51 protein-coding genes, 4 tRNA genes, 1 rRNA gene and 1 riboswitch (1 of these 57 running past the window's edge) are annotated in these 57,671 nt (G+C 39.4%); of the genes, 15 read left to right on the top strand and 41 right to left on the bottom strand.

The window, feature by feature from the left end:
* Both EP737_RS14345 and EP737_RS14340 read left to right on the top strand, forming a co-directional pair.
* A protein-coding gene (locus tag EP737_RS14345; protein WP_129728661.1) for an MFS transporter crosses the window boundary here: on the top strand, positions 1 to 1,246 show its 3' portion. 101 nt of this gene lie to the left of the window's left edge; only the last 1,246 of its 1,347 coding nucleotides appear in the window; its start codon lies beyond the left edge, outside the window; its stop codon occupies positions 1,244 to 1,246.
* 141 nt (positions 1,247 to 1,387) lie between these two features.
* The gene (locus EP737_RS14340; RefSeq protein ID WP_129728660.1) at positions 1,388 to 1,777 is read left to right on the top strand and encodes a VOC family protein; all 390 of its coding nucleotides are present in this window, start codon (positions 1,388 to 1,390) and stop codon (positions 1,775 to 1,777) included.
* Positions 1,778 to 2,001: 224 nt separating this feature from the next.
* Here EP737_RS14340 and EP737_RS14335 read toward each other — a convergent pair whose 3' ends face one another.
* From EP737_RS14335 to EP737_RS14300, 8 genes are all read right to left on the bottom strand, one after another.
* Positions 2,002 to 2,781 (bottom strand): GntR family transcriptional regulator, encoded by a 780-nt coding sequence (locus EP737_RS14335; protein WP_129728659.1) that lies wholly within the window; start codon positions 2,779 to 2,781, stop codon positions 2,002 to 2,004.
* 112 nt (positions 2,782 to 2,893) lie between these two features.
* Entirely contained in the window at positions 2,894 to 3,235 is a 342-nt protein-coding gene (locus tag EP737_RS14330) for a zinc ribbon domain-containing protein YjdM (RefSeq protein WP_129728658.1), read from the bottom strand.
* Positions 3,236 to 3,641: 406 nt separating this feature from the next.
* On the bottom strand, positions 3,642 to 4,349 hold the full coding sequence (gene tenA, locus EP737_RS14325) for a thiaminase II (RefSeq protein ID WP_129728657.1): 708 nt from the start codon (positions 4,347 to 4,349) through the stop codon (positions 3,642 to 3,644).
* Between the two features lie 399 nt (positions 4,350 to 4,748).
* Positions 4,749 to 4,854: riboswitch (TPP riboswitch) on the bottom strand.
* Between the two features lie 84 nt (positions 4,855 to 4,938).
* Positions 4,939 to 7,023, bottom strand: coding sequence for a sensor histidine kinase (locus EP737_RS14320; protein ID WP_129728656.1), 2,085 nt, complete (start codon positions 7,021 to 7,023; stop codon positions 4,939 to 4,941).
* Positions 6,998 to 7,684: a response regulator transcription factor gene (locus tag EP737_RS14315; protein ID WP_129728655.1), complete on the bottom strand. Its 687-nt coding sequence runs from the start codon at positions 7,682 to 7,684 to the stop codon at positions 6,998 to 7,000. Before EP737_RS14315 ends, EP737_RS14320 begins: the two co-directional genes overlap by 26 nt.
* A gap of 655 nt (positions 7,685 to 8,339) precedes the next feature.
* Positions 8,340 to 9,143 (bottom strand): hypothetical protein, encoded by an 804-nt coding sequence (locus EP737_RS26025; RefSeq protein ID WP_205650943.1) that lies wholly within the window; start codon positions 9,141 to 9,143, stop codon positions 8,340 to 8,342.
* Between the two features lie 754 nt (positions 9,144 to 9,897).
* The gene (locus EP737_RS14305; protein WP_129728654.1) at positions 9,898 to 10,713 is read right to left on the bottom strand and encodes an ABC transporter permease; all 816 of its coding nucleotides are present in this window, start codon (positions 10,711 to 10,713) and stop codon (positions 9,898 to 9,900) included.
* The gene (locus EP737_RS14300; protein WP_129728653.1) at positions 10,710 to 11,735 is read right to left on the bottom strand and encodes an ATP-binding cassette domain-containing protein; all 1,026 of its coding nucleotides are present in this window, start codon (positions 11,733 to 11,735) and stop codon (positions 10,710 to 10,712) included. The genes EP737_RS14305 and EP737_RS14300 overlap by 4 nt, the downstream gene beginning before the upstream one ends.
* Before the next feature lie 185 nt (positions 11,736 to 11,920).
* Between EP737_RS14300 and EP737_RS14295 the strand changes: the two genes are divergently transcribed.
* The 5 genes from EP737_RS14295 to EP737_RS14275 all read left to right on the top strand — a co-directional run bounded on the left by EP737_RS14295 (position 11,921) and on the right by EP737_RS14275 (position 17,876).
* A complete protein-coding gene (locus tag EP737_RS14295) occupies positions 11,921 to 12,601 on the top strand; it encodes a response regulator transcription factor (RefSeq protein WP_129728652.1) in 681 nt (226 codons plus the stop codon).
* Positions 12,602 to 12,846: 245 nt separating this feature from the next.
* The gene (locus EP737_RS14290) at positions 12,847 to 13,671 is read left to right on the top strand and encodes a sensor histidine kinase (protein WP_342772908.1); all 825 of its coding nucleotides are present in this window, start codon (positions 12,847 to 12,849) and stop codon (positions 13,669 to 13,671) included.
* Positions 13,672 to 14,094: 423 nt separating this feature from the next.
* A complete protein-coding gene (locus tag EP737_RS14285) occupies positions 14,095 to 15,771 on the top strand; it encodes a sensor histidine kinase (protein ID WP_129728650.1) in 1,677 nt (558 codons plus the stop codon).
* Positions 15,752 to 16,516 carry a LytR/AlgR family response regulator transcription factor gene (locus tag EP737_RS14280; protein ID WP_129728649.1) on the top strand — a complete coding sequence of 255 codons (765 nt, stop codon included), beginning with the start codon at positions 15,752 to 15,754 and terminating at the stop codon, positions 16,514 to 16,516. Before EP737_RS14285 ends, EP737_RS14280 begins: the two co-directional genes overlap by 20 nt.
* Positions 16,517 to 16,652: 136 nt before the next feature.
* The gene (locus EP737_RS14275) at positions 16,653 to 17,876 is read left to right on the top strand and encodes an L-lactate MFS transporter (protein ID WP_129728648.1); all 1,224 of its coding nucleotides are present in this window, start codon (positions 16,653 to 16,655) and stop codon (positions 17,874 to 17,876) included.
* 120 nt (positions 17,877 to 17,996) lie between these two features.
* On the opposite strand, the gene rlmH is transcribed toward EP737_RS14275, so the two are convergent.
* The 23 genes from rlmH to EP737_RS14160 form a co-directional block, all read right to left on the bottom strand.
* Positions 17,997 to 18,476, bottom strand: a complete 480-nt coding sequence (gene rlmH, locus EP737_RS14270; protein ID WP_129728647.1) for a 23S rRNA (pseudouridine(1915)-N(3))-methyltransferase RlmH — start codon at positions 18,474 to 18,476, stop codon at positions 17,997 to 17,999.
* Positions 18,477 to 18,550: 74 nt separating this feature from the next.
* The gene (locus EP737_RS14265) at positions 18,551 to 18,721 is read right to left on the bottom strand and encodes a CxxH/CxxC protein (RefSeq protein WP_129728646.1); all 171 of its coding nucleotides are present in this window, start codon (positions 18,719 to 18,721) and stop codon (positions 18,551 to 18,553) included.
* A 246-nt stretch (positions 18,722 to 18,967) separates the two neighbouring features.
* A complete protein-coding gene (locus EP737_RS14260; protein WP_129728645.1) occupies positions 18,968 to 20,194 on the bottom strand; it encodes a S1C family serine protease in 1,227 nt (408 codons plus the stop codon).
* A 64-nt stretch (positions 20,195 to 20,258) separates the two neighbouring features.
* Positions 20,259 to 21,053 (bottom strand): MBL fold metallo-hydrolase, encoded by a 795-nt coding sequence (locus EP737_RS14255; protein WP_129728644.1) that lies wholly within the window; start codon positions 21,051 to 21,053, stop codon positions 20,259 to 20,261.
* The gene (locus EP737_RS14250; RefSeq protein WP_129728643.1) at positions 21,050 to 21,865 is read right to left on the bottom strand and encodes a two-component system regulatory protein YycI; all 816 of its coding nucleotides are present in this window, start codon (positions 21,863 to 21,865) and stop codon (positions 21,050 to 21,052) included. Before EP737_RS14250 ends, EP737_RS14255 begins: the two co-directional genes overlap by 4 nt.
* Complete coding sequence (locus EP737_RS14245; protein WP_129728642.1) at positions 21,852 to 23,198, bottom strand: YycH family regulatory protein; 1,347 nt, start codon at positions 23,196 to 23,198, stop codon at positions 21,852 to 21,854. The genes EP737_RS14250 and EP737_RS14245 overlap by 14 nt, the downstream gene beginning before the upstream one ends.
* Positions 23,195 to 25,024, bottom strand: coding sequence for a cell wall metabolism sensor histidine kinase WalK (walK, locus tag EP737_RS14240; RefSeq protein ID WP_129728641.1), 1,830 nt, complete (start codon positions 25,022 to 25,024; stop codon positions 23,195 to 23,197). The genes EP737_RS14245 and walK overlap by 4 nt, the downstream gene beginning before the upstream one ends.
* A 3-nt stretch (positions 25,025 to 25,027) precedes the next feature.
* Complete coding sequence (yycF, locus tag EP737_RS14235) at positions 25,028 to 25,735, bottom strand: response regulator YycF (RefSeq protein WP_129728640.1); 708 nt, start codon at positions 25,733 to 25,735, stop codon at positions 25,028 to 25,030.
* A gap of 381 nt (positions 25,736 to 26,116) precedes the next feature.
* Positions 26,117 to 26,189: transfer RNA gene (locus EP737_RS14230), tRNA-Phe, on the bottom strand.
* Between the two features lie 39 nt (positions 26,190 to 26,228).
* Positions 26,229 to 26,304 (bottom strand) — tRNA-Asp (locus tag EP737_RS14225).
* A 20-nt stretch (positions 26,305 to 26,324) separates the two neighbouring features.
* A tRNA-Glu gene (locus EP737_RS14220) sits at positions 26,325 to 26,396 on the bottom strand.
* Between the two features lie 9 nt (positions 26,397 to 26,405).
* Positions 26,406 to 26,481 (bottom strand) — tRNA-Lys (locus EP737_RS14215).
* Between the two features lie 344 nt (positions 26,482 to 26,825).
* Complete coding sequence (locus EP737_RS14210) at positions 26,826 to 28,115, bottom strand: adenylosuccinate synthase (RefSeq protein ID WP_129728639.1); 1,290 nt, start codon at positions 28,113 to 28,115, stop codon at positions 26,826 to 26,828.
* A 301-nt stretch (positions 28,116 to 28,416) separates the two neighbouring features.
* Positions 28,417 to 29,778, bottom strand: a complete 1,362-nt coding sequence (dnaB, locus tag EP737_RS14205) for a replicative DNA helicase (protein ID WP_129728638.1) — start codon at positions 29,776 to 29,778, stop codon at positions 28,417 to 28,419.
* A 160-nt stretch (positions 29,779 to 29,938) separates the two neighbouring features.
* The gene (rplI, locus tag EP737_RS14200) at positions 29,939 to 30,385 is read right to left on the bottom strand and encodes a 50S ribosomal protein L9 (RefSeq protein WP_129728637.1); all 447 of its coding nucleotides are present in this window, start codon (positions 30,383 to 30,385) and stop codon (positions 29,939 to 29,941) included.
* Positions 30,382 to 32,355, bottom strand: a complete 1,974-nt coding sequence (locus EP737_RS14195) for a DHH family phosphoesterase (RefSeq protein ID WP_129728636.1) — start codon at positions 32,353 to 32,355, stop codon at positions 30,382 to 30,384. The genes rplI and EP737_RS14195 overlap by 4 nt, the downstream gene beginning before the upstream one ends.
* Positions 32,356 to 32,455: 100 nt before the next feature.
* Complete coding sequence (locus EP737_RS14190) at positions 32,456 to 33,415, bottom strand: YybS family protein (RefSeq protein ID WP_129728635.1); 960 nt, start codon at positions 33,413 to 33,415, stop codon at positions 32,456 to 32,458.
* A 117-nt stretch (positions 33,416 to 33,532) separates the two neighbouring features.
* Complete coding sequence (rpsR, locus tag EP737_RS14185) at positions 33,533 to 33,769, bottom strand: 30S ribosomal protein S18 (RefSeq protein WP_129728634.1); 237 nt, start codon at positions 33,767 to 33,769, stop codon at positions 33,533 to 33,535.
* Positions 33,770 to 33,814: 45 nt separating this feature from the next.
* On the bottom strand, positions 33,815 to 34,342 hold the full coding sequence (ssb, locus tag EP737_RS14180; protein ID WP_129728633.1) for a single-stranded DNA-binding protein: 528 nt from the start codon (positions 34,340 to 34,342) through the stop codon (positions 33,815 to 33,817).
* A 28-nt stretch (positions 34,343 to 34,370) separates the two neighbouring features.
* Positions 34,371 to 34,658 (bottom strand): 30S ribosomal protein S6, encoded by a 288-nt coding sequence (gene rpsF / locus EP737_RS14175; RefSeq protein ID WP_129728632.1) that lies wholly within the window; start codon positions 34,656 to 34,658, stop codon positions 34,371 to 34,373.
* Positions 34,659 to 35,007: 349 nt separating this feature from the next.
* Positions 35,008 to 36,108: a redox-regulated ATPase YchF gene (gene ychF, locus EP737_RS14170; RefSeq protein WP_129728713.1), complete on the bottom strand. Its 1,101-nt coding sequence runs from the start codon at positions 36,106 to 36,108 to the stop codon at positions 35,008 to 35,010.
* 88 nt (positions 36,109 to 36,196) lie between these two features.
* Positions 36,197 to 36,403 (bottom strand): DUF951 domain-containing protein, encoded by a 207-nt coding sequence (locus EP737_RS14165; protein WP_129728631.1) that lies wholly within the window; start codon positions 36,401 to 36,403, stop codon positions 36,197 to 36,199.
* A gap of 26 nt (positions 36,404 to 36,429) precedes the next feature.
* Positions 36,430 to 37,311, bottom strand: a complete 882-nt coding sequence (locus tag EP737_RS14160) for a mechanosensitive ion channel family protein (protein ID WP_129728630.1) — start codon at positions 37,309 to 37,311, stop codon at positions 36,430 to 36,432.
* A 172-nt stretch (positions 37,312 to 37,483) separates the two neighbouring features.
* On the opposite strand from EP737_RS14160, the gene yyaC reads away from it, so the two are divergent.
* The gene (yyaC, locus tag EP737_RS14155; protein ID WP_129728629.1) at positions 37,484 to 38,083 is read left to right on the top strand and encodes a spore protease YyaC; all 600 of its coding nucleotides are present in this window, start codon (positions 37,484 to 37,486) and stop codon (positions 38,081 to 38,083) included.
* Between the two features lie 7 nt (positions 38,084 to 38,090).
* Here the strand turns inward: yyaC and EP737_RS14150 are convergent, their stop codons facing one another.
* From EP737_RS14150 to rpmH, 10 genes are all read right to left on the bottom strand, one after another.
* Positions 38,091 to 38,945, bottom strand: a complete 855-nt coding sequence (locus EP737_RS14150; RefSeq protein ID WP_129728628.1) for a ParB/RepB/Spo0J family partition protein — start codon at positions 38,943 to 38,945, stop codon at positions 38,091 to 38,093.
* On the bottom strand, positions 38,938 to 39,699 hold the full coding sequence (locus tag EP737_RS14145) for a ParA family protein (protein ID WP_129728627.1): 762 nt from the start codon (positions 39,697 to 39,699) through the stop codon (positions 38,938 to 38,940). Before EP737_RS14145 ends, EP737_RS14150 begins: the two co-directional genes overlap by 8 nt.
* Positions 39,700 to 40,079: 380 nt before the next feature.
* Positions 40,080 to 40,931, bottom strand: coding sequence for a nucleoid occlusion protein (noc, locus tag EP737_RS14140; protein WP_129728626.1), 852 nt, complete (start codon positions 40,929 to 40,931; stop codon positions 40,080 to 40,082).
* Positions 40,932 to 41,039: 108 nt separating this feature from the next.
* Positions 41,040 to 41,759 carry a 16S rRNA (guanine(527)-N(7))-methyltransferase RsmG gene (rsmG, locus tag EP737_RS14135; RefSeq protein ID WP_129728625.1) on the bottom strand — a complete coding sequence of 240 codons (720 nt, stop codon included), beginning with the start codon at positions 41,757 to 41,759 and terminating at the stop codon, positions 41,040 to 41,042.
* 21 nt (positions 41,760 to 41,780) lie between these two features.
* Positions 41,781 to 43,670 carry a tRNA uridine-5-carboxymethylaminomethyl(34) synthesis enzyme MnmG gene (gene mnmG, locus EP737_RS14130; RefSeq protein WP_129728624.1) on the bottom strand — a complete coding sequence of 630 codons (1,890 nt, stop codon included), beginning with the start codon at positions 43,668 to 43,670 and terminating at the stop codon, positions 41,781 to 41,783.
* A 22-nt stretch (positions 43,671 to 43,692) separates the two neighbouring features.
* The gene (gene mnmE / locus EP737_RS14125) at positions 43,693 to 45,069 is read right to left on the bottom strand and encodes a tRNA uridine-5-carboxymethylaminomethyl(34) synthesis GTPase MnmE (RefSeq protein WP_129728623.1); all 1,377 of its coding nucleotides are present in this window, start codon (positions 45,067 to 45,069) and stop codon (positions 43,693 to 43,695) included.
* Between the two features lie 629 nt (positions 45,070 to 45,698).
* Complete coding sequence (gene jag / locus EP737_RS14120) at positions 45,699 to 46,331, bottom strand: RNA-binding cell elongation regulator Jag/EloR (protein WP_379947750.1); 633 nt, start codon at positions 46,329 to 46,331, stop codon at positions 45,699 to 45,701.
* Positions 46,332 to 46,384: 53 nt separating this feature from the next.
* Positions 46,385 to 47,149 (bottom strand): YidC family membrane integrase SpoIIIJ, encoded by a 765-nt coding sequence (gene spoIIIJ / locus EP737_RS14115; protein ID WP_129728621.1) that lies wholly within the window; start codon positions 47,147 to 47,149, stop codon positions 46,385 to 46,387.
* Positions 47,150 to 47,183: 34 nt separating this feature from the next.
* Positions 47,184 to 47,546: a ribonuclease P protein component gene (rnpA, locus tag EP737_RS14110; protein ID WP_129728620.1), complete on the bottom strand. Its 363-nt coding sequence runs from the start codon at positions 47,544 to 47,546 to the stop codon at positions 47,184 to 47,186.
* A gap of 75 nt (positions 47,547 to 47,621) precedes the next feature.
* Positions 47,622 to 47,756: a 50S ribosomal protein L34 gene (rpmH, locus tag EP737_RS14105; protein WP_129728619.1), complete on the bottom strand. Its 135-nt coding sequence runs from the start codon at positions 47,754 to 47,756 to the stop codon at positions 47,622 to 47,624.
* Between the two features lie 567 nt (positions 47,757 to 48,323).
* On the opposite strand from rpmH, the gene dnaA reads away from it, so the two are divergent.
* From dnaA to EP737_RS14070, 7 genes are all read left to right on the top strand, one after another.
* Positions 48,324 to 49,673 carry a chromosomal replication initiator protein DnaA gene (gene dnaA, locus EP737_RS14100; RefSeq protein ID WP_129728618.1) on the top strand — a complete coding sequence of 450 codons (1,350 nt, stop codon included), beginning with the start codon at positions 48,324 to 48,326 and terminating at the stop codon, positions 49,671 to 49,673.
* 178 nt (positions 49,674 to 49,851) lie between these two features.
* Entirely contained in the window at positions 49,852 to 50,997 is a 1,146-nt protein-coding gene (gene dnaN, locus EP737_RS14095) for a DNA polymerase III subunit beta (RefSeq protein WP_129728617.1), read from the top strand.
* Between the two features lie 399 nt (positions 50,998 to 51,396).
* Entirely contained in the window at positions 51,397 to 51,609 is a 213-nt protein-coding gene (gene yaaA / locus EP737_RS14090) for a S4 domain-containing protein YaaA (RefSeq protein ID WP_129728616.1), read from the top strand.
* Between the two features lie 15 nt (positions 51,610 to 51,624).
* Positions 51,625 to 52,737 (top strand): DNA replication/repair protein RecF, encoded by a 1,113-nt coding sequence (gene recF / locus EP737_RS14085; protein ID WP_129728615.1) that lies wholly within the window; start codon positions 51,625 to 51,627, stop codon positions 52,735 to 52,737.
* 50 nt (positions 52,738 to 52,787) lie between these two features.
* Entirely contained in the window at positions 52,788 to 54,710 is a 1,923-nt protein-coding gene (gene gyrB / locus EP737_RS14080; RefSeq protein ID WP_129728614.1) for a DNA topoisomerase (ATP-hydrolyzing) subunit B, read from the top strand.
* A gap of 76 nt (positions 54,711 to 54,786) precedes the next feature.
* The gene (gyrA, locus tag EP737_RS14075) at positions 54,787 to 57,243 is read left to right on the top strand and encodes a DNA gyrase subunit A (protein WP_129728613.1); all 2,457 of its coding nucleotides are present in this window, start codon (positions 54,787 to 54,789) and stop codon (positions 57,241 to 57,243) included.
* Between the two features lie 357 nt (positions 57,244 to 57,600).
* Positions 57,601 to 57,671 (top strand): 16S ribosomal RNA (locus EP737_RS14070); the annotation flags it as partial.

The raw sequence follows: 57,671 nt of genomic DNA, 5'->3' as shown, positions 1-57,671 counted from the left end.
TGACCGTTCAGCACTTAGTGTTGTTGCCCCTGTAATGACCAAAGACCTTCATTTGGATGCAGTGTCAATTGGAATCGCCTTTTCTGCATTCAACTGGGCCTATGCCTTTATGCAAATCCCAGGGGGATGGATGCTGGACCGATTTGGTGCGCGCATAGTTTATGGTATAGGCTTAATCATCTGGTCATTGTTTACATTCTTTCAAGGATGGGTTGACGGTTTAGTGATGTTATTCGTATTAAGATTCATTGTAGGGATCGCAGAAGCACCGTCGTTTCCGGGTAACAGTAGATTGACCGCTATGTGGTTTCCTCAGCATGAGCGTGGTAAGGCAGTATCCATCTATAATTCTGCTCAATATTTTGGAGTCGCACTGTTCACTCCGGTAATGGCTTGGCTTTTGCAGACTCATGGATGGCAGATGGTTTTCTATGTGGCAGGGGTTGCTGGAATTGTGGTGGGGCTCTTTTGGTTTAAGTTCGTTCAAGAACCAAACAAGCATCCGAGAGCGAACCAAGCTGAAATTGACTATATTAATGCAGGCGGCGGCTTGGCGAATACAGGGGATAAACCAATTAAAATCAGATGGGCTCATGCCAAACTGCTGTTGACCAACCGACAAATGATTGGAATCTATATTGCGCAATTTTGCCTGAATACGATGCTTTGGTTCTTCCTTACCTGGTTCCCTACGTACCTTGTACAAGAAAAACATATGTCCATGCTTAAGGTTGGCTTTATGGCGTCGCTCCCTTATGCCGGGGCCTTTATTGGAGGGCTTGTTGGCGGATACCTATCCGATTTTCTGTTAAAGCGTGGGAAATCCCTCACCACAGCACGTAAAACTCCGATTATCATCGGATTCTTGCTTTCAAGTATTATCGTCCTAGCCAATTATACATCATCAGCAGCACTCATTATGCTTATCATGTCAGTCGCCTTTTTCGCTAAAGGGATGGCTGGTGCAACTTGGACTCTAGTTGGCGATATGTCTCCAAAAGAAATCATTGGTTTGAGTGGTGGAATCTTTAATACGTCAGGTAACATAGCCGGTATCGTGGTTCCTATCATTGTTGGATATATTTTGAGTGCAACGCATTCCTTTAATGCAGCATTATTTTTTATTGGTGGAGTCCTGTTGGTCGGAGCATTATGTTACATCTTCGTTGTGAACAAAATAGAGCGGATCGAATTACCCCCCGAATTAAAAGAGGAAGAACAACCTCTATTAAAAGTGCAGGCATAATGAAAATTCCAGAGGATAAGAAAGGCTGGCCTATTGTATTGGTTAGTCTTTCTTTCATATTTTCCAGCAATAAGGGAAACTCAGTATTGGCGCGAAAACTCTTATGTAAATTTGTTATTTATGATGAAAGTAGGAAGCTAAATGATTAAAAAAATGGAACATACCGCTATCATTGTTGCCAATATGGATCATGCTATTCAATACTACTCAGACATGTTTGGATTTAAAGTTCGCCTTCGAGGATCCTCTAACACAAGAGAGATGGCATTTTTATATCTGGAGGATCAGCCTAGCATGGAAATTGAGTTCATTCGAGATATTGATCCTATAGGTGAGTATAACAAAAGGGGGATCGTTAACCACCTTGCTTTTGCAGTAGAGGATATTAATCAAGCCATTAGCTATTATGAAAAAAAGGGAATTAAATTTTTATCGAATCAACCAAACTCAACACTTGAAGGCGGTCTTATGATTTTATTTTATGGACCTAATGGTGAATTACTACAATTGATAGAACGAGCAAGAAATTAAATTTATTTAAATAGAATTTCTGATATTAAATAATATCCTGTTTTAAATCTTTTTGGCATTTATCTTGTCTTTGAGCTGGAGTGCTGGTCGGGGGACAGAGCTTACTTATTGTTCCTATCTGGTTAGTAATATTTTCAACAAAATAGCATAGCACAAAAAGGGCTGTAGAGATTTCTAAGAAATCTCTACAGCCCTTTTCTTTTATAAAACATGTATTATCTTACCTAAGAAAGAGATTCTCTATTATGGTCCACTTCTAGAGATCGGATAACCTCTAAAATTTCTTTGCGCGCTCTATAACGATGGGATTGTAACATGATACGTGCAGCTTCCGGTTCACCTGTTCGCATAACAGTAACAATGGCCTTGTGATCCATGATAGATTGTGTTGGTCTAGGTCGAAGCTTAATTGTATATAATCTGGCACGATATAGTTGATCAGATTGACTATCCATAATCCCTCTTAGTCGTGGGTTTTGGGCCAAGTCGACAATGAATTGATGAAATTGCTCATCAAGAGTAGTCCATGCCAGTAGATCTCCTAATTCTAGTGCTTTTTCTTGTTCCTCAATTAAACGATCGAGTTGATCTAATTCTTCAGAGGTGGCACGCTTGGTAGCTAGGCTGCCAGCAATACCATCAAGCGCTTCCACTACCTCATAAATTTGTTGGAGATCATCCGCAACAATGGGTGCCACAACAAACCCACGACGCGGTATAAGACGTACCCATCCCTCCATCTCTAAACGTACGAGGGCCTCACGAACAGGGGTTCTGCTCATACCCAAGATTTCAGCCATTTCCCTCTCCAATACTGTTTTTCCTGGGGGGAGCTGAAGTTGTCGTATGGCATGGCGTGTCGCTAGATAAGCACGTTGTGGCAAACGTGATTCCCCCATTTCATCTAAACTAGATAAAATTGAATGAATGTCTAGAGAAAGGGAGGATTGATCCGGTTCTTCCAAATTAACATGAGCTCTTGTAGATTCATCTGGCGTATTCATACTATAAACACACTTCCCAAAAATTTAATTTAATCATATTGTCCTGAGCAAAACAGTTCTTAAATTAATAAATACGAGAAACTTCTGCAGTTCTGCTGCACTATAATTATATCTATATCTTCTTCACGAATTCAGATTTTAATTTCATTGCGCCAAAACCATCAATTTTACAATCAATATCATGATCTCCATCAATCAAACGTATATTCTTTACTTTTGTACCTATTTTTACGACTAATGAAGTTCCTTTTACTTTCAGATCTTTGATTACTGTTACAGAATCACCATCATTTAAGATATTTCCATTCGCATCTTTGATGACTTTTGTATCCTCATTAGCTTCAGCCTCTAATTCTAAACTCCATTCATGAGCACATTCTGGGCAAACAAAAAGGCTTCCGTCTTCATAAGTATATTCTGAATTACATTTTGGGCAATTTGGTAAATTGGACATGTATTCAATGCTCCTATCTGTTATAGTTAATTTTATCCTGTAAGACATTGTTCAATCAAACTGTACACGATCCATTAAAATATATAAATAAACACACTAAAGCGGACAAACCACCTATCCTACCATCAATCTATATTAACACAAGCCCTCATTCTTTCCCTCTAAAATTTTTCAACAACATCAATCGGAAATATTTATAATCATGTACAAGGAAACTATAAGATGCTATAGGTCAAAATGATTTATTTGCAGTAAATGTAAAAAGAAGTAATATCCTTTACCCAGCTGAATAAAGACATTACTTCTTTTTGTTTTTCCTTAAATTAGAAAACACTCGCATTGGAACGGAGAAAATAATTCAAAGCATGGAAATCGATATGCACGTCGCAAGGGAAGCTGTCCTTTGTTATATGGATAAGCCCTCATTGAAACCACGTTGTTTCTCCTTTTCATTCACTGGCCAATCTTCCAATGTATAAGCCATCTCCCAAAATGAGTATTCATATTGACTGCTAATAATAAAATGTTGTTTCATTCGTTCTCTGTCCGATTCTGTCACAGTTTCAGCAATGGCATCTAGTCTGGCGATTTGTTCTTCTACTAAAGTACGGAACCAGTCAGAACCGTAAGCGGCAATCCATTCCTGATAAATAGGCTCTTCCGGCTTCGATTCCTTCAAATGCTCGCCGATTTCGTAATAAAGCCAATAGCACGGCAAGATTGCTGCGATAATATCCCCTAAGTGACCCTCATATGCGGCACGATACAAGTGAGATGTATACGCATAAGCAGTCGGTGCAGGAACAAAGGTATCTTTGTCTTTTTCCGTAATCCCTAACTTTTCAGAAAAATTCCGATGTAAAGAAAGCTCCGCCTGATATGTATTTTGTGCATGATGTGCCATGCGTCCCGTCGTTTGTAGATCAACTGCTTTCGCTGCCCCTAATGCCTGCACTTTAGCAAAATGGCTTAAATAATAGGAATCTTGCAGAACATAATAACGGAAGCACCTTAAATCTAAACTTCCTTCTCCTAACTTTGTCACAAACGGATGATGAAAACTCGCTTCCCAAATAGAATTTGCTTCTTTGCGCAACAACTGAGAAAATGACATGTTAATCCCTCCTAAGGTGTTAAATAGATGAAAATGCAACATAAAACCCTTTAAAGAAAACTCGCCGATTGGCGAGCCCTGCCTTTGGGCGAAGACAGAGGCGTAGTTGCACTTACACTGTATTCCTAAAATTTCCGACTACGCCGAATGACCTTCTAGCTGGAAATTTATACTTTCTTACAGTGTAAAGAAAACTCGCCGATTGGCGAGCCCTGTCCTTGGGCGAAGACAGAGGCATAGCCCTACTTATACTGTATTCCTAAAATTTCTGACTACGTCGACTTATCTTCCAGCTAGAAATTTATACTTTCTTACAGTGTAAAATAAAAAAACCACTTTTTTACATGCGTAAAGAAAGTGGTTTGGAATTCATTTTAATAACCAAAATGAAAATATAATGGTCCGTCACTCCCACTTTCCTACGCTGGTGTTACCCAGATCAGGTTCTAGGGTCTCAAAGGTCACTTTGATCTCAGCCCTTCAATAGGCTCCCCTAGTGGATAGAGATGCTTGCTATTTATTTTTCATTCTGACATTAACCATATCACAACATTAAAGACAGTCAAGCCTTTTTTAATATCAGTACCAATTACTCATTAAGATTTTTATACTTGGGTAAAGAAATCATGGCTTTAAATAAGTCTCCATCTATTTGTATAGAAAATTTTCCTCTTTGTATATCAATCAGGCTTTTCGCAATAGATAACCCTAATCCGCTGCCTTGACTTAGCCTCGATTCATCGCCTCTTTTAAAACGCTCCATTAATTCGTCTGCTGAGATATTCAGCTCATAGGCTGAAATATTTTTGAAGGTGAGAAGTACTTCATTCCCCAAATCTTCAATATCTATATAGACCCTTGATTGTTTTAGAGTATATTTAAATATATTAGATAACAGGTTTTCTATAGATCTCCACAATAATTTTCCATCGGCCATAATATATACCTTATCCTTAGGGTAATTTAGCTTAAAATCTAAATCTAAGGCTTCAATTTTGTCATTAACTTCCCCTAGCCCCTGAGTAATTAAAGATATGATATCGATCTGCTCAAGATGTATTGGTATATTCCCGCTGGAGGCCTTTGCTGCCTCAAATAAGTCATCTGTTAGGACTTTTAGCCTTTTAGATTTTTGATCCAGTACCTCAATATATTCTTCTACCTTTGAAGGATCCTTTTCCTTTTTTAATAAGTCAACATAGGTGATAATAGAGGTCAAAGGTGTTCTTATATCATGTGATACATTGGTAATCAGCTCCGTTTTCATCCGCTCGCTTTTTAGTTCGTTATTAACGGCCTTTTTCAAGCCATCAGTGATGCTATTTATATCCGCAGCAAGGCCTGCAAATTCACCTGTTCCATTAACATTTATACTATGATGAATATCTCCATCCTTTACTCTCTCTACACCTTCCTTGATCGTATTAAATGTCCTGATTTTTTTTAGGGCAAACCAAGCAGCTACGCCAAGGGTGACTGGAAACATAAAAAACGTTAAAGCGACTAATATAGGATATCCGATTACGAGTAATACCGTCTTCACGCCAACGCTTCCGCTATTATATACATCTCCAACAAATTTAAACAGCTTATAAAGCATACGATAAATTAATGTATGTTTTATAAATGTTTTATTCTTAAAATGCTTCACAAGTGATAGAACCAGCATGAGTCCAGCCGCAGCAATAGGAATGGTAATTGGAATAATCAGTTTATCAATCTGATCAAACACACCCTCTACTAATGCAATCCAAAGCGCTATAAGGCCTATGCACAGCACTACATTAACATCGTTATATAACCTATCAATTGCATTTAGGTATACCCCTTGATCCTTAAATGATTTTCTTCCTGCAATAAGTACTAAATACAGAAAAGATAAGATAAGCCCTATTAAAAACCCTGCTAATGTATAGAAGCTTGTTGTGACCTTTTCCTTATTTTCATTCCATTCTTTTATTTTGTGATTTATAAATTCTTCGGTAAAAGCAACATAAGCAACCTTGTTTTTCGGGTCCAATCCGTTGATGCTTTCTGTGATCCGATACAAATTTTTATTATCCTTAACCTCTTTTGGGAAAATCTCACTTTTGTATTCCTCAAATATCATATAAGCAGGATAGGTTTTTAACTGATCCTTTTCTATCTTTGGGCTATTTGCATACACATTTACTCCATCACTGATATAATACAATGGCTCTTTATATTCTTCTAAATTCTGCAATAAAGAATGATATTCTCTTAGATCATTCTTTATTAGCGTATCCCTCGCCTGGGATATCTTGTCTGCATATTCTTCCTTAAACTTTTCATAGTTTGCCCCTTCACCTAATTCAGGATTATAGCTTCTCGAATTGGACATATAATCTGAGTATAGATTTTCTTCCTCATTTCTTAATTCATCCTCACTAACAGTCCCGCCGCTTAAAATATGTTCCTCATTCTTATATTCCCCTATTAGTCTTGTGAGATCCCTGATGATATTTTCACTTTCCCGTACATATGCCCCACTCAGGAAGTAGTTGTCCTCAAAAACAATACCAAAATCACCACCGTTTAATACTTCTATCTCTACAAGTTTTTTAATGGCACCTGTAAAACATAGAACCACAAGAATAAAAACAACCACTTTCGTTATAATGAAGTGGCTATAACTTTTCGACTTTATATCCAACTCCCCACACCACCTTCAAATATTTTGGCTCCTTCGGATTTATTTCGATTTTTTCCCTAATTTTTCTTATATGAACTGCTACTGTATTCTCCGGGCTAAAGGATGTTTCATTCCATACCTTTTCATAGATCTCCTCTATAGAAAATACTTTTCCGGCGTTTGCAGTCAGAAGCTTTAAGATCTTATATTGCACTGGTGTGAGATGAACCTCGTCCCCATCAACGGTTATCGTTTTACTTTCATCATTTATGATGAGTCCCCCAGTTCTATATTCATGACTCTTGGCTTCAAGGCTTCCAAACATTGTATATCTTCTCAGCTGTGATTTAACCCTCGCAATGAGCTCTAAAGGATTAAATGGCTTAGTAATATAATCATCTGCTCCTAAATTTAATCCCAATATTTTATCCGTATCCTCAGATCTGGCAGAGAGCATGATTAAAGGGATTTTATAATCCCTTCTAATTTTCGTGGTCGCGCTTATTCCATCCATCTTAGGCATCATAATATCCATGATAATAAGATGTATTTCATTTTCTCCGATTACTTCTATGGCCTCTATCCCGTTAGAGGCTTTGAATATCGTATAGCCTTCATTTTCTAAGTAGATTCCTATGGCATCTACAATTGCCTTGTCATCATCACAAACCAATATGTTCATGAAGGTTCACCCCTATATATGAATCTAAACATAATGTATCACCTCTTTAGTATTCATTCTAAGGGTATGATATCAAACAAATCTTAGCAAATCCTTTATGTAAATCTTAAGATTTTCTTAGTATTTTAAAGAAAACTCGCCGATTGGCGAGCCCTGTTCTTGGGCGAAGACAGAGGCGTAGTTGCACTTATACTGTATTCCTAAAATTTCCGACTACATCGAATTCACTTCTACCTGAAAATTTATACTTTTTTAAGGTGTGAGGAAAGAAAGTTTCACGTGAAACTTTCTTTAGATGGGGCTTTTGTATTTTTTAGCAAGTGCCAAAGACTAAAAAGCTTAAGCAGTTATAAAAATGCTTGAGGCCTTTTAGCCACTAATTTATTTTATATCCTTCTTTTATTCCTTTTCTTTTGTTAGGTCATACGGAATTATATTTAGAGGATAGAGAATAATCCTGTTTCACATATTGAAAGGGAATATAAAATGGTTTGTAAGTAGGAGGGTAGAATGTAGAGTAATTATTCATTATGTTTGTATCACAGTCATGTAGTATTTGATTGCTTGTACAAACCTTAGGTCAAGGCACTTGCAGTTATACGGTGTTGCAAGCTATACTCTGTGTGGATTCATGGTGATAGAATGTGAAGAATCACTAGCGTTTATTGTTATTGGTATTATAGTAATAGCTGTCCCACTCGTACACACTTTGTTTGTAGGTTAAAGAGCTATACCACATTTCATCGTTAACCTCAAACATAGCAGGTTCCTCGTCACGTCCAACTACAGCTTCTCTTATTTCGGTTGATTCTTTATTGCTACTGCTACTGTTTTGGCTACTATCTTCACTACTGTTTTGGCTGCTGTTTTGGCTACTATCTTCACTGTCGGTTTGGCTGCTGTTTTTATTATTGCTATCACTTTGGTCATTTTGAGAATTGTCTTGATCTTGTTGGTTATTACTCGATTTACGATGGTCACAGCACATATTTTGAATGTGGAATATAGAGACATATAACACTTCATCGTTAACCTCAAGTATAATATGGTTTGTATCACGTCCAACCACAATTCCCTTTACCTTGCTTGGTCCTTTGTTGAATTGAACTTTCCGCCCTTTTAAGCGGTCAATAACATCAACGAAACGTCTGCCTGGTACAATAACTGGACATTTTGAATTTTTGTTGTTGCCGTTATTTTTATTCTTGTCATCTCCTTCATTTTCATTTCCTTCTAAGTCATCAACTTCCCGGATAAATGTATAGCCTTTAATATGATGCAATGGATAATAGTATATTTGTTCATCACATTGCAATACACAATAGTCCAATCCTACCCTAAGAAGTGTTCCTTTTCCTCTCTCTGGTCCTCCAAAGTTACATTGCACTGTCGAACCGATCAGAGACTTTAGATTTTTTTTGTATCCGTTTATATCATTGTAAGTTCGTTGATAAAACAAGATAGATTCCCCCTTAAGAAAATATTTTATTCTGTTACTGCTAATATAGGATATTCAATATCCTAGGGCAGCATATAAGGTACTTGACCATTTTAAAAAAAATGTGCGCACAAAAACACTCTTGCAAGTATTACAAGAGTGCAAAATTATTAATTACTTAATTTTATAAGTATATCTTCACGATTGGGCATCCGTAATTCAATATAACTAAAAAGAAAGGTAAGCAACTTTCAAATTAATCAATCTCTAATGTAAAGTCTTATTCGTATATCCTATAATAAAGAAAACTTGCCGACTGGCGAGCCCTACCCTTGGATGAAGACAAAGGCGTAGTTGCTCTTATACTGTATTCCCAAAATTTCTCACTATGTCGAATTGTCTTTTAGCTAGAAATTTATACTCTTTTAAAGTGTGAGGGAAAATGTTTCACGTGAAACTTTCCTTAGCTGGGACCTCTGTATTTTTTTAGCGAGTGCCAAAAACTAAAAAGCTTAAGCAGTTATAAAGATGCTTGAGTCCCCTTAACCACAAATTTTTTTCTATTCTCCTCCCATTTGACAGGGGGAATCCTTTTTATAGGCAATGGGCCATTTTAATGTCGGATCAATTAAGATAACAATTTTAATTTAGGCAATAGATAGTTATACAAAATTTCCGAGTATGTCGAATTCACTTCTATCCAGAAATTTATACCTTCTTCCTAAAACGTAAATAGAAATCCTTATTAAGAGCCCTATTAATCTATCGCTAATTATTACGTTCGACGCATATAAGCACGGACAGTAATTGGTGCAAAAATCGCCACTATGCCTGCAGCACCGATAAGGGAGATCGCACAATCCCATCCAGCATTTCCATTGTTGACAAGGTCACGAACGGCAGTAATTAGATGTGAGAGCGGGTTCAATTTTACGAACCATTGGAGCCAGTTGGGCATCGTATCAACTGGAACGAAAGCATTGGAAAGGAACGTGAGTGGGAACAGCGCAAGCATCGATATCCCTTGTACGCTAGAAGCCGTTCGTGCAATTACACCGAAAAAAGCAAAGATCCAGCTAATTGCCCAGGAACATACAATGACCAGCCCTCCTGCAATGATAACATTCCCCAGCCCTCCATCTGGCTGATAACCCATGATATACCCCATGGTAAAGGTAAGCACGGTAGCTATGGTGTACCGGATAGTGTCCGCCAAAAGAGCGCCCGCCAAAGGAGCAATTCGTGCAATAGGAAGTGATTTAAACCGGTCGAATACTCCCTTATCCATATCCTCACGCAGTTGGACTCCCGTGACAATGGAAGTCGTTATTACAGTCTGAACAAGGATGCCGGGAATGATGACCGGTAAATAGCTCTTTACGTTCCCTGAGATGGCCCCACCAAAGATATAGGTAAACATTAGGGTGAAGATAATTGGCTGGAGCGTGACGTCGAACAGTTGCTCAGGTGTGCGCCGTATCCTCAGTAAACCTCGATAGGCCATTGTAAATGAATTCCGTACCGTCTGACCAAAGCCCGTGTTGTTTTTCAGTTGGCGATTGGCAAATGACGGATATGATGTATTTTTCATCTTCTTACCTCCTCTACTACGTCCCATTGTTCAGGCACACTAGTTGTGTCCTCCTTCGCACTATGGCCTGTAATGGTCAAAAAGACCTCATCAAGTGTCGGTTTCTGTATACTCAACTCTGCCAGGTGGATTCCAGCCTCACGAAAAGCAATAAACAGATCCGTGACTCGGTCCGCATCTGCCATCGGTGCAATAATCTTCCCACCTTCTGACGACACGTTTGACTTGGCCTGAAGCACCTTTTCAACGATGTGACGAGCCGCCTCAATATCCAGTGGATTTTGGATTCTCAGGTGCAAAGATGAGCTGCCAACAGATGACTTCAGTTCATCTACAGTGCCCTCTGCAACAACGATGCCTCGATCGATCACTGCAATCCTGTCAGCCAGTTCATCTGCTTCTTGTAAGTACTGTGTTGTTAACAGGACGGTTGATCCTGTCTTTACCAATCGGCGAATGGTGTCCCACATTTGATTACGTGTGCGGGGATCAAGCCCTGTAGTCGGTTCGTCTAAAAAGATGAGTGGTGGCTGTGCTATGAGACTGGCTGCCAAATCCAGACGGCGTCGCATACCACCGGAAAAATTCTTCAACGGACGGTGAGCTGCTTCTGTTAGCCCAAATTCCTCCAACAGCTCCGCTGCCTTCCGCTTGGACTCTGCCCTCCCTAGCCCTAGCAAGCGGGAGAAAATGATTAAATTCTCGGTAGCGCTTAGTGACTCATCAACCGAGGCATACTGACCCGTAACCCCAATCAATTGACGCACGATCTGAGACTCCTTTACTACGTCATACCCGAAGATGCGAGCCGAACCTGCATCAGGTCGCAGTAAAGTCGCCAGCATTCTAATCGTAGTGGTTTTGCCTGCCCCATTGGGACCAAGTAGGCCATAGATGGTACCAGCCCGTACGTTCAAATTTACACCATCAACCGCACGATTATCGCCAAAATTTTTAATGAGTCCGTGGGCTTCAACAGCCCAATCACCGTTGTCAGGAATTGTTCCATGTATATGTTTCATTTCCATCCCTCCTCCATAACTGGCTACATCTTAACAGGCATTTATGAACTGAATATGAACTTCCAAATCTATGGCTCTCCACTTTCTTGTTCATATTAAGTTCATAAAGGAGGAGTATACTAAAAACACTTGAATATTTCTTAAAAATGGAAAACAATTATCACTCTGAAAAAGGATTGAATGTCATGACAAAGATTTTAATGGTAGATGATGACCCTCATATTCGTAAATTAGTTCATGTTATCTTATCCGAGGAAGGTTTCTCCATTCTCGAGGCGCAGGATGGGAAGGAGGCATTAACCTTGCTTGATATTGAGAAAGTCGATCTCATTATTCTTGATATCATGATGCCAAACATGGATGGCTGGGACCTTTGCGAGGCAATTAGAGCCTATTATTCTGATTCTCTCCCTATCTTGATGCTGACGGCAAGGGGAGAAACAGCCCAAAAAGTAAAAGGCTTTGATCTTGGAGCTGACGACTATTTGGTTAAACCATTTCATCCAGCCGAATTGATTGCAAGAATAAAGGCATTACTCAAACGTTACCAGATCATCCTTTCAAATAAGGTGAATATCGGAAATGTGGAACTTGATCGCTCTACCTATCAAGTGTTTAATGGCACGAATGAAATGACCTTACCGCTTAAGGAATTTGAACTTTTGTATAAGTTTGCAGCATATCCTGGCAAAACCTTTTCAAGGGAACAGTTAATTGAAGATATTTGGGGTTATGATTATAAAGGGGACGAGCGAACTGTCGACGTTCACATTAAACGTCTTCGGCAGCGTTTCTCAGATGGGAACTGCTCTTTTAAAATTACTACGATTCGCGGTCTTGGTTATCGTTTAGAGGCAAAAAAATGAAAATCATCAAGTTCTTAAAAAAAAGCGGTGAGGTTGCAGCCATTTTACTCCTGTTGTTTATATGCTGGACGGCCGCTTTTTTCATCACTCCGTGGTTCCTAGATGTTTTTTCAAGAAATAGTTTATCCTCATATATGGGGCAGATTATCAATTCATTTTTTGGATTTTTCCTGTTTGGCCTAATCATATATGGCATTTCTAAAATTAGATTTTTTCAGGAAAAGCAGAGCCTCTTTTTACGTCCCATGATTGATGCGATAAAAAAGATGGCTCAAGGGAACTTTAATATTGATCTTTCTTTCTACAAGGAAGAGTTTGGAAATCGAAATCATCCTTTTAATGAAATAGCAGAAAGTATTAGCCATATGGCAAAAGAGCTCGGAGAGATGGAACAAATGCGCCAAGAGTTCATCTCCAATGTTTCCCATGAAATTCAATCACCTTTAACATCCATTTCCGGTTTTGCTCATGCCTTAAAAAATGAAAATTTATCTAAGGAGGAACATTCACAGTACCTGCATATTATTGAGGTCGAAAGCATGCGTCTTTCAAAACTAAGCGAAAATCTGTTAAAGCTGACCTCATTAGAGTCCGACCATCCACCATTTGAGCCAAAAACATATCGTCTAGACCAGCAATTACGGAGAGTAATCCTTTCGATTGAACCACAATGGAGAAATAAGGACCTTGAAATGGAAGTTTCTCTAAATAAGCTGACTATTAATGCTGACGAGGACTTGATGGATCAAGTCTGGATTAATTTAATCCATAATAGTATTAAATTTACACCGATGAATGGGAAAATTACAGTAAAATTAGAAAAACAAGAAACGGGTAGGATAGCGGTGATCATTAAAGACACGGGAATTGGGATGACGAAAGAAGTTCAAATGCATATTTTTGAGCGATTCTATAAGGCTGATCCAGCAAGGAGCCGATCCAATGGCGGCAGTGGATTAGGACTTTCAATTGTAAAGAAAATTATTGAAATGCATAAAGGTCATATACAGGTAGAAAGTTCACCTAAAGAAGGTACCGAAATAATAGTAGTATTGCCAATTGCTCTATAACAACCGATTGATACGAAAAGGATATCGTTTAATGAAACTCGGTATCCTTTTCGTTTTTTTGCTTTCGTCTTCATTCATTCCTTTTAAACAATAGCCAAATACTAAAAACAAATGGCTAAAGGTAAAAAACTCATTTACTTATGATCGGTTCACCGTAACGTATCTAATGAGAGTTCTATTCAAATCTTTATTTGATAAAACAATGGGTAGGGAATTAAACTCATATTGTTTCTTCCTTGCTGGTATTTTTCTTACTACCGGTATCCCATCCAATTACCTCATTGTGAAGTTCAAGTTCATTTTTTTTCGTTGCAGTAATGTCCCCTGCCGCTTTATTTTAAGCAGAAACATATGCTTTCTTATTTTTAGTATAGTACTATACTAAAAATAGGCGAAATATAATCACTTGGAAAGGAACTTAAGATGAATCCATCATTAGAAATGCTAATCCATATTTTTGAACGGGCGGCACTACTATTAATTTGCTTGTTTTTTTTAACAAGGGTTCCCAGGTTTAAAGAATCCCTCCATAGAGAACAGCACACGCTTTCGGAGAGAATTATCATTACTCTTATCTTTTGTTTATTTGCCGTTTTTGGAACCTATTCCGGAATCAAAGTAGAAGGTTCTTTAGTCAATGTAAGAATTATCGCTGTCATGTCCGGGGGCATATTATTCGGGCCTTGGGTAGGGATCATTACCGGAATTGTTTCAGGTGTGCATCGTTATTTAATTGATATCGATGGAGTAACATCTGTTCCATGCCTGATAACAAGCATTATTGCCGGGATAGCATCCGGGCTTATTAACATTAAAGTAAAAAAATCACAGCGTTGGATTTACGGGATTGCCGCAGGTATGAGCTGCGAAGTCCTTACCATGCTATTGATACTTGCTATGGCAGAACCCTTTAAACTTGGCCTGGATATTGTATCAAAAATTGGCTTTCCAATGATTGTAGGCGAAGTCAATGTCGGCTTGATTGTTTTATTGGTAATGAGTGTGGAGGATGAGAAGGAAATGATTGCTGCTAAACAAGCAAAGTTAGCCTTGGACATTGCCAATAAAACATTGCCTTATTTTCGTTCGATCAATACAGAATCGTTGAAAAAAATTTGCATAATCATCAAGGATCAAATTAATGCCGATGCAGTGGCCATAACCGATACAAAAATTGTTCTCGCTTATGTCGGCTTTGGTGAGGAACGGTATAACATCGGACAAGAAATCATCAGCGATCTAACGAAAGCAGCGATCCGCAGCGGTGAAATCACAATTAGAAATCGTGTGTCTGATCAACCAACTCCTGAAATTCAGTCCCTGCTCATCATGCCGTTTGAAGAGCGAGGGGAAGTCACGGGAACTCTCAAAATTTATTATCGCAAAGCCTCTAAAATGACCTATCCTTTGCAAACGATGGCAATTGGTTTATCACAAATTATTTCCACCCTAATGGAGATATCCCGTGTCGAACAGATTAAGGAGGCGGCCAACAAAGCAGAACTAAAGGCACTGCAAACAAAAATTAACCCGCATTTTCTTTTCAATGCCCTGAATGCCATTGCGTCAACAACTCGGCGCAATCCAGAAAAGGCCCGCGAGTTGATTATTACTTTATCAAGCTATATGCGGTACAATCTGGAGCTAAGCGATGAATTTATCGATATTCATGACGAATTACAACAGGTACATGATTATGTTGAAATTGAAAAGGCTCGTTTTGGCTCTAAACTTCAGGTGGAATATGATATTGAAAAGGTAAAATTAAAACTTCCAAGTCTGCTTATTCAGCCGCTGGTCGAAAATGCAATTATTCATGGCATACTAAAAACAAAGGGTCCTGGTACTGTCACAATTGCTGTGAATGACCTAGGTGATAAAGTCCGGGTTAGCGTGAAGGACACGGGAGCTGGGATATCAGATGAAGTGATAGAGAATTTGTACCGTGATGATGTTCCTGCAAAGCAAATTGGATTATATAATGTACATCAGCGTGTAAGATTGATTTATGGCAAAGGACTAATCATCAAAAGGTTATCTCCGGGTACTGAAGTTTATTTCGATATTGAGAGGAGAAAAGATGAAAGCGATCATTGTTGAGGATGAATTTCCCGCACAAGAAGAATTAAAATATTTGATTGAGACACATAGTAGCATTCAAGTAACTAATTGCTTTGAAGATGGATTAGATGTCCTAAAATTTTTACAAGAAAATGATACAGATGCTATTTTTCTTGATATCAACATTCCATCCCTTGATGGGATGCTGCTGGCTGGAAATATAAGTAAGTTTGCAAAAAAACCCTATATTATTTTTACAACAGCATACAAAGAGCATGCAGCTCAGGCATTTGCACTTGAGGCCTTTGATTACATTCTCAAGCCCTATGATGAGAAGCGGATTGCTGCCATGTTGCATAAGCTCGAAGCTACTTTTTTACGTGATCTAAATCAAACAGATAAAGAAAAGGAGTTATCTTTCCAAAAAGGTGACTCAATCAAAGGCCTGGGAACGGATGTCCGAGTAAACTTACGAAAAAACGATAAAATAATTGTCACAGATGTGAATGATATTTATTACGCGATGGCGAGCGAAAAGGTAACACTGGTCTATACATTGCATGAAGAATATACGATGCCAATGAGCATATCAGAGTTCCATTCTACTTTGCCCCAGAATCTTTTTTTTCGCTGCCATCGATCTTATACTGTGAATTTATCCAAGATCAGTGAAATTGTCCCTTGGTTTAACCAAACCTATGTGATTAATCTTAAATCCTTTAATGCTGAGATTCCTGTAAGCCGAAGCAAAGTAAAAGAGTTCCGACAAATTATGCGATTTTAACTGCAATTCATTCCATTCTTTAAGCATTTGGTTCTGAATGCGGTTCCATAACTTTTTTTAATGTTATGATCTTCTTATAAACGCAATCTACCAAGAGGCCTACATTGGTCTCGTAAGTTAGAAGGGAAGATTTAACATGAATTCACAAACAAGTAATCGCTGGTTGATTGTTCTGGGAACTATTATTGTTCAAATGGGGTTAGGCTCTATTTACACATGGAGCTTATTTAACCAACCATTGGTTGACCACTTTGGCTGGCAATTGAACTCGGTAGCCATTACTTTTTCAATAACAAGCTTTGCTTTAGCTTTTTCAACATTATTTGCCGGCAAACTCCAGGATCACTGGGGCATTCGCCGCTTAATCGTAACTGCAGGCATTGTTTTAGGCGCAGGATTAATCATTAGCTCACAAGTCTCAGCATTATGGATGCTTTACATCATGGCTGGTATTGTGGTTGGATTTGCCGATGGTTCTGCTTACATCACATCATTGTCAAATCTTATTAAGTGGTTTCCGGAGAAAAAAGGGCTTATTTCCGGAATTTCTGTCGGTGCTTATGGAACAGGCAGTTTGCTGTTCAAATACATTAACGGAGCACTAATTCAAAACGTTGGCGTATCTCATACGTTTTTATACTGGGGCATAATCGTGATGATTCTGGTTATAGGCGGTTCATTCTTAGTTCGCGAGGCACAGGTAACAAGTCAGTCCCAGTCCGTTAAAGGGGCACAGGCTAATGACTATACAGTCAAAGAAATGCTTAAAACCAAGGAAGCTTACTTATTGTTTATTATGTTTTTTACTGCATGTATGAGCGGTTTATATCTAATCGGAATTGTAAAAGATATCGGTGTAAGTTTAGCTGGTTTGGATGTGACAACAGCTGCCAATGCCGTAGCATTAGTAGCAATTTTCAATACAATTGGCCGCATTATCCTTGGAGCATTATCTGATAGAGTTGGCCGTTTAAAAGTGGTAGCGGGCGCTTTGTTGATGACCGCAATAGCAGTATCTGTTTTAAGCTTTGTCAAACTAAATTATGGATTGTTCTTTGCGTGTGTTGCAGGAATTGCTTTCTGTTTCGGTGGAAATATAACCATCTTCCCAGCAATTGTTGCTGATTTCTTTGGCTTAAAAAACCAAAGTAAAAACTATGGGATTGTTTATCAAGGGTTTGGGATTGGTGCATTGTCTGGATCATTTATTGCCGCAGCACTTGGCGGCTTTGCTTCTACTTTCACATTCATTGCAGTGTTGAGTATAATCTCAGTAATCATTGCTCTGTTTATAAAGGCACCGGGTCAAAGAGCTGCCTTGAAAAAAGAAAAAAGAAACGAAAAAACTCAAGCCGCATGATTTCGGCTACAAAGATTGGTTAATCTCTGCAAATGGCCTTCACAATTCACTGTATCAGACTAATAATGTACTAAAAGGTATCTCTAAAATAGAGGTACCTTTTATTCGCAAAAACCTCATTTACTTATGATACGGTTCATTCCGGTTAATCCGAAATGCCCGGTACACCTGCTCCAGCAAAATCAGCCTCATCAGCTGATGGGGAAACGTCATCTTTGAAAAAGATAATGTATCATTTGCACGGTTCATTACATCCTTGCTTAGACCTAATGAACCGCCAATAATAAATGCAATTTTACTCTTTCCGTATGTAGCAAGACGATCTAAATCCTTAGCTAATTCCTCGGATGATTTCATTTTTCCTTCAATAGCTAAAGCAATAACATGTGTATCCTCACTGATTTTTTCAAGAATACGGATTCCTTCCTTTTCTTTAACCATCAGCATCTCTGCGTCACTTAAATTTTCGGGAGCTTTTTCATCTGACAACTCCATAATTTCTACCTTGGCATAGGAGGATAGGCGCTTTAGGTACTCGTCAATTCCTTGTTTTAAATATTTTTCCTTTAATTTACCGATTGATATAATTGAGATATTCACAAAAACCCCTACCTTACACATATCTTATCCACAAAAGTTATCAACATATCCACATAATTCATCCACAGGTTCTCTTACTCAATTTCGCTTGAAACAATATATTTCGCATCATGTTGACAATATTCACAGGGCTTTTTTTCATCTCCACTGTTGATAACATTGTGGATAACTGGTGCTACCTCGAACTCATCTACAATAATATCTAGCGCTAGCTCTACATGTTCCTGACAGCATGCAATGTCCATTTTCTCACCTCACTTATCCACAGGATATAATCATAGAAAAAAGCAGATAGAGCTCTAGGAGTTATACCCCTTAAAACACATAAAGAAAACTCGCCGATTGGCGAGCCATGCCCTTGGGCGAAGACAGAGGCGTAGTTGCACTTATACTTTATTCCTAAAATTCCTAACTACGTCGAACTGTCTTCCTGCTAGAAATTTATACTTTCTTAAAGTGCGAGAAAACAGGAGAGAGAGACCTCCCCTGTTTTAATAATTTTCTTCAGCAAGCTTTACTGTTGCCGTTTTTTGTTCACTACCTCGATAGAAGACAATCTTCATTGTATCATTTATTTTCTTACTATACAGGATTGTACGGAATTCAATGATATCATGTACTGGTTTACCATCAACTTCAACAATTACATCATATTCATGCATTCCTTCTCTTGAGGCAGGAGATGGACTTTTCACATCTAGGACACATACCCCCGATGTTACATTGGTCGGCAGCTGTAGTGTTTTTTCCCAGTAATAAGTAGGAATCTCATTAAGTGAACGAAGCTCCACACCTAGGTATGGACGTTTTACCTTACCTGTCTTTTCAAGTTCTTGAATAATAGGAACCGCCCTTGAAATCGGAATAGCAAGGCCGATGCCTTCAACTGCCTCCGTAGCAATTTTCATTGAGTTAATGCCGATCAGCTTTCCATCTACATTTACAAGCGCACCGCCGCTGTTTCCAGGATTGATTGCAGCATCAGTTTGCAGTACCTCAACCTGCCAATCATAATGGCCATCATTATCCAGATCCACAGGCAAGATACGTTCAGTTGCTGAAATAATACCTTGTGTAACCGTACCGGAAAATTCTAAGCCTAGTGGATTTCCAATCGCAATAGCAGGTTCACCGCGCTGCACCTTAGTAGAGTCTCCAATCTCAATGACCTTTGCTGCATATTTCTCATCCATTTGCAGCACAGCCAAATCCGTGACAACATCACTTCCTAAGATATCTGCTGGTACTTTTTTACCATCGCTTAGACTGATTTCAATTCGGTTCGCACCTTCTACAACATGATGGTTTGTGACCACATATGCCTTTCCATTCGCTTTTTTATAAATGACACCTGAACCGGTTCCTGCTTCAGCATCTTCCTCTGAAAAACTATCTCGTTGAATGTTAATTACTCCAACAACAGCTTCTGATGCTTTATCCACAGCACTGACAAAGCCGGAACGAATATCTTCTGTACTCGATGCGACGTTTTGTGTGAGCGGAGCTGTGTAGGACTTCACTTCACTTGTTTTTACTTGTACTTGTCCCTCGTTTCGAGGCGGATTGAGCCTTGAAAAGGTTGGTACCGCAAAAGCAAACAAGGTAGCACCTACAAGCGTGCCCGCTACACCTGAAATGACAACATTTCTGCTAAAACGTCCTGTCTTTCCTCTTCTTCGTTCCTTGCTTTCATATTCATGTTCATCAAAAAAAGACATATTTGCTCACCTATCCTTCCGAAAACATCCATGATTCCCTCTTATTGTTCGCTAAAAGAGAGAATTATACGTATTGAATTTTCGTTGGATTTTTAGGATCTGTGTCATGCAGCTGGAGAGCCCTCCCAATCTCAAATCCTTTTCCTTCAAGCACCTGAGAAACAGACAGCCGAGCCAGCTCCTTCATGTTATTATCCTGGCTTAGGTGAGCTAAATATATATGCTTTGTATTATCTGTAATCACTTCCGCCATTGCTAGAGCTGCATCCTCATTAGAAACGTGACCTACATCACTCAGGATGCGCCTCTTTACACTCCACGGGTAACGACCCATTCGAAGCATTTCTACATCATGATTACTTTCAAATATAAAAGCATCTGCTCCTTTAATAATGCCTTTCATCCGATCACTTACATATCCTGTGTCTGTAATAAGGACCAGCTTTTTGCCAGCATGATGAAATACATAGAACATTGGCTCAGCTGCATCATGCGATACGCCAAAGGATTCTACGTCTATGTCTCCAAATGATTGAACAGCACCAACAGGAAAGACAAATTTCTGTTCAGTCGGTACTTCACCAATAAGATGCTCCATTGCCTTCCATGTTTTTTCATTTGCGTAAATTGGCAATTTATATTTTCGTGCCAGCACACCAAGCCCTTTAATATGGTCACTATGTTCATGCGTCACTAGAATTCCGGCAACTTCCTGTATATCAGCACCAACTTGTTTAAAGAGAGCCTCTGCTGCCTTTCCGCTCAACCCGGCATCTACTAAAAGCTTCTGCTTATCTGTTCCTGCATATAGCATATTTCCTGTACTTCCACTGGCAAGTACACTGAAACGTAAACTCATTTCACTTCACTCCATTGTGTGTTATCCTTGCCCATTCGAATAATTTGTCCTTCAATCGCATTTACGAAATAGTCATCTTTCCCATTCAACACAAAATGCCATGTTGGGGCAATAACCTGAAACCCGGAGGATGAAGGAATAACGACTGTATAATATCCTAATTCTACCTTTGTTACACGGCTTCCTGATTCAATCTCTCCCTTTAAATACAAGGTCTTTAAAGCTTTTGTTGCTGTAATAATCTCCTGAGCCTTACTCTCTCCACCCATTTCTTTTACATCTGTCAACATTGTTTGTGTATAGGACACAATCTCATTTTTTTCATTTATATCAGCAACAATTGCTGCATACTGGTTATGAAAAATGTTCTTTCCTTTGAATTGCTGAAAAAAGTAAATCTTTTTCTCCTTCTCATCAAGCTTCCAGTATTTATACTTTGTTCCATCCAAAACAGAGTCGCGCAGGAACTCTTCGAAAAAATAACCTTTATCAGTTTTTGGAATTTCAATAGGATCCTTAAGGCTACTATGGATAGTTTTCGAATCTAACAGGACGACTGTTTGTCCTTTTAAAGAACTGGTTTCTTCCTCGTGAAATTCCCTGCTCTTTCCTGTAATATAAGCAGCCTGAGCAGGCTCCTTTGGCAAATCCACATGCGTAATTTTATTTGCCGCAAGCTGTTCTTCAATATTTTCTTCCACCATTATTTCTAGTTGGCTATTGTTGCGTTTTTGAATAAATTGAAAAAAGAGGAAGATATCTAGGATTAGGAATGTGATAATAAAAATGGTTTTGATCTTATTCCAATCCAACGAGTTCTCCCCCTTTCTCTGCATCCCATTCTATCTTCTTATAGGAATCACCATAGGAGATATACCAAATAGGATTAAGCTTCACTCCAATAACCTTTTCTCCATTCAGCCCTACATCAGGCTCTAGCTCATATCCAACTGCAATATTTTTAATCTCCTTCATACTATCTTTTGCATTTTGTTGTATAAAGGAAAGAATAGTTCTTCCTGAAGGCAGCTCTACTATCGTATCTTCCTCTTTTTTTACAAATAACCAAAATAGAGGACGCTTAAAGGAACGAATCTCGTTCAATCCCCAGCCGAGCTTTAAAGAAGACATGCCGTCTGTATTGAAAACAGGAAAACTATTATCAGCATGCAGACGAAATACAGTCTCCCCCTTCCCAGGTATCACATTGTATAAGCGATAGGAGTCTGTCCAGCCACCATGATTATTAATAAAGTCAATACTCTGTTGAACAAGCGGCGCACCTGTTAGAACTTCCTTCTGGGAAACAGATGAATTCTCATATTCAAGCATTTGCGTAGTATTAAAAATGCGAAGAAGACGGGTCCCATCCGTATACATTTCCCATGAGCTTGTTTTATCTTGTTTCACATAGCGCGGATCCGTGAACAAAATGTTTTGAAACATTTCTTCGTCAAGGTCACTTGTTACATAAAACATCTGCTTCATATTCACATTATCTTCTGGCAGAAATATCGCTCGCGTTTCATTTATAGCATACATAAAATATTCATCTGCTTGTCCAGCAAACTCATTGCTTGTATTAACTAAATCCTTCACTGCAATTCCCTTTAAGGTCGCGCTGTAAATCTTCCGGCTCTCATAAGAAACAAAAAAGGCTTGCACCTCATCCTTGCTATTTTCATTTGGATATAAGTTAATGAGCAATCGATCAAAAGTTTGTGGCTCCATATCCTTTTCTTGAATGGAAAAAAGGTTTTTGAACACTTCAAACGGAATCTCCGCTGGGAAGACAAATTCTACTCTATTTTTGGCGTGTACAAAAGAGAGGAATTGACTTTTAGGTATTTTATAAGAAACATCCTTAAAGTTGTCAAATTCCCCTTGCTCCAAAATTTTATAAGCCGGATTAATACGAAGAATTTGCTCGCTCGCATAATGCTCAAGCCCCTTATGCACAATCATTTGAGATGGAAAAATAATTGCTGATAAATCCTTTTTTGTCACAGAGGGAACATCCTGAATATATTTCTCGTTCTGTACCATACTTGAATCAGGCTGGTACGTCCACAGGTTATATGTCAGAAAGATACTGATCACCACTAAATTTAAAAGCAAAATGGTCTTAAAATTCTCCATGCTCATTCCCAATCATCCTCTTGATCCCGTTCCATCGGAAGAGTGAAGTAAATGGTCGTTCCTTTCCCTTCCTCACTCTTTGCCCAGATTGCTCCGCCATGCGCCTGTACCATTTCCTTTGCAATTGCTAAACCAAGTCCAGTACCCCCAAGCTGTCGGGATCTCGCTTTATCCACACGATAAAAGCGATCAAATATTTTATTCACATTCTCTTTTGGAATTCCCATTCCCTGGTCACTTATACTCACTTCAAGCGCTTCTCCTCTATCACGAAGACGATATGTAACCGTGCCCCCTTCTGGAGAATACTTTAAAGCATTTGAGATAATATTATATAAAACCTGCGTAATCTTATCCTCATCAATTTCAATAAATCGTGCCTTTTTGGAGAATGCCCGTTTAAAGGTGACATTTTGCTCCTTTGACATCTCAAATCGTTCAATAATACGGTTGAAAAATTCGGTAAAATCTACCCATTCCTTCATAAGATGATATTCTGTGCTATCCATTTTAGAAAGGCGCAACAGGTCATTTACTAGCCGAATCATACGCTCAGTCTCATCCTGCGCGACAGAAAGAAACCTTGGGGCAATTTCAGCGTTTTGCCAAGCTCCTTCACTTAGAGCTTCCAAATAGCTCCTCATCGTAGTGAGCGGCGTGCGAAGCTCATGTGAGACATTTGCAACAAATTCTCTTCGCTCACGATCAATTCGTTCCTGTTCAGTTACATCATATAAAACTGCAATCAGGCCATTTGATTTTCCAGTTTCCTTTTGAATTACTGAAAAACTTGCCCGTAGAATATAATGCTCATCTCTTGTACTATAATCTAAAATAACAGAGTCTGGTTCCTCATATAGATTATCAAGTGTATACTCCTCTTCAATACCGAGTATCTTAGTAATTGGCTGATCAAGCGCTGTTTCACGTGAAACATTCAATAGCTTCTCAGCTGGATCGTTCAGCAGGATGATATATCCTTTTCTATCTGTAGCAATTACTCCATCAGTCATATGCGACAACACAGATATTAATTTGCGTCGTTCACTTTCTGTTGAAGCCCGTGCTTGCCGTAGTTTTTTAGAAAGATTGTTAAAGGCCAATGCAAGCTGTCCAATTTCGTCGTAGCCGTAAACCTTTACCTTACGTGAGTAGTTTCCCTTTGCCATTTCTACAGCTTGCCTTCGCATCTCAGAAATAGGACGGGTAATGGTTTGGGCAAGAAGAATACCTAGCACTGCAGTTACTAGAAGCGCAATCACCGTTCCTGTTGCAAAAATTTGATTGATTTGCCGCATCTGTCCATATACATCTTCCATAGAAGCCATTGTGTAAATAACAGCAACTGTTTTTCCATTTTCTTTTACCGGAACTGTGGTAATTTGCATACGCTTTCCATCAGAAGGTTGGATTTCCATCTTTTTATCAGATGCACCCGATAAGAGAGTTCGTTTGACAAGGATATCTGTCGTTTTCTTTCCAACAATCCCTTGATTGTATTGATCTGATGTAGCAAGTACAATACTGCTTTCATTAATTACCTGAACTTCCCGAATGTCATCCCTTGAACTAGAAGCAAAATCCTGCAGCAAGCTTTTTATGTCCGTTGCCGTTGTATCCGTCTTTTCACGTTTCTTTACTAGTTCTTGCTGCACATTATATGCCAACAGGTCTGTACGCTTCGTTAATGAATCTTGAAAATTTGTTAAAAGCTTCTGCTCTAATTCATTTACAAAGTACACACCAATAACTTGTGTAGCAAGTAAGATGAGAAGCATATAAATTAAAACAAATTTCAAATGAATTGATTGAAAAAATCCAACTTTTTTCATGAATTACTCCTGTTCCGGGTCACGGAGATAATAGCCGACTCCTCTTCTTGTCACAATTAAAGTAGGATGACTTGGATTATCCTCAATCTTTTCACGCAAGCGACGTACCGTGACATCCACTGTACGCACGTCACCAAAATAATCATATCCCCATACGGTTTGCAACAGGTGTTCACGCGTCATAACTTGTCCTAGATGCTTTGCCAAGTAATGAAGCAGTTCAAATTCCCTGTGTGTCAGTTCAATATTTTCCTCTCGCTTCATCACACTGTATGCATTTGAATTAATTACAATTGGTCCAACTGTAACCTCTATATTTTCTTCCTTCTCGTTTCCACCGCCTTGTTGGTGGCGTCGAAGATTGGCTTTGACACGTGCCAGTAATTCCCGTGTGCTAAACGGCTTGGTCACATAATCATCTGCTCCCAGTTCTAAACCAAGCACTTTATCAATTTCAGAATTTTTCGCAGTCAACATGATAATTGGCATTTCGAAGTTCTTTCGTACTTCACGGCAAACTTCTAATCCATCCTTTCCGGGAAGCATAATGTCCAACAATATCATATCTGGTTGTTCAGACTGTACCTTTTCAATTGCCTCTTCTCCATCATGAGCTAACACGATTTCAAATCCTTCTTTTTCCAGATTGAACTTTAAAATATCAGCAATTGGTTTTTCATCATCCACTACTAAAATCTTTTTTCCCATCATATTGCTTTATCCCTCCCAGACGCTATTTTTACACAAAAGCCCCTAGCTATTACTGCTAGAGGCTCATCTATTATCTATTGTAAAAGAATTATCTTTGTTTGTAAAACTGAAGTCGCTTCATCCCAAAGGGAGCAAACACATCATTTCCTCTAGAAATTCATGTACATGAATATACCTTGTCAAATGTTCCATACCTTCTAAGAAAAACCCATCGACTGGCGAGCCCCATTCTTGGGCGAGGACAGAGACATAGTTGCACTTACACTTTGCTTCTAAAATTTCCTGCTACGTAGAATTCACCTCTAGCTGGAAACTTACACATTTTCTTAAAGAGCAAAAAATGAAAGGACATCAAGCTTTATCTACTTAATGTCCTTGAAGTGGCTCGGGACGGAATCGAACCGCCGACACGAGGATTTTCAGTCCGCTGCTCTACCGACTGAGCTACCGAGCCAAAATATCTATGTAAAACCGTAATACGGTGAAACAAGAATGGCGGTCCCGACGGGGATCGAACCCGCGATCTCCTGCGTGACAGGCAGGCATGTTAACCGCTACACCACGGAACCATGAATAAATATTAAAAAAGTGACCCGTACGGGATTCGAACCCGTGTTACCGCCGTGAAAGGGCGGTGTCTTAACCGCTTGACCAACGGGCCACATTAAAATGGTGAGCCATGAAGGACTCGAACCTTCGACCCTCTGATTAAAAGTCAGATGCTCTACCGACTGAGCTAATGGCTCTTATTGTGAATAAGATACTAGTCTTGAAAAGCGATAATTCACTCTCAAAAAATATACTAATTTTTTAACGACAAGATATATCTTATCATATTACTCAAATAGAAATCAAGTATTTTTTTATTTTTTAAACTCACTGATTGTCAGGCCCCAAATTTTTGCGAAAACAGAGGCATAGTTACACTTACACTTTGTTGCTAAAGTTTCCTGCCACGTCGAATTCACTTCTAGTTAGAAATGTATCCTTTTTTATAAGTGTCAAAAGGAAAGAACCCAGAAGAGTAGGGCTCTTTCCCTGACTAAATATACAACATTTTTCGACAATATTCAATGCTTTTCTGTGATCCTTATACTCCGTACACGTTTCGAATTATATTTGTTTGGTTGCGATCTGGACCTACAGAAAATACTGATAAAGTAATACCTGTTAATTGAGATATACGCTCTACATAATGTCTCGCATTTTCTGGAAGATCACTCAATGTTTTTGCGCCTGTAATGTCTTCTGTCCAACCTGGAAGCTCTTCATAAACAGGCTCACATTCACCAAGAATCTTTAAGCTGGCTGGGAATTCATGAACCACTTCGCCTTTATACTTATAAGCAACACAAATTTTTAGTGTTGGAATTCCTGTTAATACGTCAATCGAATTTAGGGATAAATCTGTAATTCCGCTTACACGGCGTGCATGACGAACAACTACACTGTCAAACCAACCTACGCGGCGTGGACGACCAGTTGTTGTACCATACTCACGGCCTACCTCACGAATTTTATTTCCGATTTCGTCATGAAGCTCAGTTGGGAATGGACCATCACCTACACGTGTCGTATATGCCTTAGACACACCAACTACACGTTGAATTTTAGAAGGACCTACACCAGAACCAATTGTTACGCCGCCTGCAGCTGGGTTGGAAGATGTAACAAACGGATACGTACCTTGATCGATATCAAGCATAACGCCTTGTGCTCCTTCAAACAATACGCGACGGCCTTCATCCAGCGCATCGTTCAATACAACCGATGTATCACAAACATATTTTTTAATTTGCTGACCATACTCAAAATACTCTTCAAAAATGTCTTCAATTTTGAAACCTTCTGCATCGTACATTTTTTCGAATAAGCGGTTCTTTTCAGCTAAATTACGCTCTAGCTTTGTATAAAACTCTTCGCGGTCCAGAAGATCTGCGATACGAATCCCAATCCGTGCAGCTTTATCCATATAAGCCGGTCCGATCCCTTTTTTTGTCGTTCCGATTTTATTGTCTCCCTTACGCTCTTCTTCAAGCTCATCCTGTTTCAAGTGATATGGCAGAATTACATGGGCACGGTTGCTGATGCGCAGATTGTCCGTACTCACTCCATGACCGTGTAAATATGCAAGCTCTTCTACCAACGCCTTCGGATCAACTACCATACCGTTTCCGATTACGCAAATTTTTTCTTTATAAAAAATACCAGATGGAATTAAGTGAAGTTTATAACGTTCTCCACCAAACACAATTGTATGACCTGCATTATTTCCACCTTGGTAACGTGCAACTACCTCTGCATGCTGAGAAAGAAAATCGGTAATTTTCCCTTTTCCTTCGTCTCCCCATTGCGTTCCTACCACTACTACTGAAGACATTCAAAGCACCTCCACAAATTTAAAACGAACTCAAACAATACCATTTTACCAAAATGATGAAAGAAGTCAACGAAAAAACGAACATTTTAATTTTTGACATTAACCTTCGTTCGTAAGATACCTTGTTATTTTAAAGAAAATTTGCTGACTGGCGAGCCGTTAGAAGAAAACAAAGGTACAGTCGCCCTTAGGCTGTATTCCTAAAGTTTCCTACTGCATCGAATTGGCTGCCAGTTGAAAATAGCACTTTCTTACAGGGCAAAAAAAGAACACATCCTTATCATGCGATGTGTTCTTTTTTTTATGCTGGCGGTGCTGCACCTTCATCATATCGTCGGTCTAAATTCACAAACTTATTATATTCTTTTACAAAAGCAAGCTGCACTGTGCCAACAGGACCATTACGCTGCTTCGCAATAATAATTTCAATAGTATTTTTATTTTCTGTCTCACGCTCATAATAGTCTTCACGATATAAGAAGGCAACAATATCAGCATCCTGCTCGATACTTCCAGATTCTCGAATGTCAGACATCATCGGACGTTTGTCCTGACGCGATTCTACTCCACGTGATAGCTGTGATAAGGCAATAACAGGAACCTGCAGTTCCCTTGCGAGTGCCTTAAGGGATCTGGAAATTTCCGACACTTCCTGTTGACGATTTTCACCAGACTTTCCACTTCCCTGGATAAGTTGGAGATAATCTATCAAAATCATGCCTAGACCACTCTCCTGTTTCAAACGGCGGCATTTTGCACGAATTTCACTTACACGAATTCCTGGCGTATCATCAATATAAATCCCGCCATTCGCTAAGCTCCCCATTGCCATTGTGAGCTTTGCCCAATCCTCAGCTGTTAATGCCCCTGTACGTAAACGCTGTGCATCAATATTTCCTTCTGCGCAAAGCATACGCATAACAAGCTGATCAGATCCCATCTCTAAACTAAAGATAGCTACATTTTCATCCGTTTTCGTCGCTACATTTTGCGCAATATTCAAAGCAAATGCTGTTTTACCTACAGAAGGACGGGCAGCGACGATGATTAAATCATTCCGCTGAAACCCAGCTGTCATTTTATCTAGCTCGATAAACCCTGTCGGAATACCTGTAATATCACCTTTACGATTATGCAGCGTTTCAATCTTATCATATGCCGCAACGAGAACATCCTTTATATTTTGGAACCCTTTTGTATTTTTGCGCTGGGATACCTCTAAGATTTTCCGTTCTGATTCATTTAATAAACCTTCTACATCATCTTCACGTGTGTAGCCATCTGTTGCAATGGTTGTAGCTGTTCGGATAAGGCGGCGCAAGATTGATTTCTCTTCTATAATCCTTGCGTAATACTCAACATTCGCCGCTGTAGGAACAGCATTTGCCAAGTCCGCTAAATAAGAAACACCGCCGACTTCCTCCAGCAGGTTTTGATCTGCAAGCTCGGCGGTTACTGTCACCAAATCAATTGGCTCCCCCTTATTGGAGAGAGCCAACATCATTTCAAATATTTTTTGGTGGGCTGCACGATAGAAATCCTCTGGTCTTAGCATTTCTGAAGCCGGTGTTAACGACTCTGGTTCTAAAAACACAGCTCCTAAAACAGCCTGTTCAGCTTCTATATTTTGCGGAGGGGTACGATCAGCAAATAAATCACTCATAGTTATCCATCCTCCTTTAAAGAAAACTCGTCGATTAGCAAGCCGTTAGGCGAAGACAGAGACGTAGTTGTCCTTACACTATATCCCTAAAATTCCCAAGTGTACCAAATGACCTCTAGCTGGAAATTTATCCTTTCCTACAGCGATATAAAGCTGCGCCTTACTGCTCAGTTACATGTACCTTTAATGTTGCTGTTACTTGCGGGTGAAGCTTTACTGGGACATTTGTATGCCCTAACGTACGAATCGCATCATGCAACTCAAATTTACGTTTATCAACCTTGAAACCATGCGCCTTTTGCAACTCCTCAGCAATTTGCTTGCTCGTAATGGAACCGAACAATCGACCGCCTTCTCCAGACTTTGCTTTTAAGTTGACTGTCAATGTTTCTAAGGTTTCTTTCAATTTTTTGCTATTTTCAAGCTCCTGCTCTGCTTCCTTTTCTTCCTTACGCTTCTTTGCATCCAATGTGCTCACATTTGCATTTGTAGCTTCAACTGCTAATCCCTGCTTTAAAAGGAAGTTTTGAGCGTAGCCATCTGCTACATTTTTAACCTCACCTTTTTTTCCTTTGCCTTTTACGTCTTTTAAAAAGATAACCTTCATTCCTTTGTCCCTCCCTGAAGATATTCATCTATAACAGCTTTAAGCTGATTTTCTGCTTCTGTAATGGATGTATGATGCATTTGTGTAGCAGCATTCGTTAAATGTCCACCCCCGCCGAGGGCCTCTAAAATAATTTGGACATTAATTTCTCCAAGTGAACGCCCACTCATGCCTATCATTTGTTCTGTTCGTTTGGCAATTACAAAAGAGGCTACTACGCCTGTCATCGTTAAAAGCGTATCTGCAGCCTGGGCAATCAATACTTGGTCATGAAGCTGCCCTTCCTCCGCTGTAGCGATGGCAATGCCGTTTTTATAAATGTACGCATTTTGAAGTGTTTTGGCAATCTTTAAATACTGGTTCATATCCTCTTTCAGGAGCTTTTGAACTAAAACAGTATCCGCTCCATGAGAACGAAGATAGGAAGCTGCATCAAATGTACGAGAACCTGTGCGGAAGGTAAAGCTTTTGGTATCTACAATAATACCAGCCAACAATGCGGTCGCCTCAAGCATGCTCATTTTCAGGCGCTTTGGTTGATATTCCAATAACTCTGTAACAAGCTCAGCAGTTGAGGAGGCATATGGCTCCATATACACAAGAAGTGGATCTTCAATAAAATCCTCTCCACGGCGATGATGGTCAATCACTACAACATTTTCAATTGTACTTAATAATTGTGGCTCAATCACCATAGACGGCTTATGTGTATCTACAATAACGAGGAGCGATTCATCCGTAGCAAGCTCAAGCGCTTGTTCTGGGCTAATGAACCGAGACCAAAGCACAGGCTGCTGCTTAAGCTCTTCAATGAGCCGCTTCACACCCTTATCGAGGCCTTGTTCATCTAAAACAATATATCCTTCGCGTTCATTCAGTTCCGCAACCTTTAAAATACCGATCGCAGCTCCTAGAGCATCCATGTCAGGTAATTTATGACCCATAATGATAATATTATTGCTTTCAAGTACAAGATCCTTTAAGGCATGGGAAATCACACGTGCCCTAACCCTTGTTCGCTTCTCTATCGGGTTGGTTTTACCACCGTAAAATTTCACCTTTCCTGTCGCCTGTTTAACAGCCACCTGGTCGCCTCCGCGGCCTAATGCAAGATCAAGCCCAGATTGTGCCATTACGCCTAATTCTGGAAGCTCAAGGGCTCCTGAACCGACACCAATACTTAATGTAAGTGGAATATTGCGTTTCGCTGTTTCCTCGCGCACTTGGTCCAAAATATCAAATTTACTCTTCTCCACCTGCAGCAAAATACTTTCATTCAATACAACGAAAAAGCGCTCAGAGGAAACACGCTTTAAATACATACCATATTTCAGTGCCCAACTATTTAAAATTGCAGTAACATGACTGGTAATATTTGTTCTTTGCTGATCATCAAGTCCTTGTGTTACTTCGTCATAATTATCCAAGTAAATGACAGCTAGCACTGTTCTTTGATCCTCATACATTTTTTCAATGTGCGTCTGCTCTGTTACATCGAAAAAATAAATAAGCTTTTCCTCGCGCCGCACAAACACACGAAACTTCCGCTTATTTAATGTAATAACATCAGCAATCATTTCTTGCTTCACAAGTAACAACAACGCCTCTGACAAGTCATACAAATGCCATCCAGCCAGGGATTGATGACCAAAGCAGGAAGTTAAATAAGGGTTTGCCCAGTCAATTCCATACTCCTTGTTGTATAGCAGAATCCCAATCGGCATTTGATTCAATGCTTCGTCACTTACTTTCTTAACTCTTGTAATCATATCAGACGTATATTGTTCTAGATTTTTCCGAAATGCCAATTCAAACTTGATTAAAACCAATACAATCAAGCAAAAAAGGAAGGAGGCAGCCACACCAAATATCCAGTTGTAATATACGAGAACTGTAACTAACAAGAGAGTTAAGAGCGTTAGGGCATAAATAGGATAAAGAAACTTTTGTTTCTTATAAAATTCAGGCATACGTTCAACTCCTATAAAAAACTTGACGAACTATACATCTGAAAGAGCCTTGTAAACATGCCTCTTTTAAACCCCACTCCTTGTATAAGAGCATTTTGTGCTATACACGTTTTTCTAGCCTATTCCGAAGTCCAAAACCTAAATCTATTATACCTAAGAAACTTACGAGAGAAAATAAAATGGTCATTAATAACGAAACAACAAAAAGTATAATTGGGAATGCCTTAGGATAGCCCTTGCTATGAGACCAGAAGGCTATAAATGAGAAACCTTGTGCTGCCATAATCCATTGAAGCAGAAAGTTCAAATTTAATAAAGCAATATATAAGTATGTTCCTTCCTCTGCCTTATAAAACATAGTTATAATGAGAAAAAGAACATAATACCAAAGAACACTTTTAGGAAATTGAATATCACGAAATGGCGGCCAAGGCTGTACAGGATTTCTTAAGCGCTTTAAAACTGGAGCCGCAATCAACTGAGTGAACCAAGCCATCATTAATCCACTTGCAACAACTAACATCGGTAACAGGTAACCAATTAGCCCTAGCGTTTGCTTTAATTGTTTCATCTGCTCTTCATTCACTTGAGCACCGGTTGCTTTTGTAATTTGTTCAGCCTGTTGAATGGACTGATTAAATACGTCCTTTAATTCAGTGATAAAGTTATAATGCAGCAGTTGTATACTCACAATATATAACACAACGATATTTACTATGTAAATAAGAGTTCCTGCAAGCAAAATTTCTAAAGGCTTTCTGTTCCTTTTATACATACTTCCAAACACAATTCCAGCTGTCCCAAACATCACAGTATTTGTGATAGTAAGTGGTGAGCTGACAATCATTGTCACTAAGGAAGCCACTGCCACCAGAATGAGACTACGCTTCACATCATAACGTATCGAAAATAAGATAAACGGGAGCGGTAATGCTAATGAAATGAAAAAATTCAGTATTGGTATATAAAGGGATGCCAGCAGCAAAATAATGTAGACTGCTAATAAGACTGCCCCTTCTGTGATAAACCTCGTATTTTTCATGCGTTTTCCTCGCTTCATTTACTTATTCCTTCTCTATTTTAACCGTTTTCTTTCATAGATTAAACAAGAAAGAAGTTAATAAAACAACAAAATGCACAGTAGAGGATGCCCTTTACTGTGCATTTTTTAACGTTCTTATTCTGCAACGTATGGTAAAAGTGCCATTTGACGAGCACGTTTAATCGCAACTGTAAGTTTGCGTTGGTATCTTGCGCTAGTACCTGTTACACGACGAGGTAAAATCTTACCACGCTCAGATACGAAACGTTTTAAAAGATCAAGATCTTTGTAATCAATTTTAGTGATGCCATTTGCAGTGAAGTAGCACACTTTACGACGTTTTGCACGTCCGCCTTTACGTCCACCAGCCATTTCAAATTCCCTCCATTCTTTTGTTATAGTAAGCCGATCTATATATTAAAATGGTAAATCATCGTCCGAAATATCAATCGGTTGACCTACATTGGCAAACGGGTCATCATTTCTCTGGAAATTAGATTTCCCTTGGTTTCCAGCTGGAGCGCCGCCTCCGTACGATGGATTTTGCGGTCCTTGATTTCCGTAATTGCCAAAGGATTGTGGCTGCTGATTGAACGAACCACGCTGTTCCCCATTCGCTGCGCCTGACCTTGTCTCTAAGAACTGTACGCTATCTGCAACAACTTCTGTTACATACACACGCTTCCCATCTTGTCCCTCATAGCTACGAGATTGAAGACGGCCATCCACACCGGCAAGGCTGCCCTTTTTCAAAAAGTTTGCTACATTCTCTGCTGGTTTGCGCCATACAACACAGTTAATAAAATCAGCTTCGCGTTCGCCCTGCTGATTTGAAAATGCGCGATTCACAGCCAGCGTAAAAGTAGCTACCGCGATGCCATTTGGCGTGTAACGCAATTCCGGATCTTTAGTTAAACGACCGACGAGTACTACGCGATTCATCATCCGAACCACTCTCCCTCAAAAATATATCTTATTCTTCTTCACGCACAACGATGTGGCGAATGATATCTTCGCTAATTTTCGCTAAACGCTCGAATTCTTGAACTGCAGCTGCAGGTGCGTTTACTTTAGATAGCATGTATACGCCCTCGCGGAAGTCGTTGATTTCGTAAGCTAAGCGGCGTTTTCCCCACTCTTTTACGTTTGCAATTTCCGCACCGTTTGTTGTTAAAACATTGGCGAAACGCTCAACTAATGCTTTTTGAGCTTCCTCTTCCATGTTCGGGCGGATGATGTACATAATCTCATACTTTTTCATCCTAATGTCACCTCCTTTTGGACTAAACGGCCCACTAATGGGCAAGGAGCAATTTTTGTAATTACTCACAAGTCTAGATTATATCATAGTAGGTTAGGGGAATCAACTAGCTGAAAAAGAAAAGTGAAACGAGTCTAGCTTCCCTCTAAGGATAGGAAGGTTAAGGCCTGTCTGTTACTACTTAATTTTTCACTCGCTGATTGGCGAGCCCTACCTATACTTTACCCCTAAAATTTTTCACTACGTCGAATTGTCTCCAGCTAGAAATTTATACTTCCTGAAAGTGCAAAATAAAACAGCATGTCTTATGCCAAAAGCAAAGAACATGCCATTTCATTAAAAAGCATTCTTATACATTAAAACGGAAGTGTACCACATCTCCGTCCTTCATAATATACTCTTTTCCTTCTAAACGTACTTTTCCAGCTTCACGAGCAGCAGTCATTGAGCCATTCTGAAGCAAATCATCATAAGATACTGTTTCTGCTCGGATAAAGCCTCTTTCAAAATCAGTATGAATAATCCCCGCACATTGAGGTGCCTTCATTCCTTTACGGAACGTCCATGCACGAACCTCTTGTACACCTGCTGTAAAATACGTAGCAAGACCAAGCAAATGGTAAGCTGCTCGAATCAATTGATCCAACCCGGATTCTTCAATCCCTAATTCTTCTAAGAAGGCCTTTTTCTCTTCATCATCCAATTCTGAGATTTCAGCTTCAATTTTTGCGCAAACAACAATAACTTCTGCATTATCCTTCGCAGCAAATTCTTTAACCATTTGTACATACTCATTACCTGAAGGATCGATAATATCATCTTCTCCGACATTTGCTACATATAGCATCGGCTTAATTGTTAAAAGATGAAGAGCTCTGACAACCTTCATTTCTTCTTCTGTAAATTCTACTGTACGAGCAGGCTGATCTTTTTCAAATGCGTCCTTCAAACGAACTAAAATATCATGCTCATATGCTGCTTCCTTATCCTTTTGCTTAGCCAGCTTAGCAACACGGTCAATTCTCTTTTCTACTGATTCCAAGTCTGCCAAAATTAATTCCAAGTTAATCGTCTCAATATCCGCAATTGGATCTACTTTACCAGATACATGTGTAATATTTTCATCTTCAAAGCAGCGAACAACTTGGCAAATTGCATCCACTTGACGAATATGAGATAAGAACTTATTCCCTAATCCTTCTCCCTTACTCGCACCCTTTACAATACCAGCAATATCAGTGAACTCAAACACAGTCGGAACTGTTTTCTTCGGCTGTACAAGCTCGGTAAGCTTATTCAAACGGTGATCCGGTACTTCTACAATCCCTACGTTCGGGTCAATTGTACAGAATGGATAATTGGCGGATTCTGCACCTGCTTGCGTAATTGCATTAAACAGCGTTGACTTCCCTACGTTTGGTAAGCCAACGATCCCAGCTGTTAATCCCATTGCTTTCACTCCCATAAGTAATCTTTCATCATTATAGATAGTAATACATGAAATGACAAGCATAGAAACAGCCGCACAAGGCGGCTGCTCAAGCTTCACTATCTTCTTGTCTAACAAGTACCTTCTTTAGTTTTCGATCAAATTCCCGCCGCGGAATTAAAACAGAATGAGAGCAGCCTTCACACTTAACCCGAATATCCATTCCCATTCGAATAATTTTCCAGCGGTTTACTCCACATGGATGAGGCTTTTTCATTTCCACAACATCATTTAAATCATATTGCTTCTGCTCCATAATCTCTAAACTCCTCTTGCTTAATATCAGTTCGCCTGCTTTGTTTCATTCCCTTGACGACTATATAGAACCATACGCGGGTATGGAATTTCGATTCCATTTTCATCAAGCCGCAGCTTAATTTCCTTACGTAATGCTCTTGAAACAGCAAAATGCTGCATCGGCTGTGTTTCACAAGTGACACGAAGCGTGACTTCTGAATTCCCTATCTGCTGAACTCCCAATAACTCCGGACGTTTCACCATTTGCTCATAGCGCATAGGAAGCTCATCTAATAAGTCTTCTATTACTCGTTCTGCATGATGAATATCGCTCTCGTAGGAAATGCTTATATCAACAAATGCTACACTATTATTTAAAGAGAAATTTGTTACTTCCTTAATATTCCCATTTGGAAGAATATGTAATTCACCCGTCCAATTTTTGATTTTCGTTGTACGCAATCCAATTTCTTGGATAGTTCCTTCAAAATTGCCTACTCGAACATAGTCACCTACTGAAAACTGATCCTCTAATAAAATAAAGAAGCCGGTAATTACATCACGAACTAAGTTTTGTGCACCAAATCCAACGGCCAGCCCAACGACACCAGCTCCCGCAATTAATCCTTTTGTATCAATACCGAGTACTCCAAGAATCATAACAATCACAACAAAAAACACTGCATAAGTAAGAACATTTTCCAATAATTTAGCAATCGTGGCCAGTCGACGTTCCGACATTTGGAGCGGGTTCCTTGTTTTGATTTTAAAGGCTTTTTGAATAATTGCCCGCCCAGCGCGAATTACCACACTCGCTGCCGCAATAATAAAGATAATTTTAAGAATTGAAATTCCAGTTCTTTGCCATAAAGTAGGATCTAGAAGATAGGCTGTAAATTTTACATACAAATTATCGAGCTCAGTCATTTTAACCTGCCTTTCTCTTATTTCGGTTATCGAATCCACTCCTTATTGTAACAGAATTCCTGATTTGCTTCTAAAACATTCTGATGACAGGTTCTTTATTTTTTATACAAACAGGTATAAATTGGAATTATTTTTTATATACTGATAACATTACAATAAAGGGTGGATGCTTGTGAATTTAGAAACGCTGAAGAAAAATCCTTTCTTTGATAAGGGACCACAATCTGTTTTCTACCATGAAACAGCAGCTGGAGATCGCTTAAGTCGTTTATTGTCCGTCCATCTTACAGAAAAAATAACAAATCCTATTGTTCTTGTTTGTATCGGAACAGATCGTTCTACAGGAGATTCCCTTGGTCCGCTCGTTGGTTCCAAACTCTCTGAACGAAGCTTAGAGAATTTCAATGTATTCGGGACCTTAGAGGACCCTGTTCATGCCCTGAACCTAGAAGAAACTCTCCTATCTATCAAAAAACAATATGTACAACCTTTTGTAATAGCACTCGATGCATGTCTTGGCAAAGCTCAAAGCATTGGCGCAATTTCTGTTGGCCAAGGCCCAAGCAGGCCTGGTGCAGCAATGAATAAAAAACTTCCTCCTGTTGGAAACATACACATCCATGGTGTTGTGAATATTCAAGGATTCATGGAGTTTTTTGTATTACAGAACACAAGGTTAAATCTAGTAATGAAAATGGCTGATGTTATTGCTGCGGGCATTCAAAAAACAGATCGGTATCTGACAGTATCCAAAAAAATAAACCATCTATGAGGATGGTTTATTTCTTATTTTCTCCAGCAAGAAGGTCCAGAATACGCTGTAAGTCTTCTTCACTAAAGAAATCAATTTCTATTTTACCTTTTTTGCTGCCTTTGCTAATTTTAACAGCTGTTCCAAAATGATCACGAAGGAAGGATTCCTGTTCTTGAAAAAAGATATTTTTCTCCTTTTTATCCTCTTTTGTTTCACGTGAAACATCTTGATTTATCCGTTGAATAAGCTGCTCTAATTGCCTTACATTAAGGCCCTCTTTTTCAATCTGCTTTACAACAGTTGCTATTTTCGTTTTATCTTTTAAGCCTAACAAAGTTCTTCCATGTCCCATAGAAAGAGTTCCATTTGAGATCAGCTGTTGAATATCCTCAGGAAGGGAGAGGAGGCGTATATGATTAGAAATATGCGGTCTACTTTTTCCAAGACGTTTTGCCAACTGATCCTGAGTGAGTTTTAATTCATCCATTAACAGCTGATAGGCAGACGCTTCTTCCATCGGTGTTAGATCTTCCCGCTGTAGATTTTCCAGCAACGCCAATTCCATCATTTGCTGGTCTGTCAAACCTCTTATCACAACAGGTACAGTTTCTAAGTTTGCTTCCTTCGCAGCCCGGAATCTTCGTTCTCCTGCTACAATTTCATAACCTTTAATACTCTTCCTCACAATAATAGGCTGTATAATGCCATATTCAAGAATAGATTCTTTTAATTCTTGAATCGCTTCTTCCTGAAAGTGTTTTCGCGGTTGGTATGGATTGGGCCGCAGCTGGTTAATTGCAATTTCCTTCACAGCTTCTTCTTCCGTGACATCCAAATCCGGAAATAAAGCTTGAATTCCCTTTCCAAGGCCTTTAGCCACCTGTAATCACTTCCTTTGCTAAATCTAAGTACACTTCTGAACCTCTTGACTTAGCATCATATAACATAATTGGTTTGCCATGACTTGGTGCCTCACTTAAACGAACATTTCTCGGAATAACGGAGCGATACACCTTATCCCTAAAATATTTCTTCACCTCATCGATTACTTGAAGACCAAGATTTGTTCTAGCATCAAGCATTGTTAAAAGGACTCCTTGAATAGCAAGCTCTTTGTTTAAATGCTTTTGTACAAGCCGAACAGTATTTAAAAGTTGGCTGAGTCCTTCCATAGCGTAATATTCACATTGGACAGGGATGATAACTGAATCAGAAGCTGTTAATGCATTAATTGTCAGTAGTCCGAGAGAAGGAGGACAGTCAATAATGATGTAATCATACTCATCTCGAACAGGCTGAAGGGCACGTTTCAGACGAATCTCCCTTGATATTGTCGGTACAAGTTCAATTTCTGCTCCTGCCAATTGAATAGTTGCTGGAAGAATATCCAGATCTTTTACTGTAGTCGGCTTTATAATAGCTCGAATATCCTGGTCCTCTACAAGCACATTATATACGCATTGCTCTATAGCTGCTTTATCTATGCCAACTCCCGTAGTTGCATTCCCTTGTGCGTCAATGTCAACAAGAAGAACCTTTTTCCCTAAACAAGCTAAACCGGCACCTAAATTCACGGAAGTTGTTGTTTTTCCAACTCCCCCTTTTTGATTCGCAATTGAAATGATAGTTCCCATGTTGTCACCTACTTTCAACTTTCTGTCCGTTCTGTTAGCAGACACCATTCTTATTGTAACACGAACGAGCCTGCTTTCATTTTTATTTCTGTATTTAACTTCAAAATCTCATTCGTAATCTCCTGCTTTTTAGATTATAAAATATCTAAAGAAAACTTGCTGATTGGCAAGCTGATAGACGAAGACAGAGGCGCAGCCCTACTTATACTGTATTCTTAAAATTCCTCGCTACGTCAAGTTCACTTCTGGCTAGAAATTTATACTTTCCTACAGTGTAAAGAAAACTTGCCGATCGGCCAGGGATCCTCAAAAAGTTATATTTTCAGTGTAAAAAAGACTTCTCCGTTGGATAGGAAAAGTCTTTTAGCTACTTAATTCTATTACTTCTTTGGAATTGTAATTGTAATCTGATAATACTCCTCAAATTCCTTTTCTTCAGCATTTACCTGTAATCCACTGTTCGACACCATTTCTAATGATTGACGAATTGTGTTCATTGCAATGCGTGTATCCCGACTAAAAGCCTTTCGTTTCTGCTTCGCCTTAGCTTTAGGAGCAGTCATTTCTAAAAGCCTTTCAACCCGCTCCTCAGTTTGCTTCACATTTAACTGCTTTTCCTCGATTTCTTGTAATACCTTTAACTGCTGTTCTTTATTTTTTAATGGAATGATAGCACGTGCATGACGTTCTGTAATTCTTTTCTCTAATAGGGATTGTTTTACTTCCTCTGGGAGCTTTAACAGCCGAAGCTTGTTTGCAACAGTTGATTGTCCTCTTCCGAGACGTTGCGCAAGAGCTTCCTGCGTTAAATCATGCAGCTCTAATAACTTTTGATAAGCAAAGGCCTCTTCAATAGCTGTTAACTCTTCTCGCTGCAGGTTTTCAATTAAAGCAACCGAAGCGGTTTCTGTATCACTCATATTTTTTACAACAGCCGGAATAGTCTCCCATCCCAGCTTTGTAACGGCCCGAAATCTTCTTTCCCCGGCAATAATCTCATATTGTCCCATACCATACGCACGAACGACAATAGGTTGGATGATACCATGTGTTCGAATAGTAAGAGCAAGTTCCTCAATTCTTCTATCATCAAAAACAGTGCGTGGTTGATAGCGGTTTGGAATAATATCTGCAATAGGAATTTGCTTTATCTCTTCGCGCGCTTCCTCATGCAGGGTTATTTCTGTGTCCCTCTCTCCAAATCCAAATAGACGGGAGAACGTATTCTTCATTGTACTCCACCACCCTTAACTCCTATTGGATACTTTCTCTATATAAAGTGTTTCAGGTAAAACACCATTGTGAGTATGTACATATCCCCATGTTACTCACAATACATTTTATTTTTCAATAGGCACTTTGTTCGGCATCCCAGGTTTACGAGGATACTTCTTTGGAGTTTTTCTCTTCTTTTCAATATAGAGAATATTACGTTCACTTTCTTCTACTGGTAGTTGGAAGGTCGAAATTTGCTTTACTTCCCCACCTAACACTTGCACAGCATGTTTTCCGCTCTCAAGCTCCTCTTTTGCAGCAGCTCCCTTCATAGCAATAAAGGCGCCGCCAACCTTTACTAAAGGAAGGCATAACTCACTCAAGACGGAAAGTCGAGCAACGGCACGTGCCGTCACAATATCAAATGATTCACGAATCTCTTCTCTTCGTCCAAATGTCTCCGCACGGTCATGATAAAAAGTTACATTCTTTAGGTTTAAATCTGTTGCTAACTGATTTAAAAAAGTAATTCTTTTTTGCAGAGAGTCTACAATTGTAACCTTCAGCTCCGGAAAGCAGATTTTCAAGGGGATACTTGGAAACCCAGCTCCAGCACCGACGTCACAAAGAGAAAGCGGCTTGGAAAAGTCATGATAAAAGGCTGCTGTAATAGAGTCAAAAAAGTGCTTTAAATATACTTCCTCTTTTTCTACAATAGCTGTTAGATTCATTTTCTCATTCCACTCTATGAGCAGCTCATAATATCTTTCGAATTGTTGCATTTGTTCAGGAGAGAGAGAAATCCCTTTCTCCTGGAGCATATTTTGAAACTGTTGCGCATTCATACAGTAATATCCCCTAACTCTTTATTGGTTCGATACTCTTGCGATTTTTCCTTGCTCAAGATATACAAGTAAAATAGAAACGTCTGCAGGGTTTACGCCGGAAATACGGGAGGCCTGCCCAACAGAAAGCGGACGCACCTGCTTAAGCTTTTGACGAGCTTCTGATGCCAAGCCCGTAATTGCATCATAGTCAATATCAACCGGAATCTTCTTGTTTTCCATTTTTTTCATTCTCTCTACTTGTTGAATGGACTTTTCGATGTAGCCCTCATATTTAATTTGAATTTCAACCTGTTCCGCTACTTCAGCCGGGATGAAATCCTCACTTGGAGAAATGTTACGGATATGCTCATATGTCATCTCTGTTCTTCTCAACAGATCACTTGCACGAATACCGTCCTTTAGCTCACTCCCCCCAGCATTGCGAATGAGTTCCTGTACTTCAGCACGCGGCTTAATGATTAAACCTGCAAGGCGGTCCTTTTCACGCTCAATTTGTTCTTTTTTCGTTTGAAAACGAGCATAACGCTCCTCTGGAATAAGACCAATTTTATACCCAATTTCTGTAAGGCGCAAATCAGCATTATCATGACGGAGCAATAAACGATATTCAGCACGTGAAGTTAATAAACGATATGGCTCATTCGTTCCCTTTGTTACTAAATCATCAATTAATACACCAATGTAAGCCTCTGAACGATCTAGTATAACTTCTTGTTTTCCCAAAGCTCTACAAGCCGCATTAATTCCAGCCATCAATCCTTGTCCTGCTGCTTCCTCATAGCCAGATGTTCCGTTAATCTGTCCTGCTGTATATAAACTTTTAATATTTTTTGTTTCTAATGTCGGCCAAAGCTGAGTTGGTACAATTGCATCATATTCAATAGCATAACCCGTCCGCATCATCTCTACATTTTCAAGTCCAGGTATTGTACGCAAAATTTCACGCTGTACATCCTCTGGTAAACTTGTGGATAATCCTTGTACATAAACCTCTTGTGTATGCCGTCCTTCTGGCTCTAGGAAAATTTGATGCCTTGGCTTATCGTGGAAGCGTACTACCTTATCTTCAATGGATGGGCAATAGCGTGGCCCTGTACCTTTAATCATACCTGAATACATCGCTGAGCGATGTAGGTTCGCATCAATAAGGCGATGTGTTTCTTCGCTCGTATACGTTAACCAGCATGGAATTTGGTCTAAAATAAACTTTGTTGTCTCAAAGGAAAATGCTCGAGGCGTTTCGTCTCCAGGCTGAATTTCAGTTTTGCTGTAATCAATTGTCTCGCTGTGTACACGTGGCGGAGTTCCCGTTTTAAAGCGTACCAACTCAAGGCCCAATTCCTCTAAATGCTCTGAAAGCTTGACTGATGGCTGCTGATTATTCGGCCCGCTTGAGTATTTCAAATCACCGATAATAATCTCCCCGCGCAAAAATGTTCCTGTCGTAATAACAACAGTCTTTGCTTCATACTCTGCCCCTGTCTTTGTAATAACACCTGTGCATATACCTTCCTCCACGATTAGCCGTTCAACCATGCCCTGCTGCAAGGAAAGATTAGGTGTATTTTCCATCGTTTTTTTCATCTCGTGTTGATAGGCGAACTTATCCGCTTGTGCACGCAAGGCACGGACAGCGGGTCCTTTTCCGGTATTTAGCATACGCATTTGAATATGTGTTTTATCAATATTCCGGCCCATTTCCCCGCCTAATGCATCTAGCTCACGTACAACAATCCCCTTTGCCGGGCCACCGACAGAAGGATTACATGGCATAAATGCCACCATATCTAAGTTGATTGTTAACATCAACGTTTTTGCTCCCATACGAGCAGCAGCTAAGCCAGCTTCACAACCTGCGTGGCCTGCGCCGATTACGATTACATCATAAGAACCGGCCTTGTATCCCATACTTCATTCCTCCTTCATTGCATTACTTTCCAAGACAAAACTGAGAGAATAATTGATCGAGCAAGCTTTCATGTATAGTTTCTCCTGTTACTTCACCAAGTATCTCCCAGGTTCTCGTTAAATCAATTTGCACCATATCAATGGGCATACCATTATGAACAGCTTCAATCGCATCTGCAATCGTTCGCTCCGCCTGTGCTAATAACCCAATATGCCGAGCATTAGATACATATGTGATATCTCCCGCTTCGAGGGATCCTTCAAAAAACAACTCGGCAATTGCTCTTTCTAACTCATCCACACCTTGCTCTTCAATAAGAGAGGTTGTGATCATTTTTGCATTGCCCGCTAAAATCTTCACTTCATCCAAATCGATTTTTTGCGGTAAATCGGTTTTATTTACAATTACGATTGTATCCTTTTCTTGGACCGCTTCAAATAGTTCTTTATCTGCTGCTGTTAGACGTTCATTATAATTTAACACCAATAAAACAAGATCAGCACGCTGCAGCATTTCCTTTGAACGCTCAACACCTATTTGCTCTACAACGTCCTTTGTTTCTCGAATACCAGCGGTATCGATAAGACGAAGCGGTACACCGCGCACGTTAACATATTCTTCAATAACATCCCTCGTTGTTCCTGCAATATCTGTAACAATTGCTTTCTTCTCTTGAACAAGACTATTTAGAAGGGAAGACTTTCCAACATTAGGACGTCCAATAATAACAGTCGCAATTCCTTCCCGCAGGATTTTCCCTTGCTTTGAGGTTTGCAAAAGCTTACGGATTTCATCCCTAACTCGTTCTGCCTTCTCTATAAGAACAGAATGTGTCATTTCTTCTACATCATCGTACTCTGGATAATCAATATTTACCTCTACATGAGCTAATGTTTCAATCAATTCCTGTCGCAAACGCTTAATAAGCTTGGATAACCGGCCCTCCATTTGACCAATAGCAACATTCATCGCACGATCTGTTTTTGCTCGGATTAGATCCATGACTGCTTCTGCTTGTGATAAATCGATACGTCCATTTAAGAAGGCCCGCTTCGTAAATTCACCAGGCTCTGCTAAACGTACTCCTTGTGTTAAAATCAGCTGCAGCACCTTATTAACTGACACCAGACCTCCATGACAGTTCACTTCAACAATGTCCTCACGTGTGAATGTCCTCGGCGCTCTCATTACAGAAACCATTACTTCCTCTATAATCTGATTTGTATCCGGGACAATTATGTTTCCATAATGGATTGTATGTGACGGCACTTTTGTTAAATCTTTTCCTTTAAAAATTCGGTTTACCTTCTCCACTGCATCTTCTCCACTCACCCGGACAATCGCAATAGCTCCTTCTCCAAGCGCAGTAGAGATAGCTGCGATTGTATCAAATTCCATGTCCATCCACCTCATTTATCTTTTATTTGTATATTAAACATAGGATACTTTACTTCATCAAACTCTTAGCATACCATAATACATAGGGCTTAAAAAGAATGACGGTCTATTCTTTCTATAAAGAGATATAGCTTGTTCACACTGTAGGAAAGGGTAAATTTCCAGCTAGAAGCAAATTCTGCGGAGCCAGAAATTTTAGGAATACAGTATAGGTACAATTACACCTCTGTCTTTACCTAATGGCTCGCCAATCGGCGAGTTTTCTTTACACTGTGAGAAAATATAAATTTCCAGCTGGAAGTAAATTCGACGTGGCCGGAAATTTTAGGTACACAGTATAAGTGCAACTACGCCTCTGTCTTCGCCCAAGGGCATGGCTCGCCAATCGGCGAGTTTTCTTTATAAGATAAGAAAGTATAACTTTTCGGGGCGATGTCTAACTCCCAAGTCCCAAAATGGCAGACTCTGGTCCACCCCTATGCTGCCATAAAAGGCGGCCCTTATCCGCTTTTCTTATGATAGGAATATTTTGGTTAAAATTTATTCCTGCTATACATGCTAGCGTATATAGCAAAATACAATAGGAAAACCGGCAATCTCTATTGAGCTGCCGGTTTCTTTATACCTATCTACTTAGGAGAAATCACCACATGCCGATGCGGTTCTGCTCCTTCTGATGTTGTAATTACATGAGGGTGATGAGAGAGCGCCTGATGAATTACTTTTCTTTCAAAAGAAGGCATTGGCTCTAAAATAACCTTTTTCTTCGTATTAAAGACTTGCTTTGCTAAGCGCTGCGCAAGAGATTCAAGTGTCCCTCTCCTCTTCTCCCGATAGTTCTCAGCGTCAATCATGATATTTATATATTGTTTCGTACTTCTATTTACTACAAGCTGCGTTAAATACTGAATTGCATTTAATGTACTGCCTCTTTTTCCGATAAGAAGTGCTACCTGCTCTCCTGAAAGTGTAAGTTTGACTTCTCTCCCCTTCACTGACTTTTCCACAGTAACGTCAAGGTTCATCTCTCGAATGATACCTTTTACATAGCTTACGGCCTCTTCGATTGGATCCTTTTGTGCGCTTACAACTTCTTCAATCGGATCACTTTTCACAGCTACAGCTTCTTCAATAAGATCCAAAGCCTTGTTTACAGTCACTTCAACTATAGCAGGCCTAGAACCGAGAAATCCCAGGAATCCTTTTCTGCCCTTATCTAAAATACGAATTTCCACCTGATCACGAGAAACTCCTAGCTGCACCAGTGCTGATTGAACTGCCTCTTCGACTGTTTGTCCTTTAGCAGTAATACCGTTCACTTGCTTGCTCCTCCTGTTTTCGCCTTCTTGATTTCAGGTCCTTTAATAAAATATGTTTGAGCAATACTAAAGATATTTCCCACTACCCAGTAAAGAGAAAGTGCTGCTGGGAAATTAATAGCAAAGACAATAATCATAATAGGCATTAACCAAAGCATCATAGACATCTGTGGATTTGCCGGCATCCCTACCATTGAAATTTTCTGCTGGATGAATGTTGTCACACCGGCAAGCAGCGGTAATAAATAAATTGGATCTGGATGCCCAAGGTCAAACCATAAAAAGCTATGTTGCTTAATTTCAGTAGTTCGCATAATCGCATGATAAAAACCGATCAAGATTGGCATTTGCACAAAAATTGGTAAACAGCCTGCAATCGGGTTTACACCATGCTTTTGATACAGCTGCATCATCTCTTGTTGAAGCTTTTGTTGCGTTGCTTGATCCTTCGAGCTATGTTTTTCGCGTAACTTTGTCATCTCGGGCTGCAACGCCTGCATCGCTTTTGTGCTTCTTGTTTGCTTAATCATAAGAGGCAACAACGCAGATCGAATGATAAGCGTAACAACAATAATAGCTACACCATAATTCGCCCCAGCCAAATTAGCAACATACGTAATTAACCAAGAGAGCGGATATACGACGTATTGGTTCCAAATTCCTGTGCTTTCCTTCGTAATCGGCTCATTGACTTGGGAACAGCCGCTGATAACCGCTATAAGTACGATTACCATCAGCAAGAACCATATTTTCTTTTTCACAGCCTTTTCCTCCTTCTAGTATGTACATCTATAGTTACTTAATTTTCGTTTCGGTGTTCTGAATTCGAATGCCGGAACGATTCAAAACGTGAAGTAGACTTTTCTTAAATTCCTCATATGTCATTTCTGCACAGGGCTTCCTTGCTATTATAACAAAATCTTTTCCAGAATCTATCTTCTCTTTTAATTCTGTAAACACCTGACGAATCATCCGCTTAATCCGATTTCGTACTACCGCATTTCCAATCTTCTTGCTAACAGAAAGACCGATACGAAAGTACTCCTGATCTGGCTTGTCCAGCTGATATAAAACAAACTGTCGGTTCGCATTAGATTGCCCCTTCTGAAAAACAGTTTGAAATTCCTTATTCTTCTTTATACGATTCATTTTCTTCATTTACTTAAACACTCCTGTATATCGTAAGCGGAACCTTTACACTGCTAGAAAAAAGACCACTGAACGATCAGTGGCCTACGCAGATAATACTTTTCTTCCTTTACGACGACGAGCAGCTAGAACTTTGCGGCCGTTTGCAGTGCTCATACGCGCACGGAAACCATGTACTTTGCTGCGCTTACGCTTATTTGGTTGAAACGTTCTTTTCATTTTATAACACCTCCCTGAGGAATAACTGTTACAGACAGTCCTATAAATTATAGTTAATCCTTAGTGGAAATGTCAATGCTTCTTGAAATTTTCATCTTATATGCATATTTTCCCTATTCACAGGTTTTTTCACATTATTTCTATTGCATTGTGGATAATTTTTTTGTTCGTTTTTTCTATCCACAATCTATCTTTATAGTTTTACACAGTATATCGTGTTGTGGAAAAATTTATTCCACAACGTATTGATTTTGTGGATAACTTTATAAAATTCATTGCTATTGCTGCTTATTTTTGATATTATATTTTTGTTTTCAATTAGAATAACTTTTCTTTTTATTAATGATATCCACAGTCTGTGTATAACTTGTGGACATCTTTTAAGGATGTGTATAACTTTTTATCCACATCCTTCTGTTTTGTAGAAAACAGCCCGTCTTATCTCCGCGCACACTCTAAGCTTTTAAATAGCTTTGTATAAATATGCATTCTTGTACTTTCGTGTTATACAAAAGTTGTGCAAACTACATCTTTGTGCAATTACCCTGTCCAAAAGGAGGGACAACATTGGAAAACATCTCTGATCTTTGGAATCGGACCTTAAAAGAACTGGAGAAGAAGGTAAGCAAGCCGAGTTTTGAGACTTGGTTAAAATCCACAAAGGCTTATTCCTTAAAAAAGCATTTATTCACGATTACTGCTCCAAATGAATTTGCAAGAGATTGGTTGGAATCCCATTATTCTGACTTGATTTCAGAAACTGTGTATCATGTAACTGGGGAAGAGCTTGATATCCGTTTTATTATTCCTCAAAGCCAAGCTGAAGAGGAATTTGAATATGCTCCCGCACATAAGGCAAAGATGCTGCAGGATGAACCAAACCATTTTCCGCAAAGCATGCTAAACCCAAAATATACATTCGATACATTTGTCATTGGTTCTGGAAACCGTTTTGCCCATGCAGCATCCCTTGCTGTGGCTGAAGCCCCTGCGAAGGCCTATAATCCTCTTTTTATATATGGAGGCGTAGGGCTTGGTAAAACACACTTGATGCATGCAATCGGTCATTATGTTATTGAGCATAATCCAAATGCAAAGGTTGTATACCTTTCTTCCGAAAAGTTCACAAATGAATTTATTAATTCCATTCGTGATAACAAAGCTGTCGACTTTCGTAATAAATATAGAAATGTCGATGTTCTTCTCATAGACGATATTCAATTCTTAGCTGGAAAAGAACAAACCCAGGAAGAATTTTTCCATACTTTTAATGCTTTGCATGAAGAAAGCAAACAGATTGTGATCTCTAGTGACCGGCCTCCAAAAGAAATTCCGACACTTGAGGATCGTTTACGCTCACGTTTTGAATGGGGGCTTATTACGGATATCACACCGCCTGATTTGGAAACAAGAATCGCTATTTTACGCAAAAAGGCAAAGGCAGAAGGACTTGATATCCCAAATGAAGTGATGCTATATATTGCCAATCAAATCGACTCCAATATCAGGGAGTTAGAGGGAGCACTTATCCGGGTTGTCGCTTATTCATCGCTCATCAATAAAGATATGAATGCTGATTTAGCCGCAGAGGCTTTGAAACATATTATCCCGAATGCAAAACCAAGGATTATTTCCATCCATGAAATTCAAAAGGCAGTAGGACAATTATTTCAAGTGAAATTAGAAGATTTTAAAGCAAAAAAGCGTACAAAATCTGTTGCTTTCCCGCGCCAAATTGCAATGTATCTTTCAAGGGAACTCACAGATTCTTCACTACCGAAAATTGGTGAAGAATTTGGCGGACGTGACCATACTACTGTTATTCATGCACATGAGAAAATATCTAAACTATCAAAAACAGATGCACAACTGCAGAGACAGCTAGAGGAAATTCAAGAGATCTTAAAAAATCATTAGGAATAATGTGTATAACTTTTTTGTTTTTACGCACAGTCTATCCACATGTTGATAGGCTGTTTTTCCTTCGTTAGGGGTACTTATCCACATATCCACAAGCACTACTACTATTACTACTATTTTTTTATCTTTAGTAAATAGAATAAAAATTAATACTGAATTACAGGAGGGATTTCCCATGCGTTTTTCTATTCAAAAGGATTATCTTGTAAAAGGTGTACAAGAAGTTATGAAGGCTGTATCTTTACGAACTACAATCCCTATTCTCACTGGAATTAAAATTTCGGTAAATGAAGAAGGGGTTTCCTTAACGGGAAGTGATTCTGATATTTCTATTGAGTCCTTCATTCCCATTGAAGAGAATGGAAAAGAAATTGTAGAAGTTCATCAAGCAGGAAGCATTGTTTTACAAGCAAAATATTTCAGTGAGATTGTAAAAAAATTACCGAGAGAAACAGTTGAAATTGAAGTTGAAAGTCATTTTATGACAAAAATAAAATCTGGAAAATCTGAATTCAACCTAAATGGCTTGGACCCAGAGGAATATCCACTTTTACCTCAAATTGAGGAGCATCATGTATTTCAAATTCCGACAGATCTTCTTAAGCATATGATCCGTCAAACTGTATTTGCTGTGTCAACATCGGAAACACGACCGATATTGACAGGTGTAAACTGGAAGGTATATAACAGTGAGCTTGTTTGCATTGCAACAGATAGTCATAGACTTGCCTTGCGCAAGGCAAAGGTTTCTGGAAGAAACGTTCCAGAGGAGTTTAAGGCAAACGTTGTTATTCCAGGAAAAAGCCTAAACGAATTAAGCAAAATTTTAGATGAATCTGAAGAAGCAGTAGATATTGTAATCACAGATTATCAAGTTTTATTCCGTACAAAACATCTGCTTTTCTTCTCTAGGCTATTAGAAGGGAGTTACCCTGATACTTCAAGGCTTATTCCAACGGAAAGCAAAACCGATATTTTTGTTAATACGAAGGAATTTTTACAAGCTATCGACCGCGCATCTTTATTAGCTAGAGATGGTCGTAACAATGTTGTGAGATTTTCTACTTTGGAACAAAGAATGATTGAGATTTCTTCTAATTCCCCAGAAATCGGAAAAGTTGTTGAAGAAGTACAGTGTGAGCAAATAGAGGGGGAAGATTTAAAAATCTCGTTTAGTGCAAAATATATGATGGATGCTTTAAAGGCATTAGACAGCTCGGAGATTAAAATTAGTTTTACTGGTGCGATGCGCCCATTTTTAATTCGTACTGCTAACGACGATTCAATTATCCAACTTATTTTGCCTGTTCGAACCTATTGAGACCCTTATAGTAAGGGGCGTGGTGAATTCAGCAGTCTTACAGCTTATTTCAATGTAGTAGAGGGTGATCTGAAAGGGAGAATGTATTCTGCTTTCAGGTCGCCTTTTTTGCACTGTAAGAAAGTATAAATTTTCCGCTAGAAGTGAATTTGACGTAGTCGGAAGTTTTAGGAATATAGTGTAAGTGCAACTACGCCTCTATCTTCGCTCAAGAGCAAGGCTCACCAGTCAGCGAGTTTTCTTTATACTTTAAGAACGTACAGATTCCCAGCAGATAATTCGAGTATTAAAGAATGAATTATGCCTGCTGATGTTCTTATTTTTATCATTCCGCTTTGCTAACACTCAATTATTTAGTACAATGAAAGAATGAACACTTTTAGGAAGTGAGTGATCCTTATGAAAATCGTCTCAATTTCGACAGAATACATCACTTTAGGACAATTTCTGAAGTTAGCTGACTTGATTGACACTGGTGGAGCTGCAAAGTGGTTTCTTCAGGAGTATGAGGTGCATGTAAATGGCGAAGAAGACAATCGGAGAGGTAGAAAGCTCTTCTCAGGAGATGTCGTAAATATTCCTGCTTTCGGCTCATTTCAAGTGAAGGGATAAAAGGGGGAGCACCCTTTGTATATTGAGGAGTTAACATTAAAAAATTACCGAAATTATGAAATGCTCGACATTTCTTTTGAAGATAAAGTAAATGTTATTATTGGAGAAAATGCGCAAGGAAAAACTAACCTTATGGAAGCCGTTTATGTTCTTGCAATGGCCAAGTCGCACCGTACCTCAAATGATCGTGAACTTATCCGTTGGGATACAGAGTATGGTAAAATAAAAGGAACACTACGAAAGAGAAATAACACACTTTCTCTAGAATTGATGATTTCCAAAAAGGGTAAGAAAGCAAAATTGAATCATCTAGAGCAACAGAAGCTTAGTCAATATATTGGCGAGATGAATGTTGTAATGTTCGCCCCAGAGGATCTGCATTTAGTAAAAGGAAGTCCTCAGGTTCGGAGACGTTTTCTGGATATGGAACTCGGACAAATTGCACCAGTTTACCTTTACGAGTTAAGTCAATACCAAAAGGTGCTCACACAACGGAATCACCTGTTAAAGGCTTTGCAGCGTGAAGGAAGCAAAAATGAGGCAATGCTAGATGTATTTACTCTCCAGTTAATTGAGCATGGAGCAAAGATTCTGCAAAAGCGATTTGAGTTCTTGGGTTTGCTGCAGGATTGGGCCGCCCCCATCCATCGTGGCATTAGTAGAGGACTCGAGGACTTGCGAATTATATACCAGCCTAGCATAAATGTATCAGAATCAACAGATTTGTCGAAAATAAAAGAAGTATACTATGAAAATTTTCATTCTATTAAGCAGCGTGAAATCTTCCGTGGCACTACCTTGATTGGTCCTCATCGTGACGATTTGCAATTCTTCGTTAATGACAAAAACGTTCAAGTCTTTGGTTCGCAAGGACAACAACGAACAACTGCACTTTCCCTAAAACTGGCCGAAATTGAATTAATTCATTCAGAAGTGAACGAGTATCCGATTCTACTGCTTGACGATGTTTTGTCAGAGTTGGATGATTACCGTCAATCTCACCTCTTAAACACGATTCAGGGAAAGGTGCAAACTTTCGTAACAACAACGAGCGTCGAAGGGATTGAGCACGATACGCTGAAGAAAGCCAAGACAATTCAAGTGACAAATGGCACAATTCAAGATTAGACCCGCAGAGTTGCTTCTGTTAAATGGAAAAGTAGGTGATGTTTGTGACAATGGAACAAAAACAATTGCAAAATAATACGTATGATGAGAGCCAAATTCAGGTTCTAGAAGGATTAGAAGCTGTTCGGAAGCGTCCAGGCATGTATATTGGTTCAACAAATGCAAAAGGGCTTCACCATCTTGTATGGGAAATTGTGGATAATAGTATTGATGAGGCGCTAGCAGGCTACTGTGATGAAGTAACAGTTACAATTGAAGAAAATAACAGTATCACGGTCGCAGATAATGGACGTGGTATTCCTGTCGGGATTCAGGAAAAAATGGGACGCCCGGCAGTTGAAGTTATCATGACTGTACTGCATGCAGGCGGGAAATTTGGCGGCGGTGGTTATAAAGTGTCCGGCGGGTTGCATGGTGTAGGGGCATCTGTTGTAAATGCTCTTTCTTCTGTGCTGGAGGTGCACGTTTATCGTGAAGGGAAAATACATTATCAACAATTTAAGCGTGGTGTTCCTGTTGAGGATTTAAAGGCGATCGGCGAAGCGGACCGAACTGGAACAACTATTCATTTTCAACCAGATACAGAAATTTTTACTGAGACCACGGAATATGACTTTGATACACTTGCCAACCGTTTGCGTGAATTGGCCTTCTTAAATCGAGGTATTAGGCTAATCATTGAAGATAAACGTGAAAACAAAAGGAAGAAAGAGTTCTTTTATGAGGGCGGTATTCGTTCATATGTAGAGCATTTAAACCGTACAAAAGAAGTAATCCATGAAGAACCGGTTTATGTAGAGGGAGCACGTCAAGGGATTTATATAGAAATTGCTTTACAGTATAACGAAGGGTATACAAGTAATATTTACTCTTTTGCTAACAATATTCATACGTATGAAGGCGGTACACATGAAGTTGGGTTTAAGACTGCTCTTACACGTGTGGTGAATGATTATGCAAGAAAAAGTAATGTTATTAAAGATAGTGACAGTAATCTAATTGGAGAAGATGTGCGAGAAGGCTTGACTGCTATTGTATCTGTTAAGCACCCAGACCCTCAATTTGAAGGTCAGACAAAGACGAAGCTAGGAAACAGTGAAGCAAGAACAATCACAGAATCCGTATTTGCTGAAACCTTTGAAAAGTTTTTAATGGAAAATCCGCCTGTAGCTCGTAAGATTGTGGAAAAGGGCATGATGGCAGCAAGAGCTCGTGTTGCAGCAAAAAAAGCACGTGAATTAACGAGACGAAAAAACGCCTTGGAAGTTTCAAGCTTACCTGGGAAATTAGCAGACTGTTCTTCTAAGGACCCTGCCATTAGCGAAATCTATATTGTAGAGGGCGACTCTGCAGGCGGCTCTGCAAAGCAAGGACGTGACCGGCATTTTCAAGCGATTTTACCGTTAAGAGGAAAAATTATTAACGTTGAGAAATCACGACTAGATAAAATTTTGTCCAATAATGAGGTTCGTTCTATTGTAACAGCGATTGGAACAGGAATTGGTGAGGATTTTGATATTGGAAAGGCTCGTTATCAGAAAATCATTATCATGACAGATGCCGATGTAGATGGTGCTCATATTCGTACCCTATTATTAACGTTCTTCTATCGTTATATGCGTCAAATTATTGAGCATGGCTATGTTTATATTGCACAGCCGCCTTTATATAAGGTACAGCAAGGTAAAAAAATTGTATATGCATACAACGAAAGAGAGCTTGAAAAAGTTCTGGCAGAGCTGCAAGGACAACAGAAGCCAAACATCCAACGTTATAAAGGGCTTGGAGAGATGAATCCCGGGCAGCTTTGGGAAACGACAATGGATCCGGAAGTCCGCTCACTCCTGCAGGTTAGTATGCAGGATGCCATTGAAGCGGATGAAACATTCGAGATTTTAATGGGCGATAAAGTGGAGCCTCGCCGTAACTTTATTCAAGAAAATGCGAGATACGTGAAGAATCTCGATATTTAAGGAGCGACAGGAATGGTTATTCCTGTCTTCTGTATTATAACTATATGTTCGGAAATGTTAGAGGAGGTGCTGGTTGATGTCTGAGAACCAACAAGCCCGAATTCGTGAGATAAATATTAGCCAGGAAATGCGTACATCTTTTTTAGATTACGCCATGAGTGTTATTGTATCACGTGCTTTACCTGATGTGCGTGACGGCTTGAAGCCGGTTCACCGAAGAATTTTATATGCGATGAATGATTTAGGTATTGTAGCAGAAAAGCCACATAAGAAATCTGCTCGTATTGTTGGAGAAGTAATCGGGAAGTACCATCCGCATGGTGATAGTGCGGTTTACGATACAATGGTTCGTATGGCACAGGATTTTAACCAACGTTATATGCTAGTAGATGGACATGGAAACTTCGGCTCCGTGGATGGAGATGCTGCGGCTGCTATGCGTTATACAGAAGCAAGAATGTCTAAAATTTCGATGGAATTGCTTCGGGATATTTCGAAAAATACAATTAGTTATCAAGATAATTATGATGGATCTGAGCGAGAACCGGTTGTTCTTCCGGCTCGCTTCCCTAACTTGCTTGTTAATGGTGCTACAGGGATTGCCGTAGGGATGGCGACAAATATTCCACCACATCAGTTAGGAGAAGTTATTGATGGTGTGTTGGCATTAAGTAAGAACCCAGACTTAACGATTCCGGAGTTAATGGAGTATATCCAGGGACCAGATTTTCCTACAGCTGGTCAGATTCTTGGAAAGAGTGGGATACGTCGTGCTTATGAGACTGGGCGCGGTACAGTTATTATCCGAGCTAAAGTAGAAATTGAAGATCGAGGGAATGGAAAGCAATCCATTATCGTAAATGAGCTTCCGTACCAAGTAAATAAAGCAAAGCTTATTGAAAAAATTGCAGAGTTGGTACGTGAGAAGAAAATAGATGGGATTACAGATTTACGTGATGAATCTGACCGTAATGGCATGAGGATTGTAATGGAAATTCGTCGTGATGCTAATGCTAATGTATTGCTTAATAATTTGTACAAGCATACAGCATTGCAAACGAGCTTTGGTATCAATATGCTGTCTCTTGTAGACGGTGAACCAAAGGTATTGAACTTGAAACAATGCTTATATTATTATTTGGAGCATCAAAAGGTAGTTATTAGAAGACGTACTGCTTATGAATTAGAAAAGGCAGAAGCGCGTGCGCATATTCTAGAGGGGCTCCGAATTGCATTAGATCATTTAGACGAGGTTATCGCATTAATCCGCAGCTCCCGTACAACAGAGATGGCGCGACAAGGTCTAATGGAGCGCTTTGGTTTAAGTGAAAAGCAAGCACAAGCTATTTTAGATATGCGTTTGCAAAGATTAACAGGACTGGAACGTGAGAAGATCGAGCAGGAATATGCCGAACTAGTAAAACTAATTGCAGAATTAAGAGCAATATTGGCTGATGAGGAAAAGGTGCTAGAGATTATTCGTGAGGAATTGACGGAGATTAAAGAGCGCTTTAACGATAAAAGAAGAACTGAAATTGTTCCAGGAGGCCTTGAGTTTATTGAGGATGAGGACTTGATTCCGGAACAAAATGTAGTTATTACACTTACTCATAACGGGTATGTTAAGCGATTGCCTGCTTCTACGTACAAAAGCCAAAACCGTGGAGGAAGAGGCGTACAAGGAATGGGAACCAATGAAGATGATTTTGTTGAGCATCTTTTAACAACATCAACACACGATCATATTTTATTCTTTACCAATAAAGGAAAAGTGTATCGGACCAAAGGATATGAAATTCCAGAGTACAGTCGTACGGCAAAGGGGATCCCGATTGTTAATTTGCTAGGGGTCGATAAAGGCGAGTGGGTAAATGCAATCATTCCAATTCGTGAGTTTACAGATGACGATTATCTATTCTTTGCGACAAAGCAGGGCTTGGCAAAGCGTACACCTCTATCTTCGTTTGCAAACATTCGGAATAATGGTTTGATAGCAATTACTCTTAGAGAAGAAGATGAACTTATTTCTGTACGATTAACGACAGGAGAAAAGGATATTATTATTGGAACAAGCAATGGTATGCTTATTCGTTTTCATGAGCAAGATGTGCGTTCCATGGGTCGTAGCGCAACAGGCGTAAAGGGTATTACGCTAGATGAGGATGACCTAGTGGTAGGAATGGAGATCGTAGAAGAGAATACCGATGTGCTCATTGTGACAAAGAATGGTTATGGTAAGAGAACCTCAATAGAAGAATATCGTATCCAAAGCAGGGGCGGAAAGGGCTTGAAAACTTGCAATATTACAGACAAAAATGGAAGGCTTGTAGCTGTAAAGTCTGTAAAAGGCGAGGAGGATATTATGCTCATTACGGCAGCTGGTGTGTTAATCCGCATGCCTGTTGATCAAATTTCACAAATGGGCCGTAATACACAGGGGGTTCGCCTCATTCGGTTAGAAGGAGAGCAGGAAGTAGCTACAGTAGCAAAGGCACAGCGTGAAGATGAGATAGAAGATGAGATAGAAGAGTAACACAGGTAGACAAGGTTAGAGATAAAAAGGAGTTGTGAAGGCGGTATTCTTTGCAGCTCCTTTTTTGTATTCTAATTACGGTATAAATTTCTAGCTAGAAGACAATTCGACGTAGTGAGAAATGTTAGGAATAAAGTATAAGTGCAACTACGCCTCTGTCTTCGCCCAAGGACAGGGCTCGCCAATCGGCGAGTTTTCTTTAAAAGAATAAAGTTTTTTAAAGAAAAATGTATTTATAGTGTTGACGGTTATGAAAGCACATGATATATTATACAAGTCGCTACGGTGACACATGAACTTTGAAAACTAAACAAAACAAGAAACGTCAATGTTTTATTTAAAAGCTAGACAAACACTTTTATGGAGAGTTTGATCCTGGCTCAGGATGAACGCTGGCGGCGTGCCTAATACATGCAAGTCGAGCGAGG

The sequence above is a fragment of the Ectobacillus funiculus genome (assembly GCF_004138295.1).
Taxonomy (GTDB): Bacteria; Bacillota; Bacilli; order Bacillales; family Bacillaceae_G; genus Ectobacillus; species Ectobacillus funiculus.
Note: the sequence above shows the minus strand (reverse complement) of the source record. Positions and strands in the feature narration are given on the sequence as shown.

What these genes read in the sequence shown, in the direction of transcription:
- EP737_RS14340 (WP_129728660.1), top strand. Translation starts at nt 1,388, where the DNA reads ATGATTAAAAAAATGGAACATACCGCTATCATTGTTGCCAATATGGAT.
- EP737_RS14335 (WP_129728659.1), bottom strand. Translation starts at nt 2,781, where the DNA reads ATGAATACGCCAGATGAATCTACAAGAGCTCATGTTAATTTGGAAGAA.
- EP737_RS14330 (WP_129728658.1), bottom strand. Translation starts at nt 3,235, where the DNA reads ATGTCCAATTTACCAAATTGCCCAAAATGTAATTCAGAATATACTTAT.
- tenA (WP_129728657.1), bottom strand. Translation starts at nt 4,349, where the DNA reads ATGTCATTTTCTCAGTTGTTGCGCAAAGAAGCAAATTCTATTTGGGAA.
- EP737_RS14315 (WP_129728655.1), bottom strand. Translation starts at nt 7,684, where the DNA reads ATGAACATATTGGTTTGTGATGATGACAAGGCAATTGTAGATGCCATA.
- EP737_RS14305 (WP_129728654.1), bottom strand. Translation starts at nt 10,713, where the DNA reads ATGAAAAATACATCATATCCGTCATTTGCCAATCGCCAACTGAAAAAC.
- EP737_RS14300 (WP_129728653.1), bottom strand. Translation starts at nt 11,735, where the DNA reads ATGAAACATATACATGGAACAATTCCTGACAACGGTGATTGGGCTGTT.
- EP737_RS14295 (WP_129728652.1), top strand. Translation starts at nt 11,921, where the DNA reads ATGACAAAGATTTTAATGGTAGATGATGACCCTCATATTCGTAAATTA.
- EP737_RS14290 (WP_342772908.1), top strand. Translation starts at nt 12,847, where the DNA reads ATGATTGATGCGATAAAAAAGATGGCTCAAGGGAACTTTAATATTGAT.
- EP737_RS14285 (WP_129728650.1), top strand. Translation starts at nt 14,095, where the DNA reads ATGAATCCATCATTAGAAATGCTAATCCATATTTTTGAACGGGCGGCA.
- EP737_RS14280 (WP_129728649.1), top strand. Translation starts at nt 15,752, where the DNA reads ATGAAAGCGATCATTGTTGAGGATGAATTTCCCGCACAAGAAGAATTA.
- EP737_RS14275 (WP_129728648.1), top strand. Translation starts at nt 16,653, where the DNA reads ATGAATTCACAAACAAGTAATCGCTGGTTGATTGTTCTGGGAACTATT.
- EP737_RS14265 (WP_129728646.1), bottom strand. Translation starts at nt 18,721, where the DNA reads ATGGACATTGCATGCTGTCAGGAACATGTAGAGCTAGCGCTAGATATT.
- EP737_RS14260 (WP_129728645.1), bottom strand. Translation starts at nt 20,194, where the DNA reads ATGTCTTTTTTTGATGAACATGAATATGAAAGCAAGGAACGAAGAAGA.
- EP737_RS14255 (WP_129728644.1), bottom strand. Translation starts at nt 21,053, where the DNA reads ATGAGTTTACGTTTCAGTGTACTTGCCAGTGGAAGTACAGGAAATATG.
- EP737_RS14245 (WP_129728642.1), bottom strand. Translation starts at nt 23,198, where the DNA reads ATGAGCATGGAGAATTTTAAGACCATTTTGCTTTTAAATTTAGTGGTG.
- walK (WP_129728641.1), bottom strand. Translation starts at nt 25,024, where the DNA reads ATGAAAAAAGTTGGATTTTTTCAATCAATTCATTTGAAATTTGTTTTA.
- yycF (WP_129728640.1), bottom strand. Translation starts at nt 25,735, where the DNA reads ATGATGGGAAAAAAGATTTTAGTAGTGGATGATGAAAAACCAATTGCT.
- EP737_RS14210 (WP_129728639.1), bottom strand. Translation starts at nt 28,115, where the DNA reads ATGTCTTCAGTAGTAGTGGTAGGAACGCAATGGGGAGACGAAGGAAAA.
- dnaB (WP_129728638.1), bottom strand. Translation starts at nt 29,778, where the DNA reads ATGAGTGATTTATTTGCTGATCGTACCCCTCCGCAAAATATAGAAGCT.
- rplI (WP_129728637.1), bottom strand. Translation starts at nt 30,385, where the DNA reads ATGAAGGTTATCTTTTTAAAAGACGTAAAAGGCAAAGGAAAAAAAGGT.
- EP737_RS14195 (WP_129728636.1), bottom strand. Translation starts at nt 32,355, where the DNA reads ATGCCTGAATTTTATAAGAAACAAAAGTTTCTTTATCCTATTTATGCC.
- EP737_RS14190 (WP_129728635.1), bottom strand. Translation starts at nt 33,415, where the DNA reads ATGAAGCGAGGAAAACGCATGAAAAATACGAGGTTTATCACAGAAGGG.
- rpsR (WP_129728634.1), bottom strand. Translation starts at nt 33,769, where the DNA reads ATGGCTGGTGGACGTAAAGGCGGACGTGCAAAACGTCGTAAAGTGTGC.
- ssb (WP_129728633.1), bottom strand. Translation starts at nt 34,342, where the DNA reads ATGATGAATCGCGTAGTACTCGTCGGTCGTTTAACTAAAGATCCGGAA.
- rpsF (WP_129728632.1), bottom strand. Translation starts at nt 34,658, where the DNA reads ATGAAAAAGTATGAGATTATGTACATCATCCGCCCGAACATGGAAGAG.
- ychF (WP_129728713.1), bottom strand. Translation starts at nt 36,108, where the DNA reads ATGGGATTAACAGCTGGGATCGTTGGCTTACCAAACGTAGGGAAGTCA.
- EP737_RS14165 (WP_129728631.1), bottom strand. Translation starts at nt 36,403, where the DNA reads ATGGAGCAGAAGCAATATGATTTAAATGATGTTGTGGAAATGAAAAAG.
- EP737_RS14160 (WP_129728630.1), bottom strand. Translation starts at nt 37,311, where the DNA reads ATGACTGAGCTCGATAATTTGTATGTAAAATTTACAGCCTATCTTCTA.
- EP737_RS14145 (WP_129728627.1), bottom strand. Translation starts at nt 39,699, where the DNA reads ATGGGAACTATCATTTCAATTGCGAATCAAAAAGGGGGAGTTGGAAAA.
- noc (WP_129728626.1), bottom strand. Translation starts at nt 40,931, where the DNA reads ATGAAGAATACGTTCTCCCGTCTATTTGGATTTGGAGAGAGGGACACA.
- rsmG (WP_129728625.1), bottom strand. Translation starts at nt 41,759, where the DNA reads ATGAATGCGCAACAGTTTCAAAATATGCTCCAGGAGAAAGGGATTTCT.
- mnmG (WP_129728624.1), bottom strand. Translation starts at nt 43,670, where the DNA reads ATGGGATACAAGGCCGGTTCTTATGATGTAATCGTAATCGGCGCAGGC.
- mnmE (WP_129728623.1), bottom strand. Translation starts at nt 45,069, where the DNA reads ATGGAATTTGATACAATCGCAGCTATCTCTACTGCGCTTGGAGAAGGA.
- rnpA (WP_129728620.1), bottom strand. Translation starts at nt 47,546, where the DNA reads ATGAAGAAAATGAATCGTATAAAGAAGAATAAGGAATTTCAAACTGTT.
- rpmH (WP_129728619.1), bottom strand. Translation starts at nt 47,756, where the DNA reads ATGAAAAGAACGTTTCAACCAAATAAGCGTAAGCGCAGCAAAGTACAT.
- dnaN (WP_129728617.1), top strand. Translation starts at nt 49,852, where the DNA reads ATGCGTTTTTCTATTCAAAAGGATTATCTTGTAAAAGGTGTACAAGAA.
- yaaA (WP_129728616.1), top strand. Translation starts at nt 51,397, where the DNA reads ATGAAAATCGTCTCAATTTCGACAGAATACATCACTTTAGGACAATTT.
- gyrB (WP_129728614.1), top strand. Translation starts at nt 52,788, where the DNA reads ATGGAACAAAAACAATTGCAAAATAATACGTATGATGAGAGCCAAATT.
- gyrA (WP_129728613.1), top strand. Translation starts at nt 54,787, where the DNA reads ATGTCTGAGAACCAACAAGCCCGAATTCGTGAGATAAATATTAGCCAG.